Genomic DNA, 57,671 nt, shown 5'->3' on the forward strand with positions numbered 1-57,671 from the left:
GTGAAGATCTGCCACAAACTGACGATTCACACTTCCAATCATTAAATATTATCAATTATGTCAGAAGAAAAGAAATTCAGAATCGAATCTGATTTGCTGGGTGAACTGAAGATCCCCGCAGATGCTTATTATGGCGTCCAAACACAACGTGCTCTCAACAACTACCATATCTCCCGTAAGAAAATGCGCGATTACCCAGACTATGTCATCGCTATCGCCTATGTCAAACTGGCTGCCGTCAAGACCAATATCAGTCTGGGAGTTGTCAAAGGTAAGGTTGGGGCTGCCATTGAGGCTGCCTGCCGTGAGATCATCGATGGGAAACTCCATGACCAGTTCCCCATTGATATGATGCAGGGCGGTGCAGGTACCTCGGTCAACATGAATGCGAACGAGGTGATCGCCAACCGCGCACTGGAAATCCTCGGACACCAAAAAGGAGAATACCAGTATTGTGACCCGCACGATCAGGTCAATTGCGGACAGTCTACAAACGACGTCTATCCGACAACGATCCGCTATGCCCTGATCAGGATGAACAAAAACCTGATCGGGAGTTTGACGAAACTGATCGGTGCCTTCAAGGCAAAAGGCAAGGAGTTCTCCGATGTACTGAAGATGGGGCGTACCCAGTTGCAGGATGCCGTTCCGATGACTGTCGGTCAGGAGTTCAACGCTTACGGTGACAACCTGGAAGAGGAAGTCCTCAACCTGGACCGCAACGTCAAACTCTTACATGAGATCAACATGGGTGGAACAGCTATCGGCACCGGATTGAATGCAGTTCCTGGATTCGCCAAACTCTGTGCCGAAAACCTGACAGCTCTGACCGGTGAAACTTTCATTTCTTCACCGGACTTGGTGGAGGCAACACCGGATACGGGGGCTTACGTCAGTATGTCTGGTTCTCTGAAACGACTGGCTATCAAACTCTCCAAAATCTGCAATGACCTGCGCCTGATGGCTTCAGGTCCTCGTTGCGGACTCAATGAGATCAATCTTCCGCCAATGGCACCGGGGTCAAGTATCATGCCCGGTAAAGTCAATCCCGTGATTCCAGAGGTAACTAATCAGACCTGTTTCAAGGTGATCGGCAACGATACTACTGTAAATTTCGCAGCAGAAGCAGGACAGCTGGAGTTAAACGTCATGGAACCGGTCATTGCAGAAAGTCTCTTCGAGAGTCTGTGGTGGTTGCACAATGCAATAGATACCTTGATCGAGAAATGTATCAACGGGATTACCGTCAATAAGGATCATTGCTACAACATGGTCAAGAATTCTATCGGAATCGTCACTGCCCTTAACCCTTACATCGGTTATGACAACAGTACGGCTGTAGCTAAAGAGGCTTTACAGACCAACCGTTCCGTCTATGACATCGTATTGGAGAAAGGATTGATGAAACAGGAAGAACTGGATGCTGCCCTCGATCCGAAAAACATGCTGAAATCTCACCGTTTCAATAAGAATTGATTTAGACCTAATTAGGCTTTTTAATACAATCCAAAAAGGATAGTATTCGTGATGAATGCTATCCTTTGTTATTTTCATCAGGTAAGAGACGCCTCTCTTAGCTGATCTTGTAGTCAATCGTTACGAATTGCAATCTGTTTTGACATACCCTTGTTATCCGAAACAGTCAACTGAATGATTCCCTTTTCCTTTCCACCCCGAACGATCACGACCAACTGGCCATGAAAGAGTTTCATCCGAGGTTGTTTGAAGGATTCCAAAGAAGTCGGATCACCATTGCAGACAGCCTCAAAAGTTCCGGGACCGGTCACATTGAAGGACAGTTCTCTATCGTCCTCAGGACATGCCGTGCCGGATTTGTCGACCATGGAAACTGTAATGAAGGACAGATCCTCCTCATTGGCAGTAAGAGTGTCTCTGTCGGGGGTCAGGATGAGATGATCTGGCGTTTCTGCCGTACGGATAGTCTCCTGACCTGCAACTTTCCCGTCTTTATCATACACGACGACCTTCAACTCACCAGGTTCATAAACCACCTGATTCCATCTCAAACGATAACGGTCATAAAGCGATTTGGGATTCTTCTTGATCCTCCCCTGACTCTTCCCATTGACAAAAAGTTCAGCCTCATCATAATCCGTATAGCAGTATACCGGTGTGATCTTTCCTTCGCGTCCCGGCCATGTCCAGTGAGGCAGCAGGTGGATGGTATGCTCATGCGTATTCCAGACACTACGGTAAAGGTAATAGACATCTTTAGGCAGACCGGCGAGATCGCATATTCCAAAATAACTGCTGCGGGAAGGCCAATAAGTATCATACGGTGTAGGTTCTCCGAGATAGTCAAACCCCGACCACACAAATTGCCCGATCGTGTAGGGTTTGTCATCCTGCACTTCAAAGTCAACATCAGGCAGATTACTCCAAGAACAGTACTCCGTATCATAACTGGAGCATTGGCCGTCAGGATAAGTCAGGTGATCAGAGAAGACAACAGGAAACTTATATACACCACGGCTACTCACGGTAGAAGCGGTCTCGGAACCTAAAAGAAATCCCTGTGGCAACTGACTGATATTCTTATCATACTTAAAAACTCGATAATTGAAGCTTGGAACATCAAGAGACTGTGCGAAACCTGATCTCAGGGCATCTTCAGCCCTGTCCAGTCCCTGAGTAACCGGTCGTGTCGGATCAAGACGATGGCAGATCCCCTCCAGCCGTTTTGTGATCTCCACTCCCAAAGCACTTCCCTGCTCCGGAATTTCATTCCCTATACTATACATGACGAGCGAAGGGTGGTTACGATGATTCAACACTAAATTCGTAATATCCTTGTCTGCCCAATCCTTGAAGAAACGGGAGTAGCCGTTTTTACATTTCGGGTAGATCCACATGTCAAAACTCTCGGCCATCACCATCATCCCCAAAGAGTCATACACTTCCATCTGCATTGTAGAAGGCATATTATGAGACGTGCGGATGGCATCACAACCCATATCTTTCAGGATCTTCACTTGCCTGATCAAAGCCGCCTTATTCACTGCCGCCCCCAAAGGACCGAGATCATGATGCAGGCAAACGCCCTTGAACTTACGGCTCTGCCCATTCAACACAAATCCTCGCTCTTTCGAGAAAGAGATGGTTCGGATGCCCACCTTATCGACTCGTCGGTCAATCAACTGTCCCTTATGGTAGAGGCACTCCTCCAATTGGTATAAGTCTGGTGTTTCAGGAGACCATAACTTCGGGTTCCTAACTTGCAGCAAAGCTTCAGCCTTTCCTGAAGCCGATAGAGGTTGACTCATGGCAGCAACCTTTTCTCCCAAAAGATCCGAGAGCGTCAGGCGCAATTCATACTGTTCACCTTTTCCTACTCCGGTAACTTCAGCAGAGACAGCAACCTCAGCATTGGCGGAATCGGCTTTCAAAGTTCGGATGAATGTTTTCCACCGATCCAGGTAAGTATCACCTGTCATCATGAGGGTAACCGGTCTGTAAAGACCACCTCCGGGATACCAGCGACTGCTCTCAGGCAGGTTTTGCAAATGGACCTCGAGTTGATTAGGCCGTCCGTCATGGAAGATATACGGTGTCACGTCTACCCTGAAAGCATTATAGCCATAGGCCCAATATCCGGCCTGATGTCCATTGACCTTTACCACAGGCTCGCTCATAGCGCCATCGAAATGCAGCACGGCATGGCGGTATGTGGCAGGGACCGAGAAAGTCCGCTTGTAATACCCTTCGCCAATCCAAGGCAAAGCCCCGGAACGACCGGACTTCTCAGACTTCTCAGTTTCACCATTTTGGGTAATGGCTACGAGTTGCAGATCCCATTTCTTGTCAAAAGGACCGGCTATAGCCCAATCATGCGGGACACTCACCTTCTCCCAATTCTTGCCATCTCGGCTGAACAGCCAGCCGTCGGTGAGAAATTCTTCTTTCCTCACTTGGGCTGCAGCCGCCAAAGAACAAAGCAGTAAAATAGACAGTAATCTAATCTTCATGATCTCTAAAATACATTGATCTTAATTCTTACACGAGGTGACAACTGAATGCTGTACAGTTTCAGACCTCATTCATTTCGTGCCGAAGACATCCAGAGCAGACGTTGGTCTCCCGCTATTGTCAAAGGTGCCTTTGGTATACCCGTTCCATCCGTTGTAACATTCAGGTTCCCAATAGAAGACACCCAGACAACAGTCGAGTGCGCGGGCACCGGTGACCAGTTGTGTCATAAAGTCCTTGGCATAAGTTGCATCCCATGACGTCCCCGTCTCACAGACCATGATTTTACTGCCATAGCGCTTGTTCAGGGTGGTCATGTTAGCAAGGCAATCCGTGACAGCCTGTTGCCAGTTCGTGTCGTCCGGGTAGAGAGACATCCCGATAACATCCCACTTTGCACCGTCATTCTTCAGTCCGTCAAACAGCCAAGTATAATAACTCAGGATGTTGCCCCCGTCAATATGTACGATCACCTTTGCGTCAGGATACACGCTCTTGACGGCATCATATCCGGCAGTGACAAGTTGGGAGAAATTCTTGGTATTCCCGTCAGAAACTTGTCCAACAGGCCATAGCATACCCGTGCGCGTCTCATTGCCGACCTGAACCCATTCCACAGAATCAATACCATGATCTTTCAAAGTCTGGAGAACGTCTTTCGTGTGATCAGCCACTGCCTGTTTCAACTCGTCAAGGTCATAATCTTTCCAAGCCGCAGGGGTAGTCTGGCTTCCTGGATCTGCCCATGTATCAGAATAATGGAAATCGATCATCAACCGGAGACCAAGGTTTTTGGCACGAATGGCTTTCACCAGGACATCCTGCTTGTTGCACCATCCGTCTGTAGGGTTGACCCAAACCCTCAGACGAATCGCGTTGACACCCATATCGCGAAGCAAACTCATACATTCTGTCTCACGACCGTTCTTATCATAAAATTTATCTCCTGAAGCCTCCATCTGTGTCAGCCAACTCACATCCGCACCTTTGGCAAAGCCACTCATATCATAGGTTTTGGCTGTTTGCGGTACGGTGTCGTCATCACTGCTACAAGAAAACAATGCGGAGGTGGCAAGGCACAACAACAATAATTTGAAAAATATATGTTTCATCTGATTACCCTTTCATTATTCTTTATAACTCCATTTCATCGTCTTCAGATTCACTGTCACAGTCAAGGTCGTACCCGCGGTGAAATCATCTTCGAACCAAAGATTCCAGGCATCACTTGCAGAAGAAAGACTGTAGAGATCTGAAGACGTCGAACCGTACCAAATACCGTTTTCCGTATCTACAACTTTAAAATTCTCCCATTGTTGGGGTTTGTAGGTTCCGGTGTATATGCCCTCGGAGGATTTCTTAAGTGTAGCCATAACCGTAGTCCCATCAGGGGTATACATCACCAACTGGGACGGCATCTTTACAGTTTCACCTCCACCGGTATGATCACCTTCGGAAATGGTATAATGGAATTGTGCGTCAGAGCCGATAGCCAAGGTGACCGTATAAGTCCCGGCTGTTGCCACCGTCGTATCAGGAAGTTGTAAGGTCTCCCCAGTAGAAGCATCCGTTCCGGTAGTTTTGTTATACAACTGGGCATCTGCTGTCGCCTGAAGAGCTTCTTGAGCCTTTGTCGTCTTGATTACCAAACTCCAGGAATCATTGTTACTGTCGTAAGTCATACCCTCACCATTCAATTTGATGCTGGTCAGGTTAGCGGCAGACCAACTGCCCTCTTTCGTATCCACAGTAACCAGCCAATCGCCACTTCCTCCTGAGAACCAGCAGTTCCAGGCATCAGAAGCGTTGGAGAGTTCAAAGGCATGTCCGTCCATAGCATAATTGCCCCAAAGTGTACCGTCGTTCTCAAGGAACCAACAGTCTTGCCATGCAGATGCAGCCATATAACCTGTATAGACACCATTCTCGGTAGGAGAATACAAATAAGCTACGGTGTCCTTTTTCTCCTTGTCAAGTACAGACATGCGGTTCAGATGAATCGTATAAGGAGTAACCTGTACCTGGCAGACATTACTGTATGCCGAAGTCATATTGTCCCCCTCGGTACTTCTTACACGGAAGTACAGAGGAGAGGCTTTGCTTTCGGTGAGTCCAAGGCTTTTGGCAAGTGTATTCAGGTCTGAGCCTAAATAGGCTTTGGAAGGTGTCATAATCCTATTTTCACTGAATTTGGCGAAATCTTCAGTTGCGGAAACCTGAAGATAAGTCTGTAGCACACCGTCAGGTGCAGTCTTGGAAGAATCAGAAGACAACAGTTCCGGAGTATTCCACACCAACGAGAGCACAACGGAAGAATGACTTGAAGGAGAGAGGACGACGTTGTCCGTGGAAGCCACCAAATCGGAAGCGGCAAATCCCCTCAAATAGATGTCATCTCCATCTTTGTCACAACTGCAGAAACCAACTGCGACAACTAATAGAATCCAAAAATGTAATATCTTAAATTTCATAACCACGTCCTTTAATAATTATCATTGTGTAAATTAGGATTTGCCGTCAACTCATTATTTGGAATCGGATAGATATTGTATTTGCTGTCTACGGCCATGCCATCTTTCGTTCCACCCTTCCATTGCCAGAGGTACTTGGAAGTGGTAAATTCATTGTAGCGGATCAGATCAGTCCGACGGACAGATTCTGTATAGAGTTCACGGGCGCGTTCATCCAAGATGAAATCCAAGGTCAATTCATTTACCTTTATATCTCCGCTTGTATCTCCATAGGCTCTTTCACGAAGGCGGTTAACATACTCCAGCGCCTGGGCAAGGCTTCCGCCCGTTCCACCTCTCAAGACGGCCTCGGCATACATGAGATAGACATCAGCGAGACGGAACATCGGATAGTCAGTATCCACACCGCCATCAGCAGTCTTGGAAGCTGCTACTCCCTCATCGTTCAGATTCGTCCACTTCACGGGGAAATAACCTTGGGACTGGTCATCTATGACATCCAGGTATTGGCTTTGACCTTCGGTATAGAACATGAACCGTTTATCACCTTGAGCAAACTTGGAAGTCAGTTCACCACGAGCCCTGAACATGCCCCAAGCACTCTGTACGCCATATTTGGAAGGATCCAGCGTAGAAGAGGAATTCCCAAGTTCTCCACAAACGATATATGTTGTAGCGCCCCATGACACGGTATGGACAGCGTCTACAGGAAGACCGAAGATAATCTCATTCGTACGTTTATCATTATCTGCATTGAAAAGTTTGGCATAATCACTCTCCAAAGAATAGCCTTGGGCGATAGCCTTACTACATGCATCGATACATTCAGTATACTTGGGTGTACCGGTATAAACTTCAGAGTTCAAGTACAATTTGGCGAGCAATGTGTATGCGGCCCCTTGTGAAGCTCTGCCATAAGGACATTCCGATGCCGGATACAGATCAGGGATAATGGCTTTCAACTCGCTCTCAATAAAATCAAAAGTTTGTTGCGGTTCATAGCGGGGGGGCGTATAACTCCCTACAGGATCATTCTCGCTGACGAAAGGTATATAGCGGAACAGATCCAAGGCATGATAGTAGAACATTGCCCTCATGAATCTGGCCTCTGCACGATAATGGATCAGGCTGTCCTGACCTTCACTCGAAAACTTCTTAATGGCATCATCACTACAATTGCGCAGGAACTCATTGCAAAGAGCAATATTGTAATAGATCCGGTAATACATATCTGCGACCCAAGGGTCATTTGCATCCCAAGTCAAATAGGTGATGTCACTCGTCTTGTCCCCCGACAACCATGTACTTGCGATCTCATCCGTTCCACACTCCTGAAGATTGAAGAAACAGCGTAAATAGTCATAACCGTTATTGGAAGTCAAATCCGGGTTATCCCCACCCTTACCCTGGCCGTTAATGACCATGGAAGTATAAATTTTGCCAAGAACGTCACGATAATTAGATACTGTAGTGTATACTTGGTTGGAAGTCGTTTCGGTATGGGGATACTGGTCCAAATCTCCTGTACATGAAACCAAAGTCAACAGGAATGGGGTCCAGATAAGAATCAATTTATAAATAGATTTTATTTTCATGATTTTAATATTAGAATTGAAGTCCGACACTTAATGAATAAGTCCTTGGCCGAGGATAGAAGCTCTGGTCTATGCCATTGGGAACTTCAGGATCTACTCCATCATATTTGGTGATCGTGAATACATTCTGCATGAGCCCGGACACTGTGAGGTTTGATATCCACTTGTTGACTCTCCCGAAGTTATAGGTCAAACTCAGATTGTCCATTTTCAGGAAGGACGCATTTTGAACATAATAGTCCGAAAGATACTGACGGGTCTGGAAACCTGTCTTCAGATAACTTCTGTTTAAATTATTCAATTGATAAGAATTGTAGCTGACGGTCTCCCAGGCGCCCGTACTCATTGCCATGGAATTGAAGACATAATTGCCAATGTTTGCCCTCAAACTCGTACTCAGCGTGAGTTTCTTCCAACGGACACTTGTGCTGAATCCCATAATGAAATCCGGAGCCGCTGATTTATAATGATACAGATCGGAAGAATTGATTACACCGTCATGATTCAGGTCTGCATAGGCACCTTCAATCGGCTTGCCTGTTTTCTCATCATACAACTGATGATAGACATAAAACATGTAAGGTTCGTAGCCTTCCGTCAACACCTGAAACTGATAGGCATCCACAGACGGACCTACCAAAACGTTAGTAGCCGTCGCACCTTTGACCAAAGAGAGGTTTTTCACCCTCATCTTTTCCCATGTCAGATTATAACTTACATTCCATTCCCAGTCCTTCGTCTGTATCGGAACGGCACTGATAGATGCTTCAATACCATGAGAGTCGACATTCCCGACATTCGTCAGAATGCTTTTTGCGAAATTGGTCCCGGCAGCAGAAGGTACTGTTGCCAACAGGTCTTTCGTCTTACGGCTGTAATAGTCAAAACTGCCGGAAATACGGTTGTCCAAGAACCCGAAATCAAAGCCATAATCCCAGGAATGTGTCGTTTCCCACTTCAGATTTGACACATAAGCTTCAGGACGATAGGTATTGACGTATTGACCGTCCATATAAGCCATGGCGCCCTCAACACTCTGAGTATAAACGGGCAGATAATTATAATTACCGATGCCGTCCTGCTGGCCTGTTACACCATAACTGACACGAAGTTTCAAATTACTCAGCACCGGATTGTCTTTGAGCCAGTTTTCCTGTGTCAGAATCCAACCTAATGCGACAGAAGGGAATGTACCCCACCTATTGTCTTTGGAAAATCTGGAAGTTCCATCCCGACGGACAGTTGCCGTCAACAGATATTTACCACCATAAGAATAGTTCAAGCGGCCATAATAAGAGAGGAGCACATGCCTGTAATCACTCGCCTTGACAGTAGAAAGGACATCTCCCTTCGCATCAAGCGTATTGTACTGGGGCGTTGCACTCTTCCAATATTGATAATCATATCCGGCCGTAACATCCACATTACTTTTAGCCGGCTCAAAATAATGAGAATAATTGGCATAGAGCGTCAACAGTCTATTCGTGTTCTTTTGCGGACCATAACCGTAATCTTCACCAAAAGTCGTGAAATTAGATGCAGCCGTCAGGGGGACATAAACAGTTCCCTTACCTTCTGCCAAGTCTGTTGCTAAAGTGGCATGAAGTTTCAAATCAGGGAAGAAATGGACCTTATAATCCAAGTCCAAACTCCCGATAAACCGCTTGATTGTGGATTTAGACGTATATTGGTCTACCAACCCTCTAGGATTACATACGCCTCCGTTAACAGGTTTTCCTGTAGCATCGAGTGCTTCATTGTAGCCGCCGTAAGTCTGGTCTGCCACATATACAGGAATTGTAGGGTTGTACGTTGCCGCAGCCCAAATAGCACTACTATTATAAAATTGGTTGTTATTATACGTTCCCTTCGCATTTACGGTCACGTGAAGGTGATCTTGGAAAAAAGAAGGGTTCAACACCACATTCCCTGTCCAGCGTTCGGCATTGTCATTTCTGACCAGACCATCCTGATTAAAATAACCTGTCGATATACGGAAAGGCAGGAATCCGGTCTTCCCACTAATACTCAGGTTATTATCTGTTCCAAAGGCAGTATGATAAACTTGTTTGTTCCAATCTGTATTGTCAGTACCTAGCAATTTCTGTTGGTCAGACGTCCCATTTGCCATGATCGTATTGACAAATTCATCCCTGCTCATCATATCAACAAGCTTTGTACGGGTCTGCAAACTATTGGTCGTCGAGAAACTGATCTTCGGTTTTCCCTGACTCCCCTTTTTAGTGGTAATGATGATGACGCCATTAGAAGCACGGGAACCATAGATAGCTGTAGAAGAAGCATCCTTGAGGACAGTCATAGTCTCAATATCATTAGGATTGATCATACTCAGGAAATTGCTGGAATTACCTGAGATACCTCCACTTTCCAAAGGCACGCCATCCAGGACAATCAACGGGTCATTACTTGCATTCAGAGAAGCCCCCCCACGAATACGAATCGTGGAGCCGGCTGTTGCCGAACCCCCATTTGACATGATCTGGACACCAGATACCTTTCCGTTAATCAATTGTTCCGGTGAACTGACCAGTCCTTTATTAAAATCTTTAGACTGGACAGTAGAGACTGAACCCGTCAAATCACTCTTACGGGTCGTTCCATATCCGATCACGACGACCTCATTCAAGGATTTCTGATCAGGTTGCAACTGAATATCCATCGCCGAAGAAGTGACGGGTACCTCTTTGGTCACATATCCCACATAACTGACTGACAAAGATTTTGTATTATCAGGTATAGAAATTGTAAAGTTACCATCAAGGTCAGTGATGCCACCGCTCTTGATTCCTTTTGCTGTGACCGTAGCTCCGATAAGGGGAGAGCCATCTGAAGCGTCTCTCACTGTACCTTTAATAGTTCGATTTTGAGCAACTGCTGATAACGAAAAAAAGAACAGCATTCCCAATAGCCAAGAAAGCCTTGGAATTAATTTTTCCTTCAATTTTTCCATGTACGGTTTTTAGTTTTTAGTTTAAATGATGTCCCAAAATTATATATAAAGGTAACTTCAATGAGTCTTATTTTGGACAAAAGCAGTCACAAAACAGACATCACAGGGTATACTGCCCTTCAATTAACTCTTATTAACTAAAAACCGTCTCAATTCAGTCTTTAAAACACTTGTTGTCTCAATTTAGACTTTAAATCAACACATAAAAAGAGGTGACCATCACTTTCGGTAGCCACCTCTTTCAAACATAATTCAACCCCTATTTCGGTATTTATCAATTATTATATCCTGGATTTTGAAATGCAGTCTTTTCATCATCTGTCATTTGTAAAGCATCTATTTGCCCTTGTGGAATAGGCCGAAGATAATCCTGTGGTGTTATTGTACGGGTAATAACTTCAGGATTATGATCTCCTGCTTGTATGCCACAGATACTATAAGTACCAGCTTTAGTTGCCCAAGTTTGTGTACGCACAAGATCCCACCAACGATATCCTTCGCCAAATAATTCTCGACTACGTTCTTCTAGAATATAATCAACCGTAATAGTTGCGGGGGTTTCAGCAACCATCTCCTTACTATAATCAGCCACTTTTACGCGTTGTCGATTATTGTCATAAGTCCATACTCCTGCGCGCGCCCTGATGACATTAATCAAGTCTCTTGCAGAAAATCCGCTTTGAGTTTTCGCCCCTTTTACTGCCGCCTCAGCAGCAATAAAATAAAGTTCCGAAAATTTCAGAATTGGATAAGGACGAGGACTATCACCATTAGGTTTGCCCAAACCTGTACCATTATCTGTACGGTAAATGCCGTTTTTCCAATTATTCAGATAAGCATAACGACTAATCCCTGAAGGATTAATAACATAGTCAGCTCGTCCTGGCAATACTCCTGCCCCTACATTACTGTAGCCTGCACTACTGGACCCATCTCCTGCGACATTTTTTGTTCCAGATACTGGATAAATTACATTAGGATTATCTTCATCGAGGAATGTTAAAACAGAGTCTTCCGGTGCAATTGGAAGATTATTCGCATTATACATAACTTTAACATCTTTCAGATCACTAGTTTTCTCCCAATTACCTCGAAACTGATATGCAAAAGTTCCATCATATCTAGAATCGTACTTTTTATCTGCAAAAATTTTAGTCGACACTTCTATTGGCGTTGCCATTTCCTTCCAAGGACGATCTTTCCCTTGGACGGCCTCACGTTGAACTGTACGTGTTTTGTCCCAACTAGTAGCACTCTTTGAACTTTCCAAGAAAGTGTAATCCCAACGACACATCCATCTTGCAAAATTACCTGGGGAAGTTCCACTAGAATAATCTGCATTCGTTCCTCCATCATAATAACTACTATTTTGTGTATGATCAGCATAGAGCAAAATTTCATTATTACGATCATTATTACCTACATTAACCAAGTAGAAAGACTTCTGTAAACCAAAAGGACCTGGGTTTTGAATAGCAGTTAAAGCTATATCATATGCCTGTTGGAAATACCACAAGGCATCATGACCATCAGGATCCGTGCGATCGCTTTCAGGATAAGTAGGGATATTATTAGGATTTTGTAGCCACCAGCCATAAGTCAAATATGCCTTTGCTAGAACTAGACGAGCGGCTGTTTTAGTAACACCCCCAGTCACTCTACCCGTTTCAGGCAAATTTTGAATGGCCGTAATCAAATCAGGGAATACAGCTTTTGTATATATTTCAGGAACAGTATTACGCTTAGAAATACGAACGGCATTCGTATTAAATTTCAACTCTCCAGCACCTAAGTCAAGAGGTACACCTCCAAAAGTCTGTACCAGTTCAAAATAGTCCAAGGCGCGGAAGAACCTTGCTTCAGAGAGAAGAGACTCACTGATACCAGCAGAGGAGCCATTTTCCAGTACACCACTGGCAGTATTGATGTCCGTAAAAGCCACATTCCAGAGAACGTCAGCACGACAATTAGAAGCATTTAGATCTCCCTGTCCGGACATATCAATCGGAAGGTCATTCCCGTTACCCCCGTGTCCGTATGTATATTCATCCGTACCAGTCTCATTAGCAATCAGCCAATAACCATTACCCCAATAATACCGAAGATTAGCATAAAGAGCCGTAATACCCGCCTTGACACCAGCCTCAGTCTTAAAATATTCTGGAGTATAACCTTCACGGTCTGTTTCCTCTAAAATATTAGAGCATCCCGAAAAGGTGATCCCCAGGACTAAAATGCCCACTGCTATTTTTATACTGTAATTTTTCATTATCATAAATTTTAAAAGGTAATATTCAATCCAAGAAGCCAGTTACGTGTAGAAGGCGTGTTATAGCCTACCACTAATAAGCGAGAAGGATAGAATGAGGTGACAGCCTGATTCTCATCACCGTATGAATTAGTTTCGGGATCCATTCCCGACTCATCATGATAAGGTGAGAACAGCACAAACGGATTCTGAACAGTGGCATAGACACGAACTTTTGTGATACCACATCTCTTGAGCCACGAGTCTGTCAGATTATATCCTAATGTAATAGTGCGTATCTTCAGATAAGAACCGCTGAAGTATCCCAGGGAATTACCATATTTCGGATTGTTACTACTCTCTATACCTCCCGGCTTAGGATAGTCATTTGTAGGATTATCCTCTGTCCAGTAGTTAACCTTTATATTGTTTCTACGCCCACTCAGCATATTCAGGTATCCCTGAGCGCCATAGAGAGTACTGATCAAAGTTCCTCCATGACGGAATGAAGCTACTAAAGAAATATCCATATTTTTATAAGCTACACGAGTATTGAAGCCACCTTCCCAGTCCGGATCAACCTTCATGATCTGACGGTCAGCTTCACCATAAACACGTGTAGGATTCCCATTTTTATCATAGTCACCATTATACTTGATTTTAATCATACCAGCATTTCCACCAGGCTCAGCAATCTGACGTACAGCTTCCTCATCTGTTTGCCAAATACCTATTTTTTTATAATCATAAATCACATTAATTGGATGTCCAACAAACCACCAGTTACTTTCATCACGACTTGCTCCAGAAGCTAATGAAACTAAGTTATTTTGATTGGTGTAAAAATTAAGTCCGGCCTCCCAAGTCCAACCATTTTGATGATCTATGATAGTGCCATTAAGAGAAAGTTCAAAACCCTTATTTCTAGTCTTACCTACATTAGCCATATAACTCCCCACACCAGAAGTTGCAGGAAGATTAACGCTCATTAATAAATCCTCGGTATTTTGAACATAATATTCTACTGTACCATTTATTCTTCCCTTTAAAAAACTAAAGTCTAAACCAAAATTCCAAGTCTTTGAATATTCCCAACCTAATGCCTCATTCGGCAATGAAGTTACATACATCCCAATTGCATTAGTATCTCCGAAATTATAAGGTCGTGTAGATAATTGGCCTAATGTAGAGTATGGATTAACTGACTGATTGGAAGTTTCACCATAGCCAATACGTAATTTAAGGTTTTCTATCCATTTAAAATCTTCCATAAATTTTTCTCTGGCAATATTCCAGCCAGCAGAGATAGCTGGATAAGTGTGCCATTTATGTCCTTCAGCCAATCGAGAAGAACCATCTGCACGGATAGCAGCACTAATCATATACCTATTATCATAGTTGTACATCACACGTCCCATGAAGGATTCCAGTCCACTCTTATAATAGATTTGTTTGGCCGGGTCAACCGTCACATTCTCAGCTTGACCAATGTTATAGAATTGAAAATTAGAAGGTACTTTCAGACCGTACATATATGTTTGTTTATATACGGTTTGTTCAGCTGAATATAATGCAACAGCGTTAATCGTATGTTTTCCAATTGTTTTATCATAAGAAAGCATATGCTCTATAGCCCAATTCGTAGTAGTATTCTGTTGAGATGTAGCGTGAGAATCGGCAGTAGCATTATCAGAAAAGATTCCTGTGCCTACATAATTACCATAATCACTATGACGATAATTAAGACCTAAATTAATGCGATATTTTAATCCATTCAAATAAGGTATACTTAATTCTCCATATAGATTATTATAAGATCCATACGCCTTAGTCTGGTCCTTGAAATTGTCTCCAAGATTTTCTATAGTAGACTTTGTATATACCCACTGGGTATCAGAAGCCATATTTACCCTTTGCTTTAAAGTACCATCTGCATTATAAGGATTAGTAACAGGTGTAGATGTTAATGTGCCATATAAACCAAGACCTGCTCCATTTGTAATACTATAGTTACTATTCGTATTAAATCCCACTTTCACATATTTCCCTATGTTCTGATCAATGGCCCCATGTAGTGAATACCGATTAAAGTTTTGGGTAGGGACAACGGATTCATCACGATAATAAGCTAATCCAAAATTGTAACTTCCATGTTGAGAGCCTCCAGAAACTCCAATATCCTGATTAGTCGTCATTCCCGTTTTGAAGAGTAAATCCTGCCAATCTGTATCAACACTACCATCTTCGCCCCAAGGCTTTTCATCTGTACCATATTGATATTTATTAGCATATTTACGCAATTTCGTAAATTCTTCTGCATTCATCATAGGATATCGGTGAAACAACGTTTTGACCCCAAAGTAGCCATTATAAGTGACTGTAGCTTTTTGGTCCTGGTAACCTTTATAAGTAGAAATGATAATAACACCATTAGCTCCTCTAGATCCATAAATAGCTGTCGCTGAAGCATCTTTCAAAATATCCATACTTTTAATATTATTCGGGTCAATATCGTTAATACTTCCAGCAAATGGAATTCCATCAAGAACAACTAAAGGATCATTACTTGCAGTTAAAGAGCGAGTACCACGAATACGGATCTGCATAGAGGCCCCTGGTTTAGAAGAAGTTTGCGACATCTCTACCCCCGCGACACGACCTTGAAGCGCTTCCGTAATATTCGATCCGGGAACTTCACGCATAACATCACCCTTGATATTTGCTACAGAACCAGTTACCGCTTCTTTCCTCTGTGTACCATATCCAATGACTACAACATCATTGAGGCTACGTCCCTCTTCTTTCATGGATATTTTAAGAACGCTTTGATTTCCAACAACCACCTCATTCGTATTATACCCCACATAAGAGATAACCAAAGTAGCCCCAGATTTAACATTGATGCTAAATTTCCCATCCATATCAGAAATTGTACCATTATCAGTACCCTTTTCTTTAATAGTTGCCCCTATCAGAGGTCCCATAGCATCAGAAACTATTCCTGTAACCTTTTTAGATTGTTGGACTATATAAACAGAATGCATTCTCTCTCTGGAATAAATTTGAAGTGTAAAGAGAGAGACTGTTAAGCACAGCCCCAGCAACAAGATTATCTTTTTTGATCTTACATCCATAATTAAGTTTTTCTTAGTATTATAATTTTTATTGAACAACAAGGCACAGTTTATGCACTTTTTACTTTTCATGATACATAGGCCAAATTTTTAGTTATTAAGATGTTAATTGCTGCAAATATAATAATATTTCCATATCATGCATACAGCTTTATGTATCATAAACGTATCAAATTGTATCATTTTGTTTTAGGCGAGTACTTACTGGAATTCCCGTTATTTTATGGTCTCAGTATTTGTAAAGTTTAACATGAAGGATTTTAAATTCGTCACAGGATATACGTGCGTGTCTCCCTTGGTGATCCTGATCTCCACTGTCACGGCGGATAAACTTTATAGTTCCTTGTTGGTCTAGGCCTACCTGATCAACAAATCCAATACCTAAACGCTTACCATAAAATGTTTTTAGATGCAATGAAGAGAGACCTTTGACAGATCTCCCAGCATCAAGGAATCCATCCTCACCCAATTTTACTTCCTCTTCCTGCTTTTTTTCTGACAGGGTTTGGAAAGTTACTACAATACCATTACCTGCAATAAGGTAATCGTATTGCCCCAATTTTATAATTAGCCCCCCACTTTCAGGCCAAACACTTCCGTCTGTAGCTCTGGAATCCCAAGGCAGAGTATAATAATGACTTGCCGTGATAACGACATCTTTATCGTTAATAACACGTTTCTGATCTTTTTGATTAAAAAGCAACCCATGAGAAAGTTTTTCTCCTTGCTCTCGCAAAAGGAGAGGTGAAAGCTGGTGAAGTAAGGCATAACTTTGCTTAATTGGACTCGTGGCCTCTTCTGAAGCCTGGTCCAAAGCAAAAACACTATATCCCAAAGCATCTACTTCTCCAAAAGCATATAGAGCACGAACACCACTATATGGTCCGAGTCTCGTCTCCGGCGTGAAAAAAGGGTTGTCATTTCGCTTATAAAGATTAACCCAATTCTTGAATCCTACATCATAAATATCCGGAGCATACACATCAATATCCGGAGCAGCCTTTTTCCAAATTGGAATAAGATGCGCTAATGGTCCGGCTGAAGGATATTCCCCTGGCTTACGTCCCCTACTATTCATAGCGGCATTGACAAACATCGGAATATTCAAGATTTTCTTCCCCGATCGTACTAGTTGTTCTATATATTGAGCATAATAGAAAGCCTGAAAACGCTCATCCTGCTCTATCGATGAAGCAATTCCTATATCACCCGTAATCTTTCTCCATTTCCCTTGCTGAAAAGCTTTTTCTGCCAGAGAAGAGTGATCCCTTACTGATTCCAACATTCCTATTTCATTTTCCACTTGAATCATGATAACCGTACTTTCACGTTCATCAATCCTCGCTATATGTTTCAGCAATTGACAGAAAGCCCGTTTATCAGCTTCCATGACATGATTTGAAAAAGCTGAAGCTATTTCCATAGGTTTACCTGTTACGGTCAAAGCACGAGGAAAGCGCTTAATGTTTCTTTTGAACCATAAAGGAGCACAACAGCTCATAGAATTTTTCCAAACCCCAAACCATAACAAAATGAGTTTGAGATGGTGTTCACGAGCTACCTTAATGCTTTCGTCCACAAGAGAGAAATCGAATTCTCCCTCTTCTGGTTCCATTAGATCCCAATATACTGGTACAAATACCGTGTTTAAGCCCAATGCATACATATGAGGTAAGACACTATCAATATCGGCAACACTCGTAACTGCGCTATTGCTCAATTCCCCGCCAAGAATCAACATAGGCTTTCCGTTAACAATTAGTTGAGTAGCTGAACCGTGTTTCTGTAAACGAACATCAGCACAAAGGACCAATACGGAAGACAACATGATAAACAACAATAATACTTTTTTCATTGTATACGAATATGAAGTTCTTTCTCAATAGGCAGGAATGGCTCTTGACAAGCAAAAGAACCGAAATATCGGATACAGGTATCATACCATTCTTCTGCATTTTCCAACTGAACAGACAATAGCGTATCTACAAGTTTCCATCGTTGTAAATCCACATACTTTTTCATAGATCGCCAAATTTCACGATATCGCATAACTTGTACGACACCATCACGATATTTTAACTTTAATTCTTGCCATAATGTCCGTCCATCTTTCATCTGATAAGTCCAAGGTAAATGATGAAACCAAAGAAGATATTTTTCAGGACAAGTTTTGACATTATCATACAATGAGCCATAAGGCTCCCTATACTGTTTCACAGCCCCTGTTCCAAAAGAGGAACGATCAAAACCAATTCCCATATTATCAGCTTTATGATAATACACAGGACACCATTCTAAAGGGTAATTTGCCCGAAACCCATCAGGTTCTGGTCCATAATGATCATCGAATTTAAAAATATGATGCAACCCAAGAGGCATCATATAATTTACACAGGTTTCACGACTTGTCATCATGATATCTGTCATAGTATGTACAAATACCGAATCATTGCAGAAAGTCTGTTTTAGCCATTCCTGAGCAATCAGTTTGGGGTCAGCATTTTTTCCATCCCATGCCATTCTGCCAAAAGCATACCAGTTAGCCTGGGAAAAGGGATGCCCACACCAATTAACAACATTTCCAATATTAGATACACCAGCAAGTCCTTGCAAACTATCAGGATTGACAAAGGAAAAGAATTCTTTCCACATTGTCCCTAAATAGACCAAATGCTTGCTTTGCCCTGTATATTCCTGAGTTATTTGTAATTCAGCCATTTGATGAGTGTGCTTCATATGATCAAAAATAGGAGCATATGGTTCACGAGGTTGAAAATCCAAAGGACCATTTTTACTTTGTAGAAAGACATTCGATCTAAATTTACCATCTAAATCTTTAAATTCGCTGACAGCCTGCATCACCCTATCTTCACCTTTGTGATTAGCGCCATAAACGAAACTACGCCACATTACGACTCCACCATAAGGTGACAAAACATTCGCAAGCATATTAGCGCCATCTGCATGGGTTCTACCATAGTCAGAAGGACCTGGCTGACCTTCAGAACTTGCCTTTACTAAAAAACCTCCAAAATCAGGAATCAGACTATAAATTTCTGCAACTTTCTTCTTCCACCATTCAATTACATTAGGATTTAGAGGATCTGCAGTTTTGATCAAACCAAGAGCCATCGGAGATGAAAAATTAATCGACAAATAGACACGAATACCATACGGTCTAAGGATATCTGCTATATTCTTAATATACTTTAAATTCTTTAAGGCTAATATTTGAGTGGATGCATTAACATTATTCAGTACGGTACCATTAATGCCTATTGAGGCATTAGCTCGAGCATATTCCCTGATAATGGCAAGATTAAAGTGTGGGAAAAAAATACTTTTACCGGCATAACCCCTTTCAATGCTCCCATCCAAATTATCCCAATGATTCAATATACGATATTTTAATGCCGGTTTTCTACAAGAAATGCATTTATCTATTTTTCCAGATTTGTGTATTGCCTGGCATCTCAATATGGCATATGCCCCATATAAAAAGCCCATATCTGTCCCTGCAGATAAAGTATCGTTCGCAAAACGAAATATCATCGAATCTTTTTTTACCCTTTTCAGATATATTCTTCTTCCCGCATAATATCTGCGAAGCTCATCTATTGCTATTCTTAAAGTAGCAGACGAAACGTGAGGCGAAAATATTTCTGCTGTCCCACACTCTTTATACCGCAACCAAAGTTGATGACCATCTTCAGAACAGACATGAAGACTAAAGACCAATAATGATAAGAACAAAATAGTTTTTCGAATTATTTTATAAGATTTACTTTTCATACATTAACGGTGTTATTTATACGACACTATTGCATAGAATATACATAACATTATAGGTTTCCCCAAGAGTTTATAATCTCTCAAAAACATCAAATGTTTTTTTTACGATAGTATTCATAATATTCCTTAGGGGCCAATCCAAAATGTTTTTTAAAAGCTGACGAAAAATGCGTCTGATTACTGAAACCTACAGCGTATGCAACTTGGGTAACATTAACTTCTCCTTGTTTTATTAATCGTGCTGCTTGTTCCATACGAAGATTCCGAATAAATTCTCCAGTCGATATGCCTGTAATCTCTTTCATCTTACGATGAAGTTGAGCACGGCTAATTCCTACATCTATTGTAAGTTTTTCCACATTGAAATCCGGATCACTTAAATTCTGATTCACACATTTCATGATTCGTTCCATAAGAACATTATTATTTCCCTTAACTTCAACTTTTTCTACTTTCTCTGACTGATCTTGCGCTCCAGAAAATTTACCCCTTAACCGGCGAACATTACTCACCAAATTGTCTATCAATATATGTAATTCTTCCATATTAAAAGGTTTTGCCAAAAAAGCATCCGCACCCTTTTTAAGACCTTCCAGCCGATCACTGACTTCATTTTTTGAAGTAAGTAAAATAACCGGTATATCACTGATTCTTGTATTTGTCTTGATACGTTTCAGTAACTCAATTCCATCCATTTCAGGCATGATTATATCACTAACTACTAAATCAAAATCATTCGTTAATAATTTCTCCAGAGCTTCTTTTCCATTTCTAGCAGCAGAAAATCGATACCATCCACCAAGTTCAGCATTAATGTAATCAGCTATTTCCGGATCGTCATCTACAACTAGAATCTTGAAATTCTTAGTACCTTTTGATTTTTTTATACGTGTTTCTTGTTTATCTTCTACATTGTCCGACATTATTTCTTCAGGTTTTAGATGGGCATAACCTAAAGGCAGTGATACCTCCAAACATGCCCCTTGTTGTCCATCTGTACGATTATATGCAGAAATAGCTCCTCCATGCATTTTGACAATAGCTCTACAGAGATTTAGCCCTATCCCGGTCCCTGCTATGTGCAGATCGTAAGCATTAGTCCCTTCATAAAATCGCTCAAAAAGTTTTTCCGTTTTCTTCTCTTTAAACCCTAAGCCATTATCAACCACTTTTAAGTACATATTTTTAAGATCTTTCGTTAAGATGACATCAATCTCTCCTCCATTAAAAGTATATTTAAAAGCATTTGAAAGTAAGTTAGAAACCACTTTGTCAAAATTAATGCGATCTATCCAAGCTTCGATATTGGACTGTTCACTAACTATATGGAAATTAATTTTCCTTTCATTTGCATTATATTGATAAAGAGAACATATGTTCTGTATGAACTCAGACATATTCGTCTTTTGACAATGTAAATGCATTTGTTCCTTGTCAAGCTTTCTTTCGTCTAAGATCTGATTAACTAACAAGAGTAGTCTTTGGGCATTACGTTCAATAATATTCAAATCATTTTGATTTTCTTGATCTGTCAAACGTTTCTCCAATTTTTTAAGTGGTCCTAAAATAAGTGTCAGTGGAGAACGGATATCATGTGTAGCATCAATGAGGAAACGCATTTTCTGTTCGTCAAGTTGGGCTTTTCCCCGCCGTCGATAAGTTCTGAACACGAAATAACATAAACTCCCAAACAGAAACAAATACACACACCATGCAAGAGGTGTACTATACCATGGATTCATGACTACAACAGTCAATATAAGAGGAATAGAAGAACTCATGCTATTGCTGAAAGCTTTCACTTCAATAACATACTTCCCTGGTTCTAAATGATTAAACGGAATAGTGTTTTCCCCTATAGGTGTATACATTTTCTTTCCGTCATTAATACGGTATTGGTAACAAATATCATCAATATTTTTATAGGTCAATAAAGAAAATCCTAGTGTAAAAGAATTTTCAGAATATGGAACCTTAAAATATTTTTTTCGACAATCCATAGTCTTTCCGTCTATGATAAAATCGGTAAGATATACTTTACCCAACTGCAATGAATTTCTATTAACTTCCTCAGGATAAAAGGTCGTTATTCCATCAGCTATTCCAAAACCCGAAAAATCATCTGAACAATGCAACACGGCCCCTCTAATGTATTCATGAGCGGTCAATCCATTGCCACTGACATGGCCAATAAAACGATTATATTTTCTGACATATTGCCAAATGCCCATAGTAGTACTTACCCAAATATCGTTATTATGGTCTCTTATTATTCCACAAATCTGTTTATTCTGAAGCGATTCGGAATGTGGGAAAAGATTCACCTTTCCATATTTTACAGAATACAGATAAAGTCCTTCATCAGTGCCTATAATAATATCTCCATTTTTATCTTCACAAAAATAATCAGATTGAATATCCGTTAAAATTTTCGACCAGCCAAAATGATCAAAATGATATGTCTTCGGATCTAAACAACAAACACCGTTGGATGTCCCTATCCACAACAACCCTCGACTATCAAAGAGCATTGTTCTAATCCAATCATTACACAAATGACCATATAGGAGATGCTGGGTCATATCCAAGACCTTCACTTTTCTTGTATGTATATCATAGATGTACAATCCTTTGCTATAAACCGAAATATAGAGTTTATCATCTCCATTATCCGTAATACAATAAATGCCAGCACTAGAAAAAGTCAACATCCTTTGAGATTCTCCAGTTGAAGGATTATAGCGGTATAATCCATTACCTGTTCCTACCCAATATCGCTTCTTTTGATCACGATAAATTATGGTTGTACCAGCAGGAGATTTTGGATGGCTGATAATTTTTCCATATCTATCAAAACAATAGATACCACTATTTTGTACAGTACACCATGTTCTGCCCTGATCTCCAGAAGCTAAGGATGACACACTGCTGCCTATAGAATAATTTTGATAAGAAAAACTCCAGGTATGAAATGCTGTCCGCTCATTATTTATCAAATAAAGTCCTTTCTTATAACATCCTATCCAAATATTATGATCCTTATCTTCCATCAAATCAGATACAAAAGAAGTTGACAAATCAAAGCGGTCCTTATTTGGAATTGAAAAAGGTCTGAAAAAATTCTTTCCCTTCCTTGATACCAGCACACCACATTCTGATGTACCTAAATATAGATTTCCATTGTGATCAAATATTGCATTATTGATCGTAACATTTCCCCTATAATTGCCAAAATCATACCCCGCATCACGTAGTTTTCCAGTCTTATAATCATAAATTTCAATACCATACATACAAACTATAAATAGTTGATCGCGATGAAATTGAAAAAACGCTACAGGAGCTCCATAAAGAGATCTAATGTGCTGCACCGACAACAAGTAATTACCTTTTGTATAACGATTGATCATCGACAAATGGCTTGCTTGCCACAAAGTCCCACGATTATCCTCAAAAATATGTGTAAAGAATATATCCGAATCACGACGTGCGATACCCATCTCGTTCTCTATTCTGTTTTTTCCTTTCGGAACTGCATAAAGTCCAAATCCAGCTGTTCCGATAAGAACATTACCTTTATGATCTTCTATTAAAGAATATATTCTGGGATGCCGTCTGTCTGGAAAAGGCAACCTAATAAAATGGTTATGACTATAATCATAGCTCATTAGCCCTTTTGCACTACCAATCCAAAGTCTGCCTTTTTTATCAACAAGAAATGCCGAGATTGTGTTATCAGAAATAGAAGTTGAATCTCTATCATTATGCAGATAGTTAATAAACCTATAGCCATCAAATCTACTCAGACCGTAATCAGTACCTACCCAAATAAAACCTCTTTGGTCTTGGACAATACAATTAATCAAGCTACTGGAAAGTCGGTCTGCTGTATATAACGAGCCACTGTCTGCTCTTACAAAAAGGGCTAAGATTAAACAAAAAAGTATTAATAACTTATTTTTCATTTTCACCTTCTGTATAAAATTAATTTTCCAGTTCAACACAAAATTTCCAAATTTCATTTTCTCTCTCGTAGAGATTCTTTCCCAAAAAGGAACTGTGGTCGATATCCTCCAACATCCACAACGATTTTTTCAAAAACAATGCCTGGATCTACAGGATGTAGAGTTAGGGTATGCCTTCCGTCAACTGTTTTCTTGAATGGTATTTTAACAATACTGTCTACTATTCTTCTTGCTACAGTAGGGTAATACACTTTAGAAATATTTTCAGGATTTTCATTAAGATTTCTATTAAAATTCACAGAAACGGGCTTACTACTATCTAAAGATAAAGTAAATATAAGCCCGCCTTTATTAAGAAAATCAAGCGTACACTTCGTGATAATATGAATATTTGCAGTATCCCTCCTTTCCCCTTCAATACTAAAGGAATATATTAGGGAAGCACTATCTGTGGGTTCTGTATATGGTTGAAGAGAAATACCACTAAGTGTCCTGCCCATATAAGGGATAGTTATCCAAGAGGCCTTGGACGCATTTCTAAGAAATTGAGCATGCTCAGCTTCAATAATAACACGCCCCTTTGTTCCCTTAAAAATATAATCAGAAGATACTGTGTTTTCTATACGATAAACTTTCGGCAATGTATTACGTAAAAAGTCATCATTCCATCCTATATATCCTATATGTTTTTGGATCATCATCCCATCCCATTTTCCCCCTGCAATTTCTTTATTATATTGTTGGCAAAGCAAACTATCTCGAAGAAAGGCATCTTCCGTCTTCTTAGCCCAGAAGTTACAAAAAGGATCACCGTTAGAATACAGATAATGGTTCATCGCCTGGGAATAATACATCTGATAGATATTGGATACAGCCTGAACAGGAAAAAGAATCAGCTCCCTATAAGCATCTCTATATTCAGGTTTTAGAGTTATAAATTGCCTTAAAGCCGAATTTTCTAATTGCATATATTGATTGGCTACAAAATTCCATTCTCCTGATCTCAAGTCATAAGTATCCTTATTTAGCATCTCCACGGTACTTCTACCAGAATATTTGCCTTGAAGATTCAATATTCTCGCAGCCTCATCAGCCTGATCTTCTCCAAATTGTTGCGCACAGAAATTCCTAGTATACTGAATAATTTTTGATGGCGAAAACTTATTCGGATCCCATGCCATCTGCATAAAAAAGTCTATGGGAAATTCCATAGGCTTCAAATCGCCTACATTTAGGACCCACATTCTATCTACTCCGTAATTATATGCCAAATAGAGTTGTTCCCACATATTTTGAATAGGTGTTACATTAAGCCATTTACTATTTCTTGGCGCACCAACATAATCCACATGATAATAAAGCCCCCATCCTCCAGAGCGTTTACGATCAAGGCTATTAGGAACTCGCCTTACATCGCCCCAATTATCATCGCTTAATAAAATAGTTACATCATCGGGTACACGCATACCTTTATCATAATAATCTTGTACCTCTTTATATAAAGCCCAGACTTGAGGTGTCTCTTGAGCAGATCTACCCGTTACACGAGAAATAATCTTTCGCTGATTCGCTATAATCTTTTGCAATAATTTTATGTTCGTTTCTTTTCCCATTGCTTCATCACCGTCGCCACGCATCCCAATTGTCACAACATCTTCTTTTCCTTTAATCCGTTTTATGCCCTCAAGGAAAAAGTTATCTATTTTTTTCTGATTGGTACTATAATTCCAAGGTCCATAACGTCCATGAGCCCGTGACCACTCTTCATGATTTCTAGCCATAGGCTCATGATGTGAGGTACCAATAATAATTCCCATTTTATCAGCAAGTCTACTATTCTCAGGATCATCTGCATAAAAAGCATAGTTCCACATTGCTGGCCAGAGAAAATTACCTTTTAAACGAAGTATAAGATCAAAGACCTTTTCATAGAATTGGTGTTCACCATATTTTGTATGAAACGTATGTGTAACCCAAGTAGTAAGACAAGGGGCTTCATCATTAAGAAAGATTCCTCTATAACGTACTACGGGCTCTCCATCCGTATATATTCCACGATGTATATAAATATGAGCGTGTCGTTCGATAGGTACATCTGCCCAATAATACCAAGGAGAAACACCTATTTGTCGGGAAAGTTCATAAACGCCATAGATTGTTCCTCGCCTATCACTACCAGCTATCACCAACCTGTCCCCAATTGTACAAATAATATACTTCTCCCTTTTTCCTTCTAAACCCAAAGCCTTGCCGCCTATAAGATGATCAATTTCTTGAGAATGACCAAGTGTACCAATAAGAATATTAGATCTTCGATTCTTACTGACAGTTAACTTACATCCACACACTTTTCCTATATCTATACAGAGGTCGTGAACTGCATGGGCAACACCTTCGAAATCATTCGGATCAAGATATAATTCCATTTTTTTTGAGTAATTGAGTAGGAAATCACCTTTGGAAAAATTCACGAAACGCTCAGTAGCATTACTAATAATAATGTTGCATATAAACAATAAAAATGTAACAAGGTAGTGGTACATTGTTTTCATGGTCAATTAATTTATTACCACAAAAATAATAATTGTTTCGGATTACACCTAAGATTTTTTATTAAATAAAATCGAATGAGACAAATTGAAACGATAACGTTACAAATTATTCAAGCCATTAAAATATATATGTTTATATTTGCAGCAGTCAAATTCGGAAATATCATGAAAAGGAAAATTGCAGTTTTACTCACACTTCTTTCAATATGGATTAATACATTTGCACAAGCCCTATCGTGGACAGGAACTTTTGCTGCCGCGATGGAATTTACGGAACAAGGAGATATGCCACAGGTTACTAGTTTAGCCAACATCTCCTTACGAGAAATTGTGCCTATCTCATTAGGAGGACAACGTCTGCAAATCCAGTTTTCTAATGAATGGAGCCAACAACCTGTCGAAATAAAATGTGTCTATATTGCCAATATCCTCGACTCTAATGCTATTGACACTCACACGGTCAAATGGTTGAATTTCAACGGATGCCGTTCCATTACAATACCAGCAGGAAAAGCTGTTTATTCCGATGACTTTAATTATCAACTAAAACCTTTACAGCGTCTTGCCGTAACTATCTGCTATGGTTCTCGAGTTCCTGTTCATGCGACTTCCCACAGAGGGTCCAGAACGACGTCCTATATTGCCAAAGGTACGGTGTCTCCAAAAGAGCCATTCATTACCATAGACAAACCTGAGCATTGGTACAATTTAGCCAAGATCAATATATTGTCAAAATCAAGTGCAATAGCTATTCTAGGCAATTCCATCACAGATGGTCGAGGTAGCACAACAAACAGACAGAACAGATGGACAGACTTTTTTGCCAAAGCACTACAAGGAAAAATCGGAGTATTGAACTTAGGTATAGGGGGCAACTGTGTTTTATCTGGTGGTATAAGTGAGCCAGCAATTAAACGTTTTGACCGTGATATTTTGGAACAAAAAGGTGTAAAAGCATTAATCATATTTGAAGGTACCAATGACATAGGATGCTCCAAGGGAAATCCAGAAGAAATCGCTCAAAATTTAATTCAAGCCTATAGAACCTTAATAAAAAAAGCTCATGAAAAAGGGATACGGGTTTATGGAGCAACTATTACACCTTTTAAGGGGAACAATTGGTATTCACAAGTACATGAAGTTGCGAGAGAGACTGTAAATAATTGGATTCGCAACAGCGGAGTCTTTGATCGTCTCATAGACTTTGACAAATTGGTCAGAGATCCTAATGAACCTGATCGCATTCGAACCGAATATTCATTTGATTGGTTACATTTGAATCCTAAAGGATACGAAGTAATGGGACAATTTGCAGCCACAATTATCCAAAAAGACAATCTTTCTATTTAAATCGATAAAAGTAGCCATACCATGCAACATTAGTCCCCCATTGTAAATGAGGTTGCAACTATAATAACAATAACCAAAATGAATAAAGAAACTATCACAAATAGAGAATCGATGGGATTCTGCAAACTCAACTGGATGCAACGTATTGGATTTGGTTCAGGAGATTTAGCTCAAAATCTTATTTACCAAACCATAGGCATGTATCTGTTGCTATTCTACACAAATGTATTCGGCCTTTCTCCTGCTTCAGCTGCTATTATGTTTCTTATCGTACGGCTTGTGGATGTCTTATGGGATCCACTAGTAGGCACATTTGTTGATAAACATAATCCCAAATGGGGCAAATACAGATCCTATCTTATTCTTGGTGGTATACCCTTATCTGGATTCGCCATACTCTGCTTTTGGAATGGTTTTTCAGGATCACTATTATATGCCTATATTACTTATATAGGCATGTCCATGTGCTACACCTTAATAAATGTTCCATATGGTGCCCTAAATGCCAGTTTAACACGTGACACTGATGAAATTACGATTCTTACATCTGTAAGGATGTTCATGGCTAATCTTGGCGGACTAGCTGTTGCCTATGGTATTCCAAAAATTGTTGCTGCAATATCACCAGACAGTTTAACGAATACAAAGAATGATGCACCTGCTTGGTTTACGACAATGTCCATTTTTGCTTTTGCCGGACTTATCCTATTAATATTCTGTTTTTCACAAACTCAAGAAAAAGTAGTAATGGATAAGAAAGAAACAGCTAATGTCAAAGTCAGTGATCTTTGGGTAGAATTTGTAAGGAATAGACCATTAAGAATCCTTGCCTTTTTTTTTATCACTGCATTCGCCATGACTGCTATAGGAAATTCAGCAGGATCTTATTACATGATCTACAATGTAAATGGCACAAGCGATCAAATGGCAGATTTTATGGCTTTAGGCTCTATTCCTGCCATTATCTTTATGCCAATGGTTCCTACTATTAAGAGGAAAATTGGCAAAAAAAGAATGTTCTATGTTTTCTTAAGTATAGCTATTTTAGGAATGGTCATGCTGTACGTAATATCTATTACACCTATTTTGAAAAAACAAATTTGGCTAGTTTATATTGCACAATTTATAAAATCCACTGGAGTGATTGTTTCAACCGGTTATATGTGGGCTCTTGTTCCTGAAGTAATTTCATATGGAGAATACACTACAGGAAAGCGCATTTCCGGTATTGTCAATGCCCTAACTGGCATCTTTTATAAAGCTGGTATGGCCTTAGGAGGAGTTGTTCCAGGCTTAGTATTAAGTTTAGTAAGATTCGACAAGAATAATGCTACTACTCAAACAGCTTTCGCTCAACAAGGAATTCTTTGGTTGGTATGCATTATTCCTGCTATTCTTCTGCTTCTTGCCATGTTCATTATCTCAAAATATGAATTAACAGATGAAAGAATTGACGAGATTAACAAGGCAATTGAATTTAGGCATAATAAAAATCAAAAATAGAAATAATTAAAAAACTTGTTACATGAAATTCCAAAAATTCATAATTAATATTTTTGTATGGACAGCATTCCTACCCATCTCAGGTATAGAGAGAAATGCTAATTCTACTTTAAAAGATGTAATAGGGAAATATTTCCTTATTGGAACAGCTGTGACCGTTGACCAAATTGAAGGGAGAGACCCCAAAGCTGCTTCTATTATAAAAAATCAATTCAATTCTATTGTCGCTGAAAATTGTATGAAGCCCATGTACCTTGAACCCTTAGAAGGAAAATTTTACTGGGTACAAGCGGATAGTCTTGTTCAATTCGGTCTCAAGAATCACATGAAAGTGATTGGGCATGTTCTTTTATGGCATAATCAAACTGCTCCTTGGATGTTTAAAAACCATTGTGGAGAACTACCCAACCGTGAAGAGATGATCCAGCGTATGCACAACTACATAGATAGTGTTGTTGGTCATTTCAAAGGAAAAATATTCGGTTGGGATGTTATCAATGAAGCTATTCTAGAAGATGGTTCTTATCGCAAGAGTACATGGTATCGAGCTATCGGGCCTGAATATTTCGAATTAGCCTTTAAATTTGCGCATGAGGCCGATCCAAATGCAGAACTTTACTATAATGATTATTCCATGTCCAATCCGAGGAAACGTGCTTCAGTAATCAAACTTATCAAAAGATTAAAAGCAGCAGGTTGTCGTATTGATGCTGTTGGACTACAAAGCCATAATGGCTATAATTATCCAAATTTAAAAGAATATGAGAAAAGCATCCAGTCTTTTATAGCCGCAGGTGTGAAAGTACAATTTACCGAGCTTGACATCAACATGCTCCCCAACCCAAACGAATTTGGTGGAGCCGATATTAGCCAGAAGTTTTCTTATAAAAAGTCATTAAATCCCTATGTCAAAGGACTTTCTAAAGAAGCCCAAAGAATTTTCAACAATCAGTATCTTGCATTCTTCAAGTTATACCGTAAGTATGCTCCACATGTGAACAGAGTTACTCTATGGGGAGTTTCTGACAACAACAGTTGGTTGAATGACTGGCCTATACCAGGTCGAACTAATTACCCCTTACTTTTTGACCGTAAATACCACCCGAAGCCTATAGTACGAGACATTATAAAACTATTTAAATAACAACATATTATGAAAGCAAGATATTTATTTACTAAAGACTACATGGCTGATCCTTCTGCCCATGTTTTTAACAACAAAATATATATTTACCCATCCCATGATTGGGACAGTGGTATGGCTTTTGACGATGATGGCGGACATTTTCAGATGAAAGACTATCACGTCCTCTCTATTGAGGGCGATCCCATGTCAGCTCCCGTTATAGACCACGGCATAATACTGGATATAAACGATATCCCTTGGGCAGAAAAACAAATGTGGGATAATGATGTCGTAGAAAAAGACGGTAAATATTTCCTTATTTTTTCAGCCAAAGATTATAATGGAATATTCCGTTTGGGTGTAGCCCAATCTGAGAAACCAGAAGGTCCGTTTAAGCCTAACCCCAATCCAATACGCTCTAGTTATAGTATTGATCCCTGTGTGTTTAAAGATGACGATGGAAAAATCTATGTCTATTTTGGAGGAATATGGGGTGGGCAACTGCAATGGTATAAGAATAACCATGCTCTTAAAAACGAATACCTACCAAAAGGCAAAGAAACATCTATTCCTCCACGTATAGCAAAGCTAACCGAAGATGTCCAACAGTTTGATGAAATGCCACGGCCAATCAGTATTGTAGATAATCAAGGTAAAGAGCTTACAGCTGATAATCCACATCGTTTCTTTGAAGCCAGTTGGATGCACAAATACCACAATAAGTATTATTTTAGTTATAGTACTGGCGATACACATCTAATTTGTTATGGAATAGGAGATAACCCCTATGGCCCTTTTACTTATAAAGGGATAATCCTTGAACCCGTCATAGGATGGACTACACATCATAGCATTATAGAATTTAAAGGACATTGGTATCTCTTTCATCATGATTGTGGCCCTAGTAAAAACAAGACATGGTTAAGATCCCTGAAAGTTATCCCTCTCAATTACGATTCACAAGACAATATCTTAACTATGAAAAGTGAGTAACAGATTCGATTGTTAAAAGCGGGATTCAAGTCCGATGCAAGAAAAAATTCTCATCGGGCTAAATTATTTATTAAGTTCTGTATCTTTTTGCTTCCGAGATTGTTAAAATTTACCTAAAAAAGTCGTTCAATTACAGATTTAATATTATCTTTGTGAGACGCCAGAGAAAAGTTCCAACTTCTGAACGGAGAATGGAAACGAAATAGTTTTTCTGGCTGGTTCGAGACATTTTTATATTATCATATAAATTATAAGACAATGAAAAGAATTGTATTAGTCAGACATGGTCAAAGCCAGTGGAACAAAGAAAACCGGTTTACAGGTTGGACGAACGTAGACCTATCCCAACAAGGAATTGAAGAAGCTGAAAATGCAGGAAAACTCCTGAAGAAAGAAGGCTATACCTTTGATATTGCCTATACCTCTTATTTAAAGAGAGCTGTCAAAACCCTCAACTGTGTTCTGGACAAAATGGATGAGGACTGGATCCCTGTCCGCAAGTCATGGAGACTGAATGAGAAGCATTATGGTTTCCTGCAGGGCCTGAACAAGAGTGAGACGGCTGAAAAATACGGTAATGACCAAGTTCATATCTGGCGTCGCAGTTTTGATATTGCACCCAAACCTTTATCTGAAGATGATCCTAAAAACCCAAGGTTCGATCCCCGCTACGCAGCCGTACCACCAGAGTATGTCCCAGACACAGAATCATTGAAGAATACAATCGCAAGAGTAATGCCTTATTGGGAATGTGAGATTTTCCCTCATTTAATGAAAGCAGACAGCATTCTGGTCGTCGCTCATGGTAACAGTTTAAGAGGTATTGTCAAACACCTGAAAGGAATTTCTGACGAAGATATCAGCAAGTTGAATATCCCGACCGCAGTCCCTTACGTCTTCGAATTTGATGATCAACTGAGACTCACCAAAGATTTCTATCTCGGGGATCCTGAAGAGATCAAACGTAAGCAAGAAGCCGTAGCTAAACAAGGTTTAGCAAAATAAAATACGTGCACAGAAGGAGAGAATATCTCCAATTTGCAAGTTCGGTTCTCTATATTTAACTATTTTTTGCAAAATAAAAAAGAAAATCGAGGAAAAAGGCGCACGTTATTTAAATTTTTCATACATTTGTATGAAGGCATAAAATAATAACATAATAAAAAAAGAAAATTATGAATGCAATTCAATTAGAACAAATGAAATCCGGCAAAGGATTCATTGCAGCACTGGATCAAAGTGGTGGCAGTACACCTAAGGCTTTGAAGAATTACGGCATCAATGATGATGCATGGAAGACTGATGAAGAGATGTTCGATCTCGTACATCAGATGCGTACCAGAGTCATCAAAGCACCCGCATTCAAAGGAGACAGAATCATCGCTGCCATTCTATTTGAAAACACGATGAATCGTAAGATCGACGATATGTACACAGCTGATTACCTTTGGGAAAAGAAGCATGTAGTACCTATCCTGAAAGTCGACAAGGGACTTGCTCCATTGGAGAACGGCGTTCAGGTAATGAAACCTATACCAGGATTGGATGACCTGTTGAAGCAGGCACAAAAACGGCATATTTTCGGTACTAAGATGCGCTCTGTCGTAAAGGAATTCAATGAGGCTGGCATCAAGAAGATTGCTGATCAGCAATTTGAGATTGCTAAACGTATTATCTCTTATGGTTTGGTTCCAATCATTGAACCTGAGGTAGATATCCACGCAGCTGAAAAAGCAAAATGCGAAGAAGTGCTAAAGAAGTACTTGAAAGAGGATTTGGCGAAGTTAAGCAAGGATCAGAAAGTTATTTTCAAACTGACTATCCCTACAGTAACTAACTTCTATGCTGATTTGATGACAGATGAGCGTGTCGTACGTGTCGTTGCCCTTTCCGGTGGTTATACACAGGATGACGCTTGCAAGAAACTGGCTCAGAATCATGGAATGATCGCTAGTTTCTCTCGTGCTCTGCTTCAAGGTCTGAGCGCAAAGCAGTCTGATGCAGACTTCGACAAGATGCTGAAAGCTTCTGTTGACAAGATCTACGAGGCTTCTATCAAGTAATCGGATTATCATTCTGATAAAACGGTATACTCTGAATCAGAGTATATTATAATCATAAAAGAGGTTGACAATTAATTTTGTCAACCTCTTTTCCATTCCAAAGACCAATTTCGACTCTATTTTGTTAGGTCTACCTGAATTCATCTAACTGAAAAACGATTGGAATAATAGTCCTAACCTTTTGCACTATTCAGCAAATCAGTTTTTCCTTCGTCAACCAATTTCAAGATCAGTTCTCCGAAAAGCGTATTAGCCCAGGCAAACCAAGGACGGGTATATTTCTGAGGATTATCCTTATGGAAAGACTCATGCATGAAACCCGTTCCTGCATCCGTACGCTCCAGCATCTCTATGCACTGCCTGATCTCTGAGTCATCCGTACTCGTCATCGCCCTCATGATAATAGACATCGGCCAGACCATATCATAGCCGATATGAGGACCGCCAATACCTTCTGCCACCTTGCCTTTGAAAAAATAGGGATTATCACCGCTCAACACGAAACGGCGGGTATTCTGATAGATCGGATCCTTCAATTCTGACGGATCCAGATAACCCAATGACAGCAGACTCGGCGCGTTCGCATCATCCATCAGCAGGTGATTTCCGAAACCATCCACCTCATAGGCATAGATCTTGCCGTATTTAGGGTGATCATACACCGCATACTTGTGCAGTGCCGTCTCGACTTCGTCTGCCAGAGAAGTACATTCCGAAGAAAGGTCATTCCTGCCATTCACCTTTACAAGGATTTCAGAGGCCTTACGGAGACTGCTGACGGCCATAAAATTCGACGGGACAAGGAACAGGAATGTCGTCGCGTCATCAGAAGGACGGAAAACGGAAGCTATCAGCCCCACGGGTTTTACAGGTGCACCGTAACCGTCATTCTGCACCGTATCCAAAGCCCGGTCAGTCTTACGCATAAAGTGATAAGGACCGAGTCCGCCCTTACGCTGCTGCTCCCGGAAAGTCTTCAGTATTTTCTGCACTGCCGTCAGCCATTCAGGGCCGAAGATTGAGGAGTCACCCGTCACCTGCCAATAGTAATAAGCCAGGCGGATGGGATAGCAAAGAGAATCGATCTCATACTTGCGCTCGTGCAGTTCAGGTTTCATATCCGTCTCGTCACTGTCCCACTCACTGCCGGTAGGACCCGCATTGAACGCATTCGCATAAGGGTCAATGTCGATGCATTTCAACTGGCGCCTGATGACACCGCGGATCAGAGACTTCAATTTCGGATCCTTGCCGGCAAACTGGACATAAGGCCAGATCTGGGCACCTGAATCCCGAAGCCACATCGCATGGATGTCACCCGTATAGACAAAGGTATCGTCACCGCCACCGTCCTTTGCATAATGCACCGTCGTATCCAATGTGTTGGGATAGCAATTACCGAACATCCACGCCAAATAAGGATTACCCTTCAACAGTTTTTGCACTGCCGCAATATTTTTCTCTATTACATCAGAATGGAACATGCGCTCTTCAGGTTTCGGGCGCTTTGAAATATACATTCTCGTATTATCCGAGATTTCCTCAATATACTTCTTTCCAAATCCCTTTTCACTCTGTGCTTTCACACAAGTAACCGGTAACAACAAAAATACTGCCATTACGGTCATCAATGCTTTTCTTTTCATATACTTCATTTTTATTCTATTAAGGTCTGTCATTTACCTTTGTACCGAAACGTGAAGGTTGATTCCCCATCACAAATTTCAGAGTACCGCCACGAACGATATCCTTAAAGTCTATATAAGACCTGGTATAAGGTTTGCCATTAAGTTCCGCACTTTGGATATAGATATTCTTATCACTGTTATGCAGTGCTGTTATCCGAAATTCCTTTCCCCTCCCGACTTTCAATACAGCTTCATCAACAACAGGTGAGCCAAAAACATATTTGCCCCCTGAAGGTTCCACCTGATATAAACCGATAGAAGACAGAACATACCAAGCTGACATCTGTCCAACATCCTCATTACCGCAAAGGCCATCTATGGAATCGCGATACAACGTCGTCATGATCTGGCGCAGTTTCGGGGCAGCTTTCCAAGGCTGGCCTACATAATTGTACAGATAGACGGCATGGTGGCTCGGTTCATTGCCCTGAGCATATTCGCCGATCAATCCGGAAATATCAGGAGAGGCATCGGCACCCAAACTGCCCGCTACAATAAAGAGAGAATCCAGTTTGGCAACAAACCTCTTTTCACCTCCGAAAGCCCGGACTAAGCCATGTACATCTTCCGGCACCAGCCAAGTATACTGCCAGGCGTTTCCCTCCGTATAGTCATCATGACGGTGTACGGAATGGAAGGGATTGAAAGGTTCATTGAATTTTCCATCAGAAGTTAGCCCCCTCATAAACCCTGTTTTCCTGTCGAAATATTTATGATAAGACTGACTGCGTTTATAGAAATAATCATAGGTTTTCGAATCTCCCAACGATTTTGCCAACTTCGCCACACTAGCATCAGCAACTGCAAATTCCAGACCTTTGGCAACCGTTTCATAAGTCGTATCCAGATCACAAGGGATATAACCATATTTCTTCAAGAATCCCATTCCCCGGTCGTCCCGCATGGAAGACTTGACCGCAGCATTCAGAACAGCCTTTTTATCGACATCATACCCTTTTAGGGCAATATCAACAAGAACCGGTATACCCGGATTTCCGACCATACAATCAGTTTCATTCCCCATCAAATGCCATACAGGCAATTTCCCCTGTTGTTCAAAAATATGCAGGAAGGTTTGGGCAAAGTCTTTCTGCATGTCCGGATGAATAAGCGTGGACAAAGGATGAGCAGCCCTATAAGTATCCCATAATGAAAAGGTCGTATAATTCGTAAAATCGCCATGATAGACCTTGCCGTCCGAGCCGCGATAGTCCCCATTGACATCACAGAAAACAGATGGGGCGATCATCGTATGATACAAACTTGTATAGAAGATACGGCGTGTCCGTTCATCCTTAGTTTGTATTGCAATCTTTCCCAACTGTTCATTCCAAGCTTTGTCCGCTGCATTTACTGTAGCATTGAAATCCCATCCGGGGATCTCCGCATCTATATTTTTACGGGCATTCGCTTCGCTGACTGCAGAGAGTCCCACTTTTACCAAGATCGGATCATTGCTGTTTGGAAACGAGAAGATGGCGATACTGTCCCCCTTCTGAGTCGAAAGTGTGACAGGTCTAGAAAATTCAGCGGCAAAGAACACCTTTCTGTCCTTTGCCCACCCCTTTGAGAAGCGGAAACCAGTTACGGTGGTACCGTTCAACTGTTTGAAGCCACATGATTTCATATCATCCCAGCCTATACCCTGTTTGAGATTGAGGATAATATAACCTTCTCTGTCATCTGCCGGAAAACTGTAACGATGGAAGCCTACCCGCTTGGAAGCAGTCAATTCCACCCTTATGCCTGTAGGCAGCACCAAGGAATAATAGCCGGGTCTGACCCTTTCAGCCTTATGTGAGAAAATGACCGAACGCACATTGGTATCCAGTACAGGGAGCAGCGAGACATCCCCGAGATCACCAATCCCCGTTCCGCTAAGATGCATCTGTCCGAATCCGATCAAGACGGAATCACTATAGTGATAGCCGGAGCACCAGTCCCAGCCACGCGTATACTCTGTAGGGCCGGCCTGGACAAATCCGAAAGGTACATTCGCACCCAAAAAGACATGTCCATGACCACCAGTCCCGACATAAGGATCTACGTATTGCGTATAGTTCTTTGCCGGTGACGCCAAGGCCATTAACTGGATTGCAACTAAAAACAAAATAATTCTTTTCATTGTACTGACAATTTTGTATGTAAGCGGATATCTGCCGAAGAACTTCCAATCTGGATTTCAAAATCTCCAGGTTCCACAACACGTTTCATATCCTTGTTTATAAGAGAAAAATCGTATGGAGTGAGCATAAAACTCACTTGTCTGGTCTCACCCTTCCGAAGATGGATGCGCAGGAAATGTTTCAGTTGTCTGACAGGTTGTACAACGGAAGCATAATTCTCTGTCATATAGAGTTGGGCGACTTCATCACCGTCATAGTTGCCGACATTGCTGATGTCGAACGAGACCCGGTATTTTCCGCCGGGTTGTCCGGTAACGTTCAAATCTGAGTAATCAAATCTGGTATAGCTCAGCCCATAGCCGAAAGGATAGAGCGGCGAAGCCTGCATCTCCACATAATCATGAGGCTCAGGAAGTTGCCTGTCATAATACACCGGCAACTGTCCTACATTTACGGGGACAGAAACGGGCAGGCGGCCTGCCGGATTATAATCACCAAAAAGGACGTCTGCCAGAGCATCTCCACCTTCCTGTCCCGGATAATAAGCCGTAAGGAGAGCATCTGCATTCCTTGAAGCCCAGAGTTTATCCAAAGGCCGGCCTTCGATATAAATCACGACCAAAGGCCGTCCGGTTTCCTTCAATGCCTTCAAGAGTTTGTCTTGCAGCCCCATCAAAGTAAGAGAGGCGCGGTCAAAGCCTTCGCCACTTTCCATATCACTCACGGTCTTGCTGTCAGCAACAGCAGCGCCGGTCTCCTGATAGTTTGTCTTAAAGTCACGCGCACTGGATCCTCCTACTGCCACAAGGACCACATCAGCGCGGCGTGCTGCGGCAACGGCCTGAGAAATATCTTCCCTCGTCGTATCTCGAATGGCACAGCCTTTGACATACTCTACATTTGCTGAAGGGAGTTTAGTCCGCACACCATCCAAAAGAGTTCTGACATTGGAATCTTCCTGAGGAGCCGTATAGTCCCCCAACATGTTATAACGGTTGTCCGCATTAGGGCCAATAACGGCAACCCTGATTGTCTTTTTCAAAGGCAGGATGCCATTATTCTTGAGAAGCGTGACAGAAGCTTGGGCAACACGACGGGCCACATCTATATTTTCATGCGTCCGTACGCCATGGACCGCAGCCTCAGGGTCCACATAAGGATGCTCGAACAGTCCCATTTCCATCTTCAGGCGCAAGACTCTTGCCACTGCCGAATCGACAACGGCCTCACTCACCTTTCCACTCTTCACGGCATCAGACAACAGGGCATAGGCATGGGCGCCCAAATCGACATCCACTCCTGCCCGAAGTGCCATAACGGCTGCATCCTCAAGGGAGCGTGCGACATGATGTGTTTGGAAAATACCGTCAATGCTATATAGATCCGAGACGACAAATCCTTTAAAATGCCACTGATTCCGAAGGATATCTTTAAACAGATACGAATTAGACGTGCAGGGAATACCGTCCATGGAATTGTACGACGTCATCACCGACAAAGCGCCGGCATTGATAACTTTATGGAAGGGAGGCATGATATCACTGAGCAATTCACGTGGACCGACCACAGAAGGTCTGCCGTTCTGCCCGCCCTCAGAAAGACCGTAAGCGATAAAATGCTTGAGTGTCGGGAGTGTACTGTAAGGCTTGGACAAATCGCCGCCTCCTAGGCCTCTTACTTCTGCGGCGCCGATATCACCACTCAGTACCGGATCCTCTCCGAAAGTTTCTTCCACTCGGGACCATCGTGGATCACGAGCCAGATCGAGGACAGGGCCATAACTGATATGACCGCCTTGAAGTCGTATCTCCTTGGCGATCACCTGACCGGCTTCTTCTATCAGATCCGGTGACCATGTCGCTGCCAGTCCCAGCCCTGTGGGGAAGACAGTCGTCCCTATTGCCATGTGTCCATGAGGTGCCTCTTCCGCTAGGAAAAGAGGAATTCCCAGTCGGGTGTGTTCCTTCACATATTTCTGCAAGGCATTGCCTGCTTCAGCAGCCAACTTCGGATTCAATCCATTCGCGAGGGTCTTCCGCGTCCAGGGATCTGCACGGAATGTTCCCCAAAGCATACCGAACTGTTTGTCTTTCAGATCCTTCTTGAACTTTTCAGACACACTGACATGGTGACCATTGATCGTATAATCCTCCCATCCAAGACCACACTGTATCTGACCCAATTTTTCTTCCAATGTCATGCGGTGGAGAAGATCCTCCACCCTCACATCCACCGACAATTGGGGATTTCTATAAGGCAACACAGATCTGGCATGTGACGGTGTAAAGACAGATAAGCAGATCAATGCACCCAAACAAATCTTACACTTCATATTTTGTTTCTCAATCGATTCATTTTCGTAATACCATTCTACTGTTTATAAAAAGATGTCATAAAATCGGTTCTGCCATCAACTATAAAGCATACTCATATCTCCAGATTCACTGATTATACCATTATGGAGGTTTGTCTACAGCATTTCTATTTTCTTATAGCCCGCTCGTTAAACCGACTTCCAGAACAAGCAGCAAGCCAAGATACATAGTTTTAAATGAAAGAACTTTATTGCCCGATATTCTTTAACGGGGATGGAAAGAATCAGCATTTCACGCCACTGACAAATAATCCCAATTTCAGATATGGCTTTCACCCTTTCAACACGTTTTGCAGACACCTTATTGTATTATCAGCTTATCGAAATTTATTTTTTTACTGTCATCAATCATTCTGACGGCTTTCAATACGACATAACGGGCGGTTGTTGGTGTAAAATAGACATCCTGCATAATCGGATTATTCCGGATATTTGAGAATTCTCCACTTGCAATAAGTTTCAAATTATCCAGACCATTTCCGGCAAGAATTTCGTAGTTGGATAGAATACCTGCTTTCGCCGGTTGATAATGCAAAGAGCTTATGCTCATGACCTTACCAAGATCGAGGATCAATTCATTCTCCCCGGACGCATCGAGTAATTGATAAGGGAGGCCCTTCAACCCAATTTTATCAGCCGTGGAATTATCCTTTGCCTGAGGCGCGTAATAAGCACCCAATTCATTAATACAAAGGCAAGCGCGTGAATCCAAAAGCCTTATTCTCAGTTCTTTGGCAATGACCGTCTTGAATCTCAACAAACGCTTATACCCGATAGTCGTCGTTTCTTCATTGACATTTATAGGCAGCCAATTATTCCCGTTTTTAATTTCTACGATAAAAGACTTAACCCTCTGGCCCAAAGGAATATATTCCTGTAATTTTAACCTATTTATCTTTACTGGATGATTGAAAGAAATATTCAGATCTGCTTTCAGGACCCCATCATCTGTCGCCCAATAAGTATCATAACGGTTGTCCGTCAGATTCTTAACAGAATATTCTCTTCCTCGTACATTGGAAGCTTTTATCTTTGCATGAAGCAAAAGATTAGTTTTCAACTCACGTTCTATCCTGCGATGCAGATTGACGGCATTGGCAGAATCCAACGGATAGATCAATCCGTCTTTATCAACTGGAAAGTTAAGAAGCAAGGTCCCGTTGTGGCCGACACTACGATAATAAAGATCAGTCAACTGGTCCACTGATTTCACTTGAGCATTTTCCTTGGCATGGTAGAACCATCCGGGACGCATAGACACATCACATTCTGCCGCCACCCATTCATTACCATCAGCATGCCCGTATTGTAATTCTTCAGATTTGTCGTAACCGGGATAAACCACGCCCTTACGCAAGAAAGACCAATTAGTGGCACCAGCAAAACCTTTCTCGTTGCCGACCCATCGGCATCCGGGACCGCCATCAGAAAAAGCGATAGCATGAGGCTGCAACTCGGCCATCATTTTGTAAGCCCGTGGAAAGTCGTAATAAGTACGACGATCTATCGTCCTGACCTCTTTCGTACCGCCATACCAACCATCACCGCCATTGGCACCATCAAACCAAACTTCAAAAAGATCTCCATAGTTGGACAGCAACTCATGGAGTTGATTATAAAAATACTCGACATAGAAAGGTGTCCCATAAAAAGCCTGATGGCGATCCCATGGGGACAGATAGACACCGAACTTTATACCATATTTTTTACACGCGGCTGACAATTCCTTCACGAGATCCCCTTTACCGTTTTTATAAGGTGTATTCCGTATGCAATAATCTGTATATTTTGTCGGCCACAAGCAGAATCCATCATGATGCTTACAAGTCAGGATAACCCCCTTTAAACCTGCCTTGACGAAAGTCTTCACCCACTGCTCGCAATCCAATTTTGTAGGATTAAAGGTCGACAATGGAGAATCTCCATATCCCCATTCACGATCATTGAATGTATTCAGTCCAAAATGGATAAAGGCATAACTCTCCATTTTCTGCCAGCGGACCTGATCTTCAGTCGGAACAGGATAGCAGGGAGCCGGTGGAAGGACTTTATGGCTTGCAAAAAGGTTAATTGCAAAAGATAGAGTCAAGAAAACAGTATACAGCTTTCTCTTCATTTCAATTTAATTTATTTTATAAGTACATTATCTATATAATAGACAGACGGAGTGGTCTGTTCATCACATCCAAGAAGAGGTGGACATTTCTGCTGGTTAGAAGTTTCATGAATCACAAAGTTACACATTATTAAGTGCTTATTTGCAAATGAGGGCGTTAACGCTTGTTAAACCATACAAATTAGAACCGTAAGGTCTACATCTTTTTATAATTGAAATCAAAATAATCATAACTCGGCAGGAATCATGAAAAACATCATAGTAGCTATAGTATCCAAGCATCAATTAAATTGACAAGAATTAAATAGTTGCATTTTTACGGCAATCTAAAAATAAATTAAGTCAAGACTAATACTTCTCTTCAAGAGACTATCACCAGACTTACTATAGAGTAAACACTCTTATATGATTCGAGAAACATAGCCTCATAGTTTCGAGAATAAGACGGCTCTCTTTCTCGAACAAGACGGTCAAGTTTCGAGAAACTACCAACTTACCTTTTCCAGATACGCCAAGACATCTTCTTACCGATTCTAATTGAGGGAGAAAACTTTCAGGGCATTACTGTTAAGACTAGACGATTTCATCCTTAAAATGCCGCCCTCTTTCGAAGAAAGTTACCTTGATCATCAAATGCAATAAAGATCTACTAATGTACTCTATGCAGAATTCTTCGACATAAAGTTATAAACCATCACATTTCTCTCGTATTTGAAAGTCAGTATTGAATATTGGGCGTGACCTCTTAGCAATAATTTGTCAATTGGCATTGTAAATGTTTTTGATTAGAGAAATGGGATTAAATCTTGGATTGACAGGATATATGATTCTTCCTTTCGATAGAACCTTTTTTATATCTTTTGATAGGCACCTTGAAAAGTAATAAGAGAATCCAATATAAAAATGACAATACTCATGTACGATAAAAAGAATATAAGACCCCGACAAGGAACCGAGGTCTTATATTCATATAAGCAGCTATAATTTATTTAGCATCCCACCACACACGAGAATAGAAAGTATCACCATGTGCCATACGTGCAGATGCAGCCTTGTAATTAGTTGCATTAACCTGTGATTCATCTGACGGATAACGGAAACGGCGCGGAATACTATAACCGTCATTAGCAGTTGCAGACTCTCCATCCAACTTTGCCATTGGTGCAGGAGTAAGAACAGGATAACCTGAACGGCGCCAATTTGCAAACACCTCATAAGGATCACCGAAGCTATTGATATAATACTGAGTATTAATCTGTTCTAAAGCCTTACTCGGGTCAAATGGATTGGCTTTCAGATAATCAGCAGCAGCTGTAGCAGCCCCACTTGGATAGGCTACAGAGATGGCCGCTCCTGCATTCGGGAACTGGCTATATTGTTCAAAAGCAGCCTTTACCCCATTATTGTAATAAGTTGCAGCATCTCCTGAAATATATCCCCTTGTAGCAGCCTCAGCCAACAAGAACTCAGTCTGGGCATAAGTTACAATAAACGTAACACCTGTAGGATCAGCATATGTACAACGATTAGGTGAAGAATAGTATTTACCGTAATTAGCCAAATAATTCGAATCATTGAAAGCCTTATCAACCTTTCCCACAAAATACTGACTATTCTCTACATCTTCATAGCCTCCTGTAGGCATTCCCTTCTGTGAAGCAAAAGTCATATCACCATAATCCTGAGAAGTCCACATACCTGTCGCAGTACTCAAAATCTCAGTATATTGTCTGCCGTCTTTAGTAGGAGCAATTGTTCCAATCAAAGAAAGACGAGGATCTTTTGTCTTTTTCAACATATTGACTAAGACATCTGAAAGATAGAACTCCCTGTCCGACTCTGCATGAATCTTTGCAAATGGCTCTGAAGAGTCATTTGTTACAGATCCCCCACTATGTGCTAATTCACAATTATCACCATTAGAGGTCATCAAACCGTTTGCCAAAGCCTTAGCGGCATAAGTCTTGGCATCCGAAGGATCGACTTTGACCAGCCGCATAGCCAGACGTAACATCAAAGAATTGGCAAATTTCTTCCACGCTGCAGCATTTCCATTATAATAAAGGTCTTGATTACCCATCTTTGCTGTTCCACTTGTCAAATTAGACTGAGCGGAATCCAGTACTGCCAGCATATTCTTATAGATACTCTCCTGAGTATCATATACAGGATACGAATATTTAGCAGGACGGCCAGCCTGACTATATGGAATATCACCATAGAGGTCTGTCATCTTGCTGAAAGCATAGACGCGCATGATACGGGCTATATTGTAATCTATTTTCATATTCTTATCCCCCGCCCATTGATCACAACAGGTTGTCACATCACGCATGGCACCCCGATCACTATCATAGGTATCCCAATAAGAACTGGAATAACCGTCGCTCCATTCGTAACGAGCATAAGAAGGCCACATATCAAGAGAAACCAACTGCTGAGTAAATTGAGCACAATAAATACAACCGTTACGCCACATATCCCAATCAGATCCTAATGCCTGGTGTTCTGCATTAGAAAACACCATTGAGTAAGGGACATTATCTCCATTTATACTTTCAGGATTCAAATTGGTATCTCCAAAATTATCACAGCCTACAAGACTTAATAAAAGAACAGACGCCAAAACAAAATATTTAAAGATTTTCATTTTATGCATTATTTTAAATTTCAGAACTTGACATTAAGATTAAAACCTATGCTCCGTGTCGTCGGATAACCGTTAAACTCTAATCCCTGTGCATTACTATTATTGATAGCGGATTCGGGATCAATATTAGGAGTATGCTTAAGGATGGTCCAAAGGTTACGACCTACAAGAGAGAATGAAAGCCCTTTGACAAATCCCAAATGAGACAGCATCTTCTCAGGGAAAGTATACCCGAAGGAAAGTTCACGCAATTTGATAAAATCAGCACTGTAAACGAATTCTTCTGCAATGTTCGCATCACAAATTGCACGGAAGTAATCTTGAGAAGTGACCGTTACCTTATTAGGCTTACCAGTAGATTCATCAATTCCATTAGCCGTAATCGATCCAGCAGGATTATCCTTCGTTCTACCAGTAAGCGTCTTCTTCTGTAAGCCATAAGCATACAACTGGTAGTTAGTACCAGAAAAGATCTTTGCGCCAAATTTAAAATCAAGCAACATGCTAAGGTTAAAACCTTTATAAGTAAAACTATTGTGCCAACCACCAGTCCACTTATAAACTGCATTTCCAAGGACCTTCTGTTCACCTGTTTGAGGAAGACCGTTTTTCAACATCAATTGACCATCTGCATTTCTCTTATAGGTATAACCGATAATCTCTGCGTAAGGCAACCCTACTACTTGGTAGATTGTTACATTGCCAATGCCTGACTTCCCTCCGTCTACTGTTATACGGTCAGTACCAGTTCCAACAGTCAAGACCTTACTACTATTATTTGCCAAATTCAAGGTCGTATTCCAAGAGAAGTTCTGATTACGGATTGGATAAGCATCCACCATAAATTCAAAACCACTGTTTCTCACTTTACCTACGTTCATATAAGCTGAACCAAAGCCGGAGGCAGATGAAGTTGATACCGGAAGAATATCATCCGTAGTCTTCTTATTATAATAATCCATATCAAAATTCAATCGATTCTGAAAGAACGAGAGGTTCATACCCACTTCAAATTCAGAAATGTGAACTGGTTTTAGATCTGCATTTGGAAAAGCATTATTATTATTCTGAGTAGCCGTTTGAACTCCATTAACCGTATAGGCATTCAGTTTATAGTACATCAATGTTTGGTAAGCCTCTGTTCCATTAGATGCAAAAGCATAACCTAAACGCAATTTTCCAAAGTCGAACCACTTCGGTAAAGCTTTCCTGAAGCTATCTGTAAATACCCAAGATAAAGTAGCCGAAGGATAGAAATAGCTGTCATTGTCAGGAGACAAAGTAGAAAACCAGTCATTGCGTCCTGTAAAATTCAAGAATACCTGATTTTTCCAACCCAGATCGAAAGTTCCATATAGAGAATTGATCCGATAGCGGGTATAAGACTTGAACGGATTCTGTCCTGAAGGAGGAATATTGTTTACAGACCAAAGACCATCTATTGTAAACGGACTCCCCCCGTTTGAGGTATAGAAATATTTCGTTTCGTTATACATTTTATTTCCACCGAAAGAAGCTCCAACGCTCCAATCTCCAAACTCTTTATTAAAATTTAAGAGGAAGTTATAGTCAGTTTCATGGAAATTCTTTTCATATTCTGTCAGCCCCCCTGCAGGTTTAGAAGCAGCTCCCTTAGGCTGGACATCTCTAAACTCTATATTATACCCATCACGTTGAACAGCTCCCTGCAAATACAACCAAGGCGTAATATCCCATTTCAATGTAAAAGACCCGGTAAGACGATTACGGCTCATATTATTGGTTTTACGATACTGTAACCAATAAGGGTTATTGAAATAGACATTGTTACCAGAAATCATTTCACTCCCATCAGTATTTGTACCCCAACCTGCTGCGGTACCCTTCATCCAACGGACGTCAAAAGAATTACCTCTGTAAAGTAATGAAGCATTCGTATTCCCATTACCATCCGAAAGACTAGAACGACCATTAGATTTATCTTCCGTATAGTTCGCCGTCAGAATAGCTGACAGACTTTTGGAGATTCGATAGGTGGTATTCGTATTAAAACCAATCTGATGAGTACCCGCATTAGGAAGGATGCCTTTATCTTTGTTGTATGAAATACCGAGTCGATAATTGATGTCTTTATTAGAGCCGGAAAGAGCCACTGAAGTATTAGTCGTGAATCCTGTATTATAGAAATTCTTCCAATTGTCAATATAAGAATACTTATAAGTATTACCTAAGAAATTGACGGCATCACTCCCATCCATATATGCACCCCAACTGGTACTTTCACCAGCCTTGGCAGCATTGACAGACGTAGGCTTCTGGCCCTGTAAACCCATTCCAAACTCTTTCTGCCAATCTCGGTAATCATAAATAGAATTAAAAGTAAGGTTTTCATTCAATTCCACGCTTACAGGTTGACCTTTTTGCCCGCTTTTTGTAGTAATTAAGATTGCACCATTACCACCACGAAAACCATAAAGGGCAGATGCTGCTGCACCTTTCAGAACCTGAATACTCTCAATATCGTCAGGATTAATAGAATTCAAGCCATCGCCCATATCTATACCTCCATATTCTCCAGCAGAACCTTGATTAGAATTGTCGAAAGGTACGCCGTCAACAACATACAGAGGCTGATTATTGCCGGAGATGGAAGAATTACCACGAATAACAACTCGGGAAGATCCCATATCTCCAGTGGCATTTCCAGCCACACTGACACCGGCAACCTTACCGGAAAGCGCATTCCCAAGATTTGGATCACGCGCCATAGTAAGAGCATTGCCATCAACTTTAGCCGTTGCATAACCTAGAGATCGCTCCTGACGTTTAATACCCAAAGCTGTCACAACAACTTCATCAATAGCTGTAGCTTCATCCTGCAATTTGACATTAATGCTATTTCTTCCTCCTACAGCTATACTTTGCGGTTTATTGCCAACATAAGAAAACTCCAGTGTTGCATTGGTCGGACATGAAATAGAATAATTCCCATTAATGTCTGTAATTGCTCCACTTGTGTTACCCTTAACTTTTACGGTTGCCCCAATAATAGCCTCTCCACGTTGATCTGTTACAACTCCCTTGACAGTAATATCCTGTGCATGAACAATAGCGACAAGAAACATCAATAAAACTGTCACACCAATTCTAAGAAAAAAAGAATTGGAATTCTTTGTTTTGTTTGTCATTTTTATTGGACTTTTGTTAGAAATAGTTTTTAAACTTTACATTAAAACTGTTTGTAATTAATAAAACCTATTAGAGGACTACAAAAGTTAAGATTCAAATATCCAAAATTATGAATACCCTTGGTTCTTAACTAGCTAGTAATTTTCGACCCTCTAAAATATAACTCTCTTGACTGCAATATTAGTGAAATTTCTTGAATATACAAAGATTTACCCAGTAAATTAAAGGTCTATAACAAATTGTGTAAACAAATGTTAGAAAGCTAAAAATATAATCTTCTCTGTCAAAATATAGGTATACTACAATTACTAAACCTTAGTTTTAGTCAGTTTACACTGATTTTTCCAAAGAAAAGCACTTTCAAATTATCAGTTCCACAATAGGAAACTTATCAAAAGTGCTATTAAGTTAATTCAATAATTTAAAAATAAAGAATAAGTTTCACAAAAAAAGCAGAGAGCATATTTTTCCACTAATATATGCTCTCTGCCATAACTAAAATCCCAGTTTGTTCAATCTAAATGGATTGAAACAACTTGAGTAATTTAAATTATTTATTTTTAAAATTCGAGAATGAATAGGGAACATCAGAATCTAAGATACCTCTTTGTTTACAAGGTCCTCTACCCATATCAAAGATAAGATTGGCACCATTAGAAAGCATAGAATGGGTAACATAATTTTTCGTATAATTTATACCATTCACATTCATAGATTTCACATACCTATTCTCAGCACAATTGTCCGGAGCAAGTATATCTACAACTTTCCCATTTTGCAAATGTATTTTCACTTCTTTGAAATAAGGAGTTCCCAAGACATATTGCCCGGATCCGGGACAAACCGGATAAAAGCCAAGAGCAGAAAACACATACCAGGCAGAAGTTTGACCGTTATCTTCATCTCCACAGTAACCATCCGGATTAGCATTATACAAACGATCCATTACCTCCCGAACCCAATATTGAGTTTTCCAAGGCTCTCCAGAATAACCATAGAGATAAATCATATGTTGTATTGGTTGATTGCCATGAGCATAATTGCCAAAATTCATAATCTGCATTTCACGAATCTCATGTATGACCTGCCCATAATAACTATCATCAAAAATCGGGGGCAAGATAAATACTGAATCCAGCATCAGATTAAACTTGTCCTTTCCTCCCATCATATCAATTAAGTCCTTAGGGTTATGAAACACACACCATGTATAATGCCAACTATTCCCCTCTGTAAAGGCATCTCCCCATTTAAAAGGATTGAATGGTTTTTCAAATTGACCATTCTGGAGTCGGCCACGCATCAGTTTCGTTTCAGGATCAAAAAGATTTCGATAATTCAATGCACGCTCACGATAAGGTTCCAATTCCTTTCTAGATTTTCCCAACGCTTTCCCCAATGTATAAATGCACCAATCATCATAAGCATATTCCAATGTACGTGCGGCACTCTCATTGATTTTCACATCATACGGGACGTATCCCAATTTATTATAGTATTGATAACCAAGTCGTCCACATGAAGACACCTTTGGGTTTACAGTATTTGCATCATATTTTAAAGCTTTCCAAAGCGTTTCGATATCATACCCTCTTATTCCTGACAAATAAGCATCTGCTACAACAGAAGCAGAATTATTGCCCACCATACAATCACGATGACCGGGGCTAGCCCATTCTGGAAGATAACCACTCTCTTTATAATCATTGACTAACCCCATCTGAATCTTTTGACTCATTTGAGGATAAACAAGATTAAGTAACGGAAATAGAGCTCTGAAGGTATCCCAAAAACCAGTATCAGTAAACATATATCCAGGTAAAACTTTTCCATTGAAAGGACTATAATGGACTATATTTCCATGTATGTCATATTCATAAAAAGAACGAGGGAAAAGCAAGCAACGATATAGACAAGAATAAAACGTCTTCAAGTGCTCCTTATTACTATCCTTCACCTCAATAGCTCCTAAAACATTATTCCAGCGCTTCCTGCCTTGGGCTGCCACTTCCTCAAGATCGTTATTTCCCAATTCTTTAAGATTGATTTCAGCTTGAGCCTCACTAATAAAAGAAGAAGCTACACGTACATTGATCTTTTCGCCTTTTTCAGTTTTAAATCCAATAATTGCCCCAGCATGATCACTTTTCACTTCTGAAATTCCAGTATCTAATTGCCCATCTTTTACAATTGACTTATATGTAAACGGATGATCAAATTTTAATACAAAATAGTTTTTAAAATTATCTGGTACACCACCACTATTTTTTGTCGTATAACCAACTATCTTATTTTCAGAAGGGATAATTTTAACAGATGAACCATGATCAAAAGCGTCTACAACTATAAATGATGAATCATTTTTAGGAAACGTGAAACGAAAAATAGCAGCACGTTCCGTAGGAGCGATTTCTGTAGTAACATCATAGTCTGCTAAATAGACTTTATAATAATATGGAGTTGCTGTTTCAGCTTTATGAGAAAACCAACTAGCTCGTGCATCCTCATCGAAAATCGGTTTTCCTGTCTCAGGAAAAATAGAGAACTGCCCATAATCATTAATCCACGGGCTCGGTTGATGAGTCTGTTTAAAGCCGCGTATTTTATCAGCAGTATAGACATAAGTCCAACCATCACCCATTTTTCCAGTTTGTGGTGTCCAAAAATTCATGCCCCAAGGCAAAGCTATTGCCGGGTAAAGATTACCTGTAGAAAGAGAGCGTTTGGAAAGTGTACCTACCAAAGTCGAAACAGCATCTACAGGATCAGAAGCTGCAGCCCGTAAAGTTAAAGATTGAAAGAACAGCAACAGGGTTGCAAGAACTGAAATAATTTTTAATTTCCTATTCATTGTTATTTAACGATTAAATTTACTAATACCTTATAAATAACGCACTAACCTAAGAATTAATTCTAATTTTATGTTTTTTCTATTAAAAGCTACAACTTTTTAAAAAATAATATATATACTTTTTAAAATCGCGTTTTATTCAACCATAATATTTTATACCATCAACATTAAAGCACACACGAAGGATTAGACGTGTAGTACGTCTAATCCTTCAATTTAAGAGGCGATGAAGCACCAGATTACTCCAATCACTTATAAAAAATCAAGGAATAATAACCTCTACCGGCTCGCTATAGTTCCAACGGCGAGTACCACTCCCCTTAGGTGTATCATAATTAATACGTGCAGCTGCTCGGATAAAGACGTGACGCCCAGACGGGATTGGCACTCCCTTTGCAGAAGTAATCTTTATAGGAGTACCAACAAGGTCATCAAATGAAGAACCATTGTAATCAATATGATTAGACCAACGCTCATCTCGTGCACGGTAGCCCACAGTAGACGAATAACTTACAAAAAGCTGAATATCTGTAATATCAGGATAACTATCATCATAGTTCCCCATAGGTTCTATCAAGGATTTAAATTCAGAACGGGACACCCGGCGTTCGACCTTTACTTTCGCTGTTATCACCCCATTAGAGACCGTAGGATAACCTACAAATTCCACTTTTAAAAACGGTTTAACCTTAAATATAACATTTGTTACGCCCTTCAATTCTACATTTTGCGAACCATCAGCAATCGGTATTCCATCAGCATTTTCACGAATAATAGGAATAAACGGGCCATCTACAGTTATATTATAACGTCCCTTGAATTCTTTTGTATTCTGAAATGTGCCATTAGGCATACAGTAAAAATCCGGATTATGCTGTGCATTATCACCATAGTCTAGCTGGAGCATCCTCACTCGAATACCTTCAGACCCTTGATCTGTAAGAACAGAATCACCAGTTTCGTCATCGACTACAGCGCCTTTAATGGTTTCTTTCGGTTCATCATAATTATCCATTTCAAACATATCACATGAAACGAATAATAGGGAAGAAAGAAAAAGAGTATATATAATATTTTTATTCATATCTTTATATTAATTTGAATTCTATCGGTTAGGTTGCTGATCAATATACTTACTCTTAGAAACTTCATTACTTGGGATTGCAAAATAGTAATCAAGAATATTATAGTTAAACGTCTTTAGACTAATAGCTTGGAAATGAGCGTCAAAGAACCATTTCTTAGCCTGGGTAGAATAGAATGGATAAAGACCACGAAAACGGTAATTGCTATTATTACTATAACTCTTAGAATCCTTTTGATCACCCCAGAACTCATCACGTCCTTCATAATGTTGCACGCGCCAACGCCGAAGATCCCATTCTGTTTTTTGCTCCATGGCCAGCTCTTTGCGTCGCTCTTTACGTACAATATCCCGTCCTGCATTTGTATTAGAAATTGTTGAAGTAAGCAAGGTTGCACCAGCACGCTGACGAATTTGATTTACAGCATCTGTAGCTTGTCGAAGCAAATCTTTTCCGTCAGGTGAAGGACTTCCGGATAAAGACAATTCCACTGCAGACTCTGCCATATTCAAAAGTACTTCGGCATAACGCATCAATATAAAATGTTGTGATGATTTACCTTCACCAATTGCTGCTGAAAGGTCAGGATTCAAATACTTGCGTGCCAAAAGTCCCGTCAAACTACTTTCTCCATTAGCATAGAAAGGACCATTTTCACCTGCTGCAGTCATTGTTTTACCATCACTCAGAGGGACTATTTCCTGACTACTTCCATTACTTGGACTCAAATATAGCGTCTTAGGCTTTTGGGCATACTGAGGTAATTGCTGATAAGTTTTTTCTGCTGAATTATAAGAATAATCACTCCAAAATGGTTTAATAGGAACTTCTCCCGTATATGTCCCCATCCGAATTTCTATTTGCTTTCCCTTAAACTGATCACCAGGGAAAATCACATAAGCGCGTAGCCTTGGCTCTGCATTTTTAAAAAAGTCCATAGGAGAATCATACATTAGATAATTTCCCGTTGTATTTGTAGATCCATCCGTTACTCTAATAGAACCATCAGCATAACGTGGAAATCCCTCAAAGAGTTCAAGAAAATCCAGTGTTGGGCACATGCCACTAGACAATGGTGACCTGAATATAAACGGAGAATTATAAGCATCATATCCATGTGTTGAAGTTGGATAAATGTATTTCTTTACCGCAATATTCTCAGGACTACTATCATCAAAGAACATATTAACCATATTCTCATATTGAGCCTCAGGATCATTTGCCTTCCAATTTTTTTCATACAAAGAATATTTTCCAAAATTAATTATCTCTTTAGCAGCATTATAAGCTTCTGTAAAATATTTTTTAGAATCTGCTTCCCATTTATCCGAGGCAAAACCCATCACTCTTATACCTGTTTTTTGTCCTAACCCTGTCAGATTTCCCGACACTGTTTGATTGTATTTGGCGACACAACCTGCATACAGCATCGCTTCAGACTTGAAAGCAAGAGCTATATATTTATTAGCATAGCCATCTTTAGGACTGGTAGGTTCCAACAACTCAATCGCTTTATCATAATCAGCTAGGATTTGATTCCACGTATCCTCCTCAGAAGAACGAGGCACTTCTAGATTATCACTTTTGTCTGGATAGTCAATAACTTTTGTCACCAAGGGAACCCCACCAAAGCGCTTAGCCATGGCATAAAAAACCGTTGCTCTTACATAATAGGCTTCACCTAAATAATCGTTATACATAGCTTCGGAATAATGGTCTTTATATTTCGGCAAATTTTCAATCAAGAAGTTCGCCTCACGCAGTTCTCTGAAAGCCATCGACCAATAAGGAGTATTTTCATTCGTAAAAGCAGCACAAATCCCATCTCGGTCAAGACATTCACCTGTTCCACTTATCCCGAAACCAACAAGCCAGCCATTAAAATCAAATCCCCTTTGCGGTAAATATTTAAAATCTTCATAGGGCATATAGCTATAAAGCCGTGATAAATAAATATCCATACCTGATTCATCAGATAACAATTGATCAGACGTAACGACATTTTTAGGTGCAACATCCAAATCTGCACAAGAAGCTGTAAAAGCTAGGATCAATAAAGATAGTATTATTTTTTTCATACTTTTATATATCTTATTTTTGTATGATAACTTTAAAATGAAATTTGAAGTCCAAAAGTATAATTTCTACTCAATGGATATAACCGACCTAAATCATCGTCAGGATGCTCCGGATCCACAAATTTCACCCCTGTAATTGTAAACAAATTGTATGCATTGAAAAACATGCGTAGCTTCAACGTCGGAATCTGTTTCCATTGAGGTAGAGTATAGCCAACTTCAATACTCTTCAAACGTAAATAAGCTGTGCTTACACGATTGAAAGAAGAATTGGAATATGGATAATGTCCGGTATAGGCATAGTATCCACTCGCCCATGCCGTGTTTGGATCATACGGATCTGCATTTTCATCTACTGGATGCCACCGATTCCAATATTGCTTCAATGTTCCATATCCCCAAATAGAATATAGAGGTTCCTCATAAGACATGGACCCCAAAGCAGACCCCTGAAACAACAGACTACCATCAAAATTCTTATAAGTAAAATCAAAGCTCAAACTATAGTTCAACCATGGCGTCTGATCAAAAGCGTAAGGATGTTCATCAAGACTGTTAATTTCTCCATCACCATTCCAATCCTCGTATTTATAATCACCAGGAAGCACATCTTTTTCGTGGTACACATTATAATTCCAAATATCATCCCAATTTTTGAATCGACCAGCACTGGTGTACCCAAACTGAAAGCCCTGATAACGTTGATTTAAATTGTCGTTACGCCACTTATCATAAGAATTGGCATAGGGACCATTTTGAATAGCTGTTAAGTATTTCTGTCGGGTAATAGTACCTATTGCCTTGACATTATATACAAAATAAGGACCTATCTTATTATGATGCGTCAGTTGAAGTTCCAAGCCAAAATTTCGGTTACTATTAACATTTTCTCTTGGAGGGTCTGCTCCTATTACCGTTGGAAATTCTGAGGTGCGATATTGGTATAATCCAGACATTACACGGTTAAAATAATCAAGCGTGAATCCAAACAAACCGTTCCATGCACTAAAATCAATACCGACATCAAATGTTTTGGCCTTGAACCAAGATATATTTTCATTTGGTATAGCTTTTGGAGTCGCTGCATAAACGAATTTGTCACCGATCACATAGCCAGGAGCATACTGGTTATAGTAACCATTATCTGCATTACCACTTGTAGAAGGATAACTATATCCAGCTACCCAATCATAACCAGCTCCGGAATCATCTCCCATAATGCCATAACTAACTCGTAATTTTAATTGATCAACATCTTTCAAAAACTTGATTTTTTTAAAGAAGGGCTCCTCTGAAATAGTCCAGCCTCCTGATACCGATGGGAAGAATCCCCACCTGTGCCCTTTAGCAAATTCAGAACTTCCATCATAACGGAATTGGGACTCAAACAAGTATCGATTAGCATAACCGTAGTTTACACGACCTATAAACGCATTATAAGCGGCTGCACTTATACTACTAGGATAGCTGTTACCAACTTGACCATAATCATCTCCATTGAATAAATATGGGGAATTAAAGGCCAAATTCCTCATTGCATAAAAACCATCATTAGTTCTACGCTGAGACTCAAAACCAAATACGCCCGAAATACTATGCGGTCCAAAATCACGGTTATAGTTTAGAGTCAATTGAGTAAGGAATTGTTGACTATCCTGATTTTCACGTGTCAAACGACTTGGAGAATTAGGAGCATACAATTTCTGTATATAACTTTGCGATTGAGAATCATAGGCATATTGGTAATATTCTTTTCTATAAATTTTATTATTATCTAAATGATAATCATAGCTTATCATTGCTTTTGCAGATAGCCCTTTTAAAATGGAAAGCAAAGTACCAAAATCATAGTTCAGAGATCCAGAAGTGAGAATCTGAGATTTCTTATATTTACGATATCCGGAAATATCTGATGACATTTCTGCAACTGTGTTTTCCTCTAAATCAAGACCTTCATAACTTAACATCGTTCCTTCAGGGTCAGCATAAGCAGGATACAATGTGCCTTGACGCCAATAATTTCGAATAATGTCTACAGAAGAACTATAAGGATTATTTTGATGATCAACCATTCCCGAAATCCTCAAATCCAAAGTCAGCCCTTTAAATAATTCGGAAGTTATATTCGAAGAAATATTATACTTATTATAATTCAAGTCACCAGATTTGAAAAAACCTTTCTGATAGGAGTACCCAAATCCTATGAAATATTGAGTTTTTTCACTACCTCCAGATATGGATACATTGCCATTAGTTTCAGGGGCAGTATCGGCAAATACCAGTTTATTCCAATCTGCAGTACGACGTGTTCCATCTGCATAATCTTTGAAATATTGCTCTGAATATGTAGGGGTTCCGCCATTGACATTATTCATAGACTTCTCATTTAACAAAGTCATTGACTTAAAAACATCCAATAATTCCGGCATACTTTTCGGGACCTGTAATGTATAAGAAACATCATAAGAGACTTTTGTCTTTCCAGCAGTTCCTTTTTTTGTTGTCACCAAAACCACTCCATTTGCAGCTCGTAATCCATAAATAGACGCTGATGCATCTTTCAGGACAGATATATCCTGAATATCTTCTGGATTCATACGTTGAAAATCACTGACATCACGAGGAATACCGTCTATGATTACGAGTGGAGATCCCATTCCTCGAATATCAAAATTATTATTGTAAGAACCAGGTTCAGCACTTTTCTGCCAAACTCTGACGCCTGGGATTCTTCCCGTTAACATATTCTGAGGATTTTCATTTTTCGTATGTAACATTTCATCTCCGCTTACAGCAGAAACTGCTCCCGTTAAAGATCCTCTCTTTTGAGTGCCGTAACCCACAACTATGACATCATGGAGTTGGTTGACATCTTCTTTAAGAATAACGTTAACTGTTGACCTCCCATCAATTGGAACCTTAATAGATTGCATTCCAATATAATTTACGATTAAAGTACCATTAGATGGGCCTTTCAGAACATACTTTCCATCAATATCTGTAATAGCTATATTCTTAGTACTTTGTATAGAAACTGTAGCACCGATAATGGGATTATTAGAGGTATCAGTTATGGTTCCTGTTACTGTAATAGTTGTTTGGGCTTGGATCCCCGTACATACTAATACAAGAAAAAACATTAAACAGCAAATTTTCAATTTGTCCATCATTTATTCATTTATTAGATTTTATTTATTTCTCTTTATTACATAATGAGAGAGCATGGCATACTCAGAAGCGAATGCAAATTCAAACATTGCCTCCGTATTGTTATTCGAAGTCGTCTTACTCCACCCTACAAGCAAACTAGTAGGTAACATCCCTCGATAAAGATAGTTGGCATACGCATAATCCAGATTATCCTGAAAAGTACTTAAAGGTAAGGAGGCATTGGAATCAAATTCATAACCAGCCAAATACCCTCTCATCAAAACATCATTGAACCATGTACTGAATCCGTCCAAAGGATACGAATAATAGCCTTCCCGAGCGGCATCTTTCTGTGCAAACACTGAGAAAGTAGCCTGCGTAAGGGATTTAATATCTGACAAATATGTCTCATCTTTCGTTAAGCTGTACAAATCTGCTCCACCTGAGAGCATTGTCCCGCTGTTATACGTATAAGCTATGCCTGAAGGAGTTGTCAGCGGAATACCCTGACGGTATCTCACCCCATCAACTGTTACATATTGAGGCATATTTTGTGTCGCACCAATCAAATCGTAATAGACACCATTCGACATCATTAGATGTGCTTTTTGCCAATCATAGATTTTCTGAGCGAA

At 40.2% G+C, this 57,671-nt stretch carries 29 protein-coding genes (1 of these 29 only partly in view); 7 read left to right on the top strand and 22 right to left on the bottom strand.

Going from position 1 to position 57,671, the window contains the following annotated elements; genetic code table 11:
* The first annotated feature begins 57 nt into the window (after window positions 1-57).
* Window positions 58-1,476 carry an aspartate ammonia-lyase gene (aspA, locus tag NG821_RS01545; protein ID WP_252759904.1) on the top strand — a complete coding sequence of 473 codons (1,419 nt, stop codon included), beginning with the start codon at window positions 58-60 and terminating at the stop codon, window positions 1,474-1,476.
* A 113-nt stretch (window positions 1,477-1,589) separates the two neighbouring features.
* On the opposite strand, the gene NG821_RS01550 is transcribed toward aspA, so the two are convergent.
* From NG821_RS01550 to NG821_RS01600, 11 genes are all read right to left on the bottom strand, one after another.
* The gene (locus tag NG821_RS01550) at window positions 1,590-3,986 is read right to left on the bottom strand and encodes a DUF4982 domain-containing protein (protein WP_252759905.1); all 2,397 of its coding nucleotides are present in this window, start codon (window positions 3,984-3,986) and stop codon (window positions 1,590-1,592) included.
* Between the two features lie 72 nt (window positions 3,987-4,058).
* Window positions 4,059-5,099, bottom strand: a complete 1,041-nt coding sequence (locus NG821_RS01555) for a glycoside hydrolase family 53 protein (protein WP_252759906.1) — start codon at window positions 5,097-5,099, stop codon at window positions 4,059-4,061.
* Between the two features lie 15 nt (window positions 5,100-5,114).
* Entirely contained in the window at window positions 5,115-6,458 is a 1,344-nt protein-coding gene (locus NG821_RS01560) for a DUF5111 domain-containing protein (protein WP_252759907.1), read from the bottom strand.
* An 11-nt stretch (window positions 6,459-6,469) separates the two neighbouring features.
* A complete protein-coding gene (locus tag NG821_RS01565; protein ID WP_252759908.1) occupies window positions 6,470-8,053 on the bottom strand; it encodes a RagB/SusD family nutrient uptake outer membrane protein in 1,584 nt (527 codons plus the stop codon).
* 10 nt (window positions 8,054-8,063) lie between these two features.
* A complete protein-coding gene (locus tag NG821_RS01570; protein ID WP_252759932.1) occupies window positions 8,064-10,973 on the bottom strand; it encodes a SusC/RagA family TonB-linked outer membrane protein in 2,910 nt (969 codons plus the stop codon).
* A gap of 325 nt (window positions 10,974-11,298) precedes the next feature.
* Window positions 11,299-13,293: a RagB/SusD family nutrient uptake outer membrane protein gene (locus NG821_RS01575; protein ID WP_252759909.1), complete on the bottom strand. Its 1,995-nt coding sequence runs from the start codon at window positions 13,291-13,293 to the stop codon at window positions 11,299-11,301.
* An 11-nt stretch (window positions 13,294-13,304) separates the two neighbouring features.
* On the bottom strand, window positions 13,305-16,316 hold the full coding sequence (locus tag NG821_RS01580) for a SusC/RagA family TonB-linked outer membrane protein (protein WP_394802047.1): 3,012 nt from the start codon (window positions 16,314-16,316) through the stop codon (window positions 13,305-13,307).
* 319 nt (window positions 16,317-16,635) lie between these two features.
* The gene (locus tag NG821_RS01585; RefSeq protein ID WP_252759910.1) at window positions 16,636-18,261 is read right to left on the bottom strand and encodes a DUF5597 domain-containing protein; all 1,626 of its coding nucleotides are present in this window, start codon (window positions 18,259-18,261) and stop codon (window positions 16,636-16,638) included.
* On the bottom strand, window positions 18,258-20,174 hold the full coding sequence (locus NG821_RS01590; protein ID WP_394802048.1) for an alpha-glucuronidase: 1,917 nt from the start codon (window positions 20,172-20,174) through the stop codon (window positions 18,258-18,260). The genes NG821_RS01585 and NG821_RS01590 overlap by 4 nt, the downstream gene beginning before the upstream one ends.
* Before the next feature lie 113 nt (window positions 20,175-20,287).
* A complete protein-coding gene (locus tag NG821_RS01595; protein WP_252759912.1) occupies window positions 20,288-24,163 on the bottom strand; it encodes a hybrid sensor histidine kinase/response regulator transcription factor in 3,876 nt (1,291 codons plus the stop codon).
* Window positions 24,164-24,216: 53 nt separating this feature from the next.
* Window positions 24,217-26,706 carry a glycosyl hydrolase 115 family protein gene (locus NG821_RS01600; protein WP_252759934.1) on the bottom strand — a complete coding sequence of 830 codons (2,490 nt, stop codon included), beginning with the start codon at window positions 26,704-26,706 and terminating at the stop codon, window positions 24,217-24,219.
* A gap of 84 nt (window positions 26,707-26,790) precedes the next feature.
* Here NG821_RS01600 and NG821_RS01605 point away from each other — a divergent pair, with 84 nt between their 5' ends.
* From NG821_RS01605 to NG821_RS01630, 6 genes are all read left to right on the top strand, one after another.
* Window positions 26,791-28,065, top strand: coding sequence for an SGNH/GDSL hydrolase family protein (locus NG821_RS01605; RefSeq protein WP_252759913.1), 1,275 nt, complete (start codon window positions 26,791-26,793; stop codon window positions 28,063-28,065).
* 78 nt (window positions 28,066-28,143) lie between these two features.
* A complete protein-coding gene (locus tag NG821_RS01610; RefSeq protein ID WP_252759914.1) occupies window positions 28,144-29,568 on the top strand; it encodes an MFS transporter in 1,425 nt (474 codons plus the stop codon).
* 22 nt (window positions 29,569-29,590) lie between these two features.
* A complete protein-coding gene (locus tag NG821_RS01615; protein ID WP_252759915.1) occupies window positions 29,591-30,712 on the top strand; it encodes an endo-1,4-beta-xylanase in 1,122 nt (373 codons plus the stop codon).
* Between the two features lie 9 nt (window positions 30,713-30,721).
* Entirely contained in the window at window positions 30,722-31,687 is a 966-nt protein-coding gene (locus NG821_RS01620; protein ID WP_252759916.1) for a glycoside hydrolase family 43 protein, read from the top strand.
* 258 nt (window positions 31,688-31,945) lie between these two features.
* Entirely contained in the window at window positions 31,946-32,692 is a 747-nt protein-coding gene (gpmA, locus tag NG821_RS01625) for a 2,3-diphosphoglycerate-dependent phosphoglycerate mutase (RefSeq protein ID WP_252759917.1), read from the top strand.
* A gap of 170 nt (window positions 32,693-32,862) precedes the next feature.
* Window positions 32,863-33,750 (top strand): fructose bisphosphate aldolase, encoded by an 888-nt coding sequence (locus NG821_RS01630; protein WP_252759918.1) that lies wholly within the window; start codon window positions 32,863-32,865, stop codon window positions 33,748-33,750.
* Between the two features lie 173 nt (window positions 33,751-33,923).
* Here NG821_RS01630 and NG821_RS01635 read toward each other — a convergent pair whose 3' ends face one another.
* From NG821_RS01635 to NG821_RS01685, 11 genes are all read right to left on the bottom strand, one after another.
* Window positions 33,924-35,396: a glycoside hydrolase family 125 protein gene (locus NG821_RS01635; RefSeq protein WP_252759919.1), complete on the bottom strand. Its 1,473-nt coding sequence runs from the start codon at window positions 35,394-35,396 to the stop codon at window positions 33,924-33,926.
* A gap of 19 nt (window positions 35,397-35,415) precedes the next feature.
* On the bottom strand, window positions 35,416-37,563 hold the full coding sequence (locus NG821_RS01640; protein ID WP_252759920.1) for a GH92 family glycosyl hydrolase: 2,148 nt from the start codon (window positions 37,561-37,563) through the stop codon (window positions 35,416-35,418).
* The gene (locus NG821_RS01645; protein ID WP_252759921.1) at window positions 37,560-39,896 is read right to left on the bottom strand and encodes a glycoside hydrolase family 3 N-terminal domain-containing protein; all 2,337 of its coding nucleotides are present in this window, start codon (window positions 39,894-39,896) and stop codon (window positions 37,560-37,562) included. Before NG821_RS01645 ends, NG821_RS01640 begins: the two co-directional genes overlap by 4 nt.
* Window positions 39,897-40,239: 343 nt before the next feature.
* The gene (locus NG821_RS01650) at window positions 40,240-42,054 is read right to left on the bottom strand and encodes an alpha-L-fucosidase (protein WP_252759922.1); all 1,815 of its coding nucleotides are present in this window, start codon (window positions 42,052-42,054) and stop codon (window positions 40,240-40,242) included.
* Between the two features lie 985 nt (window positions 42,055-43,039).
* Window positions 43,040-44,704, bottom strand: a complete 1,665-nt coding sequence (locus tag NG821_RS01655; protein WP_252759923.1) for a SusD/RagB family nutrient-binding outer membrane lipoprotein — start codon at window positions 44,702-44,704, stop codon at window positions 43,040-43,042.
* Window positions 44,705-44,724: 20 nt separating this feature from the next.
* The gene (locus NG821_RS01660) at window positions 44,725-47,871 is read right to left on the bottom strand and encodes a SusC/RagA family TonB-linked outer membrane protein (protein WP_252759924.1); all 3,147 of its coding nucleotides are present in this window, start codon (window positions 47,869-47,871) and stop codon (window positions 44,725-44,727) included.
* 551 nt (window positions 47,872-48,422) lie between these two features.
* Window positions 48,423-50,723 carry a GH92 family glycosyl hydrolase gene (locus tag NG821_RS01665; RefSeq protein ID WP_252759925.1) on the bottom strand — a complete coding sequence of 767 codons (2,301 nt, stop codon included), beginning with the start codon at window positions 50,721-50,723 and terminating at the stop codon, window positions 48,423-48,425.
* Window positions 50,724-50,985: 262 nt separating this feature from the next.
* Window positions 50,986-51,807 (bottom strand): DUF3823 domain-containing protein, encoded by an 822-nt coding sequence (locus NG821_RS01670; RefSeq protein ID WP_252759926.1) that lies wholly within the window; start codon window positions 51,805-51,807, stop codon window positions 50,986-50,988.
* A 21-nt stretch (window positions 51,808-51,828) separates the two neighbouring features.
* A complete protein-coding gene (locus NG821_RS01675; RefSeq protein WP_252759927.1) occupies window positions 51,829-53,886 on the bottom strand; it encodes a RagB/SusD family nutrient uptake outer membrane protein in 2,058 nt (685 codons plus the stop codon).
* A gap of 32 nt (window positions 53,887-53,918) precedes the next feature.
* A complete protein-coding gene (locus tag NG821_RS01680; protein WP_252759928.1) occupies window positions 53,919-57,056 on the bottom strand; it encodes a SusC/RagA family TonB-linked outer membrane protein in 3,138 nt (1,045 codons plus the stop codon).
* A gap of 18 nt (window positions 57,057-57,074) precedes the next feature.
* Window positions 57,075-57,671 carry the final stretch of a glycoside hydrolase family 76 protein gene (locus NG821_RS01685; protein WP_252759929.1) on the bottom strand. 849 nt of this gene lie beyond the right edge of the window, so 597 of the gene's 1,446 nt are visible here — the last part of the coding sequence; its start codon lies off the right edge, out of view — the gene reads right to left on this strand; its stop codon occupies window positions 57,075-57,077.

It is taken from the genome of Segatella cerevisiae, from assembly GCF_024054555.1.
In the GTDB taxonomy this organism is placed as follows: domain Bacteria; phylum Bacteroidota; class Bacteroidia; order Bacteroidales; family Bacteroidaceae; genus Prevotella; species Prevotella cerevisiae.

Bases quoted from the DNA above. Each gene is read 5' to 3' on its own strand.
- aspA (WP_252759904.1), top strand. From the start codon at position 58: ATGTCAGAAGAAAAGAAATTCAGAATCGAATCTGATTTGCTGGGTGAA.
- NG821_RS01550 (WP_252759905.1), bottom strand. From the start codon at position 3,986: ATGAAGATTAGATTACTGTCTATTTTACTGCTTTGTTCTTTGGCGGCT.
- NG821_RS01555 (WP_252759906.1), bottom strand. From the start codon at position 5,099: ATGAAACATATATTTTTCAAATTATTGTTGTTGTGCCTTGCCACCTCC.
- NG821_RS01560 (WP_252759907.1), bottom strand. From the start codon at position 6,458: ATGAAATTTAAGATATTACATTTTTGGATTCTATTAGTTGTCGCAGTT.
- NG821_RS01565 (WP_252759908.1), bottom strand. From the start codon at position 8,053: ATGAAAATAAAATCTATTTATAAATTGATTCTTATCTGGACCCCATTC.
- NG821_RS01570 (WP_252759932.1), bottom strand. From the start codon at position 10,973: ATGCTGTTCTTTTTTTCGTTATCAGCAGTTGCTCAAAATCGAACTATT.
- NG821_RS01575 (WP_252759909.1), bottom strand. From the start codon at position 13,293: ATGAAAAATTACAGTATAAAAATAGCAGTGGGCATTTTAGTCCTGGGG.
- NG821_RS01580 (WP_394802047.1), bottom strand. From the start codon at position 16,316: ATGCATTCTGTTTATATAGTCCAACAATCTAAAAAGGTTACAGGAATA.
- NG821_RS01585 (WP_252759910.1), bottom strand. From the start codon at position 18,261: ATGAAAAAAGTATTATTGTTGTTTATCATGTTGTCTTCCGTATTGGTC.
- NG821_RS01595 (WP_252759912.1), bottom strand. From the start codon at position 24,163: ATGAAAAATAAGTTATTAATACTTTTTTGTTTAATCTTAGCCCTTTTT.
- NG821_RS01600 (WP_252759934.1), bottom strand. From the start codon at position 26,706: ATGTACCACTACCTTGTTACATTTTTATTGTTTATATGCAACATTATT.
- NG821_RS01605 (WP_252759913.1), top strand. From the start codon at position 26,791: ATGAGACAAATTGAAACGATAACGTTACAAATTATTCAAGCCATTAAA.
- NG821_RS01610 (WP_252759914.1), top strand. From the start codon at position 28,144: ATGAATAAAGAAACTATCACAAATAGAGAATCGATGGGATTCTGCAAA.
- NG821_RS01615 (WP_252759915.1), top strand. From the start codon at position 29,591: ATGAAATTCCAAAAATTCATAATTAATATTTTTGTATGGACAGCATTC.
- NG821_RS01620 (WP_252759916.1), top strand. From the start codon at position 30,722: ATGAAAGCAAGATATTTATTTACTAAAGACTACATGGCTGATCCTTCT.
- gpmA (WP_252759917.1), top strand. From the start codon at position 31,946: ATGAAAAGAATTGTATTAGTCAGACATGGTCAAAGCCAGTGGAACAAA.
- NG821_RS01630 (WP_252759918.1), top strand. From the start codon at position 32,863: ATGAATGCAATTCAATTAGAACAAATGAAATCCGGCAAAGGATTCATT.
- NG821_RS01635 (WP_252759919.1), bottom strand. From the start codon at position 35,396: ATGAAAAGAAAAGCATTGATGACCGTAATGGCAGTATTTTTGTTGTTA.
- NG821_RS01640 (WP_252759920.1), bottom strand. From the start codon at position 37,563: ATGAAAAGAATTATTTTGTTTTTAGTTGCAATCCAGTTAATGGCCTTG.
- NG821_RS01645 (WP_252759921.1), bottom strand. From the start codon at position 39,896: ATGAAGTGTAAGATTTGTTTGGGTGCATTGATCTGCTTATCTGTCTTT.
- NG821_RS01650 (WP_252759922.1), bottom strand. From the start codon at position 42,054: ATGAAGAGAAAGCTGTATACTGTTTTCTTGACTCTATCTTTTGCAATT.
- NG821_RS01655 (WP_252759923.1), bottom strand. From the start codon at position 44,704: ATGAAAATCTTTAAATATTTTGTTTTGGCGTCTGTTCTTTTATTAAGT.
- NG821_RS01660 (WP_252759924.1), bottom strand. From the start codon at position 47,871: ATGACAAACAAAACAAAGAATTCCAATTCTTTTTTTCTTAGAATTGGT.
- NG821_RS01665 (WP_252759925.1), bottom strand. From the start codon at position 50,723: ATGAATAGGAAATTAAAAATTATTTCAGTTCTTGCAACCCTGTTGCTG.
- NG821_RS01670 (WP_252759926.1), bottom strand. From the start codon at position 51,807: ATGAATAAAAATATTATATATACTCTTTTTCTTTCTTCCCTATTATTC.
- NG821_RS01675 (WP_252759927.1), bottom strand. From the start codon at position 53,886: ATGAAAAAAATAATACTATCTTTATTGATCCTAGCTTTTACAGCTTCT.
- NG821_RS01680 (WP_252759928.1), bottom strand. From the start codon at position 57,056: ATGATGGACAAATTGAAAATTTGCTGTTTAATGTTTTTTCTTGTATTA.